The sequence below is a fragment of the Pseudidiomarina aestuarii genome (assembly GCF_048263735.1).
Taxonomy (GTDB): domain Bacteria; phylum Pseudomonadota; class Gammaproteobacteria; order Enterobacterales; family Alteromonadaceae; genus Pseudidiomarina; species Pseudidiomarina aestuarii_B.
Map to the genome: position 1 here is coordinate 457,295 of NZ_JBLXDX010000003.1, position 56,034 is coordinate 513,328.

Sequence of the window (56,034 nt, forward strand, 5' to 3'; positions counted from 1 at the left end):
GCAGTAGAGAACGGCGCGTTAGAAAAGTGGAACGACATGATTGCGTTTGCAGCTGCGGTTGCAACGGACGCAACTATGGCTACTTTTCTGAGCAGCGCTGAAACGCTGGAAAAGAAAACTGACGTTTATGTTCAAGTGTGCGGTGAGCAGCTTGATGAAAATGGTCAGAACTTTGTCCGTTTGATGGCTGAAAATGGTCGTCTGAAAGCGTTACCTGCGGTACTTGCCTTGTTTGGTGAGTTACGTGCTGATTACGAAAAAGAAGTCGTTGTTGATGTTACTTCAGCGACTAAATTATTGAAAAAGCAGCAGGATGAACTCGTAAAAGCGTTAGAGAAACGTTTTTCACGCAAAGTTAAGCTGAATTGCACTGTCGATGAAAACATTGTTGGCGGCTTATACATCAAAGCCGGTGACACCGTCATCGACGGTACGGTGCGCGGCAAGATCGATCGCCTTGCACACGCACTGCAATCCTAATTGGGGACTTGAGCATGCAACTGAATTCAAATGAAATCGCAGAGCTGATCAAAAAACGAATTGAGAAATTCGAAGTGGTCAGCGAAGCTCGTAACGAAGGTACCATTATCTCGGTAACCGACGGTATCATCCGCATCCACGGCTTAGCCGACTGTATGCAAGGTGAGATGGTCGAGCTTCCAGGAAATCGTTACGCTATCGCTTTGAACCTTGAGCGCGACTCTGTCGGCGCCGTGGTTATGGGTCCATATGCGGACCTGCAAGAAGGCGTAAAAGTTAAATCAACTGGCCGGATCTTAGAAGTTCCGGTAGGTCGTGCATTATTAGGCCGCGTCGTGAACACCCTAGGTGCTCCAATTGACGGTAAAGGTCCTATTGATGCAGATGGTTTCGAACCTGTTGAAAAAATCGCACCAGGCGTTATCGAGCGTCAATCGGTCGACCAGCCAGTACAAACTGGTTATAAGTCAATCGATGCGATGATTCCAATCGGCCGTGGTCAGCGTGAGCTGGTTATCGGTGACCGTCAAACGGGTAAAACCGCTTTGGCAGTTGACGCCATCATCAACCAGAAAGATTCTGGTATTAAGTGTGTGTATGTCGCTATCGGTCAGAAAGCGTCTACTATCGCAGCCGTTGTACGTAAGTTAGAAGAGCATGGCGCAATGGAAAACACCATTGTGGTTGCCGCTTCTGCTTCTGAGTCTGCAGCACTTCAATACTTAGCAGCCTATTCTGGCTGTACCATGGGTGAATACTTCCGTGACCGCGGTGAAGATGCACTGATTGTTTATGATGACTTGTCGAAGCAAGCTGTTGCTTATCGTCAAATCTCATTGCTATTACGTCGTCCGCCAGGTCGGGAAGCATACCCGGGTGACGTTTTCTATCTACACTCCCGTTTGCTTGAGCGTGCAGCTCGCGTTAACGCGGACTACGTAGAGAAATTCACTAACGGTGAAGTGAAAGGTAAAACCGGTTCACTAACCGCTCTGCCAATTATCGAAACCCAAGCGGGTGACGTATCGGCCTTCGTACCAACCAACGTAATCTCTATTACCGATGGTCAGATCTTCTTAGAAACTGACTTGTTCAACGCGGGTATTCGCCCAGCTGTGAACGCCGGTGTATCGGTATCTCGTGTAGGTGGTGCAGCACAGACGAAAATCATCAAGAAATTGGGTGGTGGTATTCGTTTGGCATTGGCTCAGTACCGTGAGTTAGCAGCATTCGCCCAGTTCGCATCTGACCTTGACGAAGCAACACGTGCTCAGTTAGAGCATGGCCAGCGCGTCACCGAACTGATGAAACAGAACCAATATGAGCCAATGAGCGTGGCTGATATGGCTGTGTCTATCTTCTCTGCCGAAAAAGGCTATCTGAAAGATGTGGCACAGGACAAAATCCTCGACTTCGAAAGTGCGTTAATTTCGTACATGCGTAGCGAGCACGCTGACCTGATGGCTGATATTGATAAAACTGGCAACTATAACGACGACATCGAAGCCAAACTGCACGAAGGTTTGAAAACCTTCAAGAAAACGCAGTCTTGGTAAGCGCAACGTGGCTTCAGCTTGCTGAGGCCACACGTCGTTGAGTTAACAGGAGATTTATCATGGCCGGCGGTAAAGAGATAAAAACCAAGATCGGGAGTATTAACAATACTCAGAAGATCACCAGTGCGATGGAAATGGTCGCGGCGTCTAAGATGAAAAAGGCGCAAGAGCGGATGGCTTCTAGCCGCCCGTACGCGGACAGCATCTACAAGGTGATCGGCCATGTTGCCCATGCAAACTTGGAATATCGTCATCCGTACTTAACGGAGCGGGACGTGAAACGAGTGGGTTACATTGTCATTTCAACCGACCGTGGCTTGTGTGGTGGCTTGAACACGAACGAATTTAAAGCGGTCGTGAAGCATGCCAAATCACAACAAGACAATGGTGTTGAAGTTGACTTTGCAGCTATTGGCAACAAGGCAACGGGTTTCTTTAAACGCTTTGGTGGCCGTTTACTGGCGCAAACTTCAGGGCTTGGCGATAAGCCAACCGTGAACGATGTGCTCGGGACTGTGCAGGTGATGTTAGATGCGTTCGATGAAGGCAAAATCGACCGCCTGTACTTGGTGTACAACAAGTTTGTGAACACCATGCGGCAAGAGCCAACGATAGCGCAAATGCTACCGTTGCCAAAAGCCGAGTCTCGCGATGAGGTGCAGTCAGGTAGCTGGGACTACTTGTACGAGCCAGATCCACAGCCAATTTTAGAGTTATTGATCCGTCGTTTCGTTGAAGCGACTGTGTATCAAGGTGTTGTGGACAATATCGCCAGTGAACAGGCAGCGCGGATGGTGGCAATGAAGGCCGCTACCGACAACGCCGAAGACCTGATCGATCAATTGCAACTGGTGTACAACAAAGCACGTCAGGCAGCAATTACCCAAGAAATTTCGGAAATTGTATCGGGCGCCGAAGCGGTTTAAGGCGAAGCTTGCAAGAATTTTAGAGTTAGAGGAAATGTCATGAGTCAAGGTAAGGTCGTGCAAATAATTGGCGCGGTTGTGGATATCGAATTTCCACAATCAAGCGTGCCAAAGGTCTACGACGCGCTGAAGGTGACCGACGGTGACCTCAAGGGTTTGACCCTCGAAGTGCAGCAGCAGCTGGGTGGCGGTATCGTGCGTACAATCGCATTGGGTACTACTGACGGTCTGCGTCGTGGAATTACTATTGAAAATACTGGCGAACCAATCATGGTTCCAGTGGGTAAGCAAACACTGGGTCGTATCATGGACGTATTGGGCGAGCCGATTGATGAAGCGGGTGCTATCGGCGAAGAAGAACGCATGTCGATTCACCGTGCTGCACCTTCGTACGAAGAGCAGTCAAACGCAACTGAGCTACTGGAAACCGGTATCAAAGTTATCGATTTGATTTGTCCGTTCGCGAAGGGTGGTAAAGTTGGTCTGTTCGGTGGTGCCGGTGTAGGTAAAACCGTAAACATGATGGAGCTTATCCGTAACATCGCTATCGAGCACAGTGGTTATTCTGTATTCGCCGGTGTTGGTGAGCGTACTCGTGAAGGTAACGACTTCTATCACGAGATGAAAGACTCCAACGTATTAGACAAAGTAGCCCTTGTATACGGTCAGATGAACGAGCCTCCGGGTAACCGTTTACGCGTTGCGTTGACCGGTTTGACCATGGCGGAGAAATTCCGTGATGAAGGCCGCGATGTTCTGTTCTTCGTTGATAACATCTACCGTTACACCTTGGCTGGTACCGAAGTATCTGCTTTGTTAGGTCGGATGCCATCAGCAGTAGGTTATCAGCCAACTCTTGCTGAAGAGATGGGTGTACTGCAAGAACGTATCACTTCAACCAAAACTGGTTCAATCACGTCAATCCAAGCGGTCTATGTACCTGCGGATGACTTGACCGATCCATCACCAGCAACCACCTTCGCTCACTTAGATGCGACGGTTGTATTGTCTCGTGATATCGCGTCACTGGGTATCTACCCTGCGGTTGACCCACTGGATTCAACTTCACGTCAGTTGGACCCACTGGTTATTGGTAAAGAGCACTATGAAACAGCGCGTGGCGTTCAGTCAGTTCTACAGCGTTATAAAGAACTGAAAGACATCATCGCTATTTTGGGTATGGACGAATTGTCTGAAGAAGACAAAATGACCGTATCACGTGCTCGTAAAATTCAGCGTTTCTTATCGCAGCCATTCTTCGTTGCTGAAGTATTTACAGGCTCGCCAGGTAAGTATGTGTCGCTGAAAGACACCATTGCTGGTTTTAAAGGTATCTTAAACGGTGACTACGACGACCTGCCAGAGCAAGCGTTCTACATGGTTGGTAGCATCGAAGAAGCGGCCGAAAAAGCCAAGAAAATGTAAGAACCGGGAGGTTTAAATGGCAGCTAAAACTGTACAGCTTGACGTGGTCAGTGCCGAAGAACGTTTGTTCTCTGGCGCAGTAGAGACCGTGCAAGTGACCGGTAGCGAAGGTGAACTGGGTATCTACCCAGGCCACGCCCCTCTTCTAACCACAATCAAACCAGGTATGGTGCGCATTGTGAAAGAAGGTGGCGAGGAGCAAATCATCTACGTTGCTGGTGGTGTGCTGGAAGTGCAGCCTCACAACGTCTCGGTGCTTGCTGACTCAGCAGTTCGTGGTGATGAGCTGGATGAACAGAAAGCTCTCGAAGCCAAGAAACATGCTGAAGAAGCAATTGCAGATTCTAGTTCTGATCTGAGTTACGCAGAAGCGGCAGCAGAATTGGCACGGGCGTTGGCGCAGTTGCAGATTATTCGCAAAATCAAAAAATAATCGCCGAAACGCTAAAAATATGAAAAGACTCGTAAGTTCGCGCTTACGGGTCTTTTTTTCGCCTGTTAATTTTCTGTAATCCCGCTAGAATAGGGCATTCTGATTCACAACTGATTGATGGAAGGATTCATGGCATTGAGTGTAGTGGTTCTCGCCGCTGGCAAGGGCACGCGTATGCGTTCAGCGCTACCCAAGGTATTACATCCGGTTGCCCATAAAGCCATGGTGCAGCATGTGATTGACGCCGCTCGAAACTTGGCATCGGACGCCATTCATGTGATTTACGGGCACGGTGCGGAAGCTCTTTTGGAGCGTTTGCAAGGCCAACAGCTTAACTTTGTTGAACAAGCGCAACAGTTAGGCACTGGGCATGCCGTGCAACAAGTACTTCCGCATCTCAATGATGATGAGCAAGTACTTATTCTCTATGGTGACGTTCCCTTGACCCGCGTTGAAACCCTGGAAGCTTTGATCGCTGCAGGCGCAGAAACTGAACTCGCTTTGCTGACTGTCACCCTGCCGGATCCTACCGGTTATGGCCGCATTTTGCGTGATGCAGACGGCAATATTACGGGCATTGTTGAGCAAAAAGACGCGAGTCCTGAGCAATTAAAAGTCACAGAAGCGAACACAGGCATGATGGTCGCACAGGGCAAAGCACTTAAACGTTGGCTCAGTCAGCTGTCGAATGACAATGCGCAAGGCGAATACTACCTCACGGATATCGTCGCTATGGCGGCCGCCGAAGGTGTCGCCATTGCGTCAACGCAACCACAAGATATTCATGAAGTTGAAGGGGCAAACAATCGCCTCCAACTCGCGGCGTTAGAGCGTGCCTACCAGCAGCGCCAAGCCGAAGCGCTGATGCTCAATGGTGCTACGTTACTCGATCCTGCCCGAGTGGATGTACGTGGCAACGTCAGCATTGCCAATGACGTGGTCATTGATGTGAACGTTATTTTTGAGGGTGAAGTGGAACTTGGCGAAGGCGTGATTATCGAAAGCCATTGTATCCTGCGCAACTGTCGCATTGGAGCGCATTCGCGAGTGAAGTCCCATAGCATTGTCGAAGAAGCCGAGCTTGCAGAGCATTGTGAAGTTGGCCCCTATGCACGCTTGCGCCCGGGTTCGGTGTTAGCTGAAGGTGCCAAAGTGGGTAACTTCGTCGAAATGAAAAAGACCCGCATGGGTAAAGGCTCAAAAGCCAACCATCTGACTTACTTGGGTGATGCGGAAATTGGTGAGGGCGTGAATGTGGGTGCAGGTACTATTACCTGTAATTACGATGGCGTGAACAAATCAGTTACTCAAATTGATGACGGCGCTTTCATTGGCTCGAACACCTCGTTGGTGGCACCGGTTCGGGTGGGTAAACACGCGACTGTCGGTGCAGGTTCAACAGTAACCAAAGATATTGAAGACGGCGAGCTCGGTATTGCTCGTGGTAAACAACGGAATATTAGTGGCTGGCAACGGCCTCAGAAAAAAGGATAAAACCGATATGTGTGGAATTGTTGGCGCAACCTCAGAACGCCGGATCAGCGACATCTTGCTGGAAGGCTTAAAACGCTTAGAGTATCGAGGTTACGATTCTGCGGGTTTAGCCGTACTCAATGCCAATGGTGACATTGAAACGGTTCGTCGTACGGGCAAAGTACAAGCGTTACGCGACGCAGTCGGTGATTCGCCACTAGATGGCACCACTGGTATCGCTCACACGCGCTGGGCAACCCACGGCGGTGTTACTGAAGCAAATGCACACCCACATATTTCGTCGGATTGTATTGCTGTCGTCCACAACGGCATTATTGAAAATCATGACAAGCTGCGTGAGAAACTGCGTGGCTTGGGTTATACCTTTGTGTCGGATACGGACACCGAAGTGATTTGTCACTTAGTACACCATGAACAGAAAACCCATCAAGATCTCTTTGCTGCGGTGCAAGCGGCGGTGCGTCAGCTCGACGGCGCTTATGGCACTGTCGTTATGGATTGCCGTGAGCCAGGCCGTTTAGTGGTTGCTCGTTCAGGTAGCCCGCTGGTGATTGGTTTAGGTATTGGCGAGAACTTTATTGCCTCTGACCAATTGGCCTTACTGCCGGTTACGCGTAAGTTCATGTACCTCGAAGAGGGTGACATGGCTGATGTAACGCGCACGGACGTGAAAGTCTACGACCAATCTGGCGAGCGTGTTGAGCGTGAAGTCATTGAGTCTGACGGCAACTACGACGCCGGTGGTAAAGGCAACTATCGCCACTTTATGCTGAAAGAAATTCATGAGCAGCCGGTTGCAGTGCGAAATGCACTGGACGGACGCTTAGTTGATGGAATGGTATCGGAAGACGCCTTTGGTCATGGCTCATTAGAGCTACTCAAAGACATCCAGCACGTCCAAATTGTGGCCTGTGGCACCTCGTATCATGCCGGCATGGTTGCGCGCTACTGGCTGGAAGCTATGGCAGGCGTATCTTGTAATGTCGAAATCGCTTCTGAGTTCCGCTATCGCCAGTCGCATGTGCATCCAAACAGTTTGTTGGTCACCATTTCGCAGTCGGGTGAAACCGCCGATACCCTGGCCGCGCTGCGCTTATCGAAACAGCTCGGTTACAAAGGCAGCTTAACTATCTGTAACGTGCCGACGTCATCCATGGTGCGGGAATCAGACCTTGCCTATATGACCCGTGCAGGCACCGAAATCGGCGTTGCTTCAACCAAAGCATTCACCACACAGTTGGTTGGTTTCTTGATGCTGGTGCTTGCCTTTGGTCAGACTCGCGCTATGCGTGACGAACACCGCGTAGCCATTGTCAAAGCGCTGCAAGCCCTGCCAGCGAAACTCGAAGAAGCCCTATTACTGTCCGATAAAATCGAAGCACTTGCACCTGAATTTGCTGACAAGTATCACAGCTTATTCTTAGGCCGTGGCTCGCAATATCCCATTGCAATGGAAGGCGCGTTGAAGCTGAAGGAAATTTCATACATACACGCTGAAGCCTACGCTGCAGGCGAGCTCAAACATGGCCCGTTGGCGCTGATTGACGCTGATATGCCAGTTATTGTGGTAGCACCCAATGACGAGCTACTCGAGAAGCTGAAATCGAACGTCGAAGAAGTACGCGCCCGCGGCGGCATCATGTACGTGTTCGCCGACAAAGACGCCCACTTCGCGAGCGACGACAGCATGCGCGTGATCAACGTCACTCACTGCGACGAGCTGATTGCGCCAATCGTCTACACCATCCCGCTGCAGCTGTTGTCCTACTTCGTCGCCATCATCAAAGGCACCGACGTCGACCAGCCACGCAACCTAGCAAAATCCGTTACCGTGGAATAACAAGAAGGGCTCTAACGAGCCCTTTTTACTTATAATTTTGCATTAAATCGTTTTGCTTAAATTACGACAAAATACTAGTCGTACTATACGTCATACTTGCATTTGGCTGTTCATGGGTTATCGTGATTGTGTAAAAAATAATCAAGCCACGGAGCGGTACCTGCATGAAACTTTCGAATGTTCTCTCTGCTGTAAATCAAATTGAAAAATCTAAGTTCATAAATTTCTTGGATCGTGTATGTACTGAGGCTAGCGAGAGCGACAAAGTTCTCGCCAAAAGAATTAGTAATTTTGAGGGGCAAATTAAAGATGCGCCAAGCAGTGAAGTAACCCAGTTATTCAAATTGGCGCTCCCGCTTCTTACAAAAGAAGTAAAACGATTACTCGCATTGAGCGGCACTCAAGCATCATTGTTAATAAATATTCTAAGTCGCGATGGCAATTGTGTGGCGCAAGTGTCATGGATTGAACGACTGTATGCTAAAGAATGGAAATCCATCAATGATCACTCCCAAAAACTCAAAGAAATTATTTTTGCGGGTTCAGACCCCGGGATTTTTGATGAAAATAAAAGGCTTGGAATTTATTACTCCTGCTTAAAAGAAGCATTTCATAATGACGAAAATATTAATAGGGAAGCCAAAATTACGGATGAAGAGCGAGGCATTTTGAATGTTCTTGCTCACCAATTAGATGTAACGGCTGAAGATAAGGTAGCAATTGAACATTTGATCCATCCGATTGAAAAGTCGGGAGTTCAAGACTGCCTGAATCAATTGAGAGAGATTGGGTTACTGTTCATTAGTAAGAAGGAGCAATCGGTATATGTGCCTGATGAAATAGTAGTGATGCTGCATCGCATCCAAGGCAAACAGTTAGCCGATAAGCACATTTTACGCATTCTCCGAACCTTATCTGATGCCGAACTTTCGAATATTTTAAAGGCGCATGATAAGCGAATCCGTGGTGTTGACCGTAAGGAAAAAATCACCTCAATTTTTAAAATGGGTTTGTCGGCAACACAAATACTATCGCAGGACCTTCATAACGACAAAGCTCAAGTTAACGAGAGAAAAGAGAGGCTAAAGCAGCTTATTAGTGATTTACAACTAAAGCTTGATAAGCTCGGGAGCACTCTTGAGGAGCGTTGCGAATTGATCATTCAGGCGCTAAACACTTCGTCGGATAGAGAATTTAACGTGCTTTCTGCCACTGGTTATAAAGCTTTATTCGAAACTATTACAAAGCACAAACCAGATATTATCAAATTGCTCCGCACGGAATTCGAATTAGAGGACAATATCGAAATCGAGGTAGAACGCTTACGAGCACTCTCAATCACACCTTACGATATTCTTTATACTCTAACGAATGATGAAGTGAAATCGCTGAAAGTATCAATGGACATCACTCGCCGAGGAGATGTGCGTCAAGTTATTGTTGAAGCGTTTGCAAATGCAACGGATAAGCTAATTGAGAATTATGAAGCTCTAGCTCGTCGTGATTTGGCAATGCTGAGGCAACAAAACGTAGAGATTGCCGAGGCTGATATTGGTGTCAAGTTTGAAGAGGTTACAAAAGCAATCTTTGAGGAGCTAGGCTTCGATGTGGACGAGGATCTTCGTCGTTCCATCAATACTGCAAAAGACAAAGCAGACATCCTTATATCAATCAGTGAAGACGATATAATAATTGGTGAAGCCAAGACCTGTAAGAACGGTGATTTTGCGAAGTATTCCACAACGTCGCGCCAGATCAAAGCGTATGTAAACCGCTGTGAGTCAGCTGGCAAGCGCGTATCGCAAGTCCTTATCATAGCTCCGACCTTTTCAACCGATTTTATAGAATCTGCTGAACTCGATACCGAGGTGAATATTTCTCTACTCGAGGCCGGGGGATTAAAGAAAATATACGAAGCATTTAAGTCTCGCCGTAACCCGAATTTCTCAGCGAAGCTTCTAACTAAAGGTGGATTATTAAAAGCTGATCTGATTGCGAAGCGTATATAATCAACAAAGCAGGTAAAGTCGATGCGAGCTCATTTGCCGAGCTCGTTATCAATCTCTGCCATGAGTGAGTCATAAGTATATTCTGCTGTTCCGCTAGCAATGCCTTCTTGCAATAGAGATCTGAGAGTTTCAAGCTTCGCCTGATCTTCTTCCAGTTTGCGCAGTCCAGCGCGAATGACCTCGCTGGTCGATGCATAACGCCCACTCGCAACTAATTGGTCAACAAATTGATCAAAGTGGTCACCAAGACTAATGCTTGTATTCTTAGACATGTTGAGTCTCAATTTCAGCCATTAGTGAAGATTAGCAGGGAAGTGACAATTTATCCCCGTAATTCAGCTAATTCTCTATGATATGTGAGACTTCTCCATCTTGACAGAATCTCACATGCCTATCAAAATGAATGGTATCAAATTGATAGGTGATTCATGGAAGAAAATAAGCCAAAAAGATCGGCTGATCACCCTCTCACTGAGACGTTGGCGCGTAAAATCCTTGTTGATCTCGCAGAGAACAATACAGGGCAAATTCGGTGGAGTCGCCACGTAAAGATGAGAATGATTGAGCGAGGGATAACTTCTCGGCAAATACTGACGGTTCTGAAAAGCAGACATTCAGTGTTTCGGGAAGGTCCCTTTGAAGCAATTAACGGTGATTGGAAGCTTAATATAAGTGGGATGGCGGCAGGAACTATCATCCAAGTTACCTTGGCTATAGAGAACTTCCGAGATGACCCTGCTGCCGTGGTCGTGACCGTTTGGATTGAGTAGGAAAGCAAAATGTATCAGTACATTGAAAGCGGTTTGTCGAATGTGTATCTCAAAAATGGTTACTCCATTGACCGAGTCGACGGTGATGAGTTTGTCAGCATTGATGATATCAATGGGCTTCACCAGAAAATTGGACGACTCGTCGTTGAGAGTAAGAAGCCGTTATCGCATGAGCAATTTAAGTTTCTAAGGGTTGAATTGAATTTATCTCAGCGCGTTTTAGCGACTCGTTTTGGTGTATCTGAACAAACAATTGCTCGTTATGAGAAAGGGCAGTCAGAAATTCCAAGAACTACTGATGCGGCGCTGCGCTCGTTATATATGGAGAGCATCTCGAACAACAGCCCGGTGAGTTACTTCTTGGACTTGCTTGCGAATTCTGAGGCCGAACAAGCAGCTCAACAAATCCTGTTGGAAGAAGTTGAGAAACTATGGGAAGTCACCGCATAAAGCATATTCTTAGTGTTTTTGATGGTTTGCAAAGGCTCTATCAGAAACATTATCAGTTTCCCCATTCGCCACAAATTGAGTATGATAATATCATACTGCCAATGGTCAGGAGCTTAATGATGGGCATGCACCGGAAAACAATTACACTAACTGAGCATCAAGACGACTGGGTGAAAACGCAGATTGAAAGCGGAAATTTTGGTAATGACAGTGAATATATCCGGCATTTAATTCGCCGTGACCAACAGTCACAAGAGCGTCTTAATGCATTGCGTCAAGCGCTCCAAGATGGTGAGTCAAGTGGCGAGACAAAACCTTTAAACATGCAGGAGATAAAGGCTGCGGGTCGAGCTCGAGCAAAGGCAACGGATTAGTGTTGAAGCTCAATATAACGCCAAAGGCAGAATCTGACCTTATCTCCATTTGGTCATATACCTATGAAATGTGGGGTGCAGTTCAAGCGGACACATACCTTGATAGGCTCGAAACTGGAATGAATCAGCTTCGCAGGCATCCGTTGCTTGGCTCAGCTTATGATCATGTAGCGAAAGGTTACCGCAGATTGCAATTAGAACATCATGGCGTGTATTACCGGGTATCAAAAACAGAGGTGACAGTCATTCGTGTGCTGCACGAGGATATGGATGCATCTGCGCGGGTTCTGGATTAGGATAACCACATAAGAAAAAGTAGACGGGAAGCATTACGCTTGGTACTACCGAAAAAGCCCGAGAATGTGCACTGGTTGACGGGCCAATTTAGAGACAACCAGAAAGAGCGACTGTATCGAGAATCCATTCAAACGCAGGTTCGTTTTGACACCTGTCTGGCACTAATACTTGCCGCCTCCCTTTTTGGCATGTTTGCCATTACCGACTACTTTTTACTGGGCCTGACTCGAGAATACTATCTGTTAGTTGCCATGCGTATTACGGTGGTCAGCTTAACCGTAATTCTGGCGTTCTTTATTGCTCGTTGGGGGAGTTATTCAGAAAGGCCATGGTTACACGCCCTGCCACTGTGGATACTTGCCATAGGTATTATTTTGATTGTTCCATTGCGGCCAGAAAGTCTGGGCTCGCAAGTGACAGCGGTTGCAGTGGCAACCACGGCATTTTATCTACTCATCCCTAATCTATTGACCGTCGCGACTTTGGCGAGTCTATTCCTGTGTATCGGCTTTTTGGTTGCCGCGGTCGAGTTTGCAGGCGTCACCGGGGCCGTAACATTGCGGATCGGCTTACTCCTAGTCATGGCGAACTTAGTGGGTTTTTCCGCGCTACTGAGGCTCGAAAATCTACAGCGAAAACAGTTCGCTTTGTTGCGAGAAGAGCGTGAGCAGAATGACCATCTGGTAACTGAAATAGCGCGGCGAAAATCACTCGAAGCCCAGCTACGGCAGCTTGCGGAGAAAGATGCGCTCACGGGGTTGAATAACCGCAGTTACTTTATGCAGCGAGCTGGCACATTGCTTAAGCGCGCAGCCACTGAAAAAATTCCCTTCAGCTTGTTCATGGTCGATGTCGATCACTTCAAAAAAATCAACGATACCCTGGGTCATACCCACGGTGACCGCGTGTTGAAGCAGATTGCTGAATCTCTAGCGGAGTCTTTGCGCCCCACGGACGTCATTGGCCGATTCGGCGGTGAAGAGTTTGTGGTTGCCCTACCCGATACTGCTGCCAATGATGCGCAGCATCTCGCCGAGCGGCTGCGAGAGAGTATCGCGACATTAGCTCTGCAAGATGAAATGGGCGAACTGACGCTCAGCATCACTGTAGGTATTGCCGTCGCACAAGACGGTGAAACCGATCTCGAAGCCCTCATAAAACGTGCAGATGATCTGCTCTATACCGGTAAACGTGACGGCCGTAACCGCGTCGTTCTGTCTGCGTAGAGTCTGTCTCGAGCTCGCGCCCTAAACTCAGGCATCAAATGAGGTAAATCCCTCGATAGCTGCTAGAGTCATTCAAACGGTTGCATGTCGCACCTGCTTGGAGAAATAGCTATGTCGGTTGCTAGAGAATACTTTCACTTACGTCCTGAGGTGGAGAAAGCTTACGGGTATACCCATGCTTTGCGCATCGGGAATGACATCAAAATTTCTGGTGCTGTCAGCATGGACGACCAAGGAAATCCTACTGCTGTTGATGATATTGAACAGCAGATGAAGAATGTCTATGCGGACTTGCAGAAAATTCTGGAACACTTTGGTTGTACCTTCGACGATGTCACTGTTGAAAACGTTTTCACTACGAATATGGAGAAGTTTTTAGAGGCATCCGCTTATCGCAACGAGCTCTATACAAATCATTTTCCAACCGGGTCTTGGCTTGAAGTGAAAGGGCTGGCATTGCCTGAATTCATGGTTGAGATTGAGTTAGAGGTGCATTGCGCACGATAAGCACTAGCATGGCGGACAGATATAGGAGTAAATATGACTAATAATTTAGAACTAGCACAGAACGTCTACAAAGCCTTCGCTAAGGGCGATATCCCTGCTGTATTAGCAGGATTTGCAGAAGATATTCGCTGGGTAGAAGCTGAGGGTGGTCCCTATGGGGGTATTTTCATTGGTCCTGAAGCGGTTCTCGACAACGTCTTTATGAAGCTTGGCGGCGAGTGGGATGGATTCGCAGCTATACCAAGCGAGTTCGTATCCGAAGGTGCAACAGTTATTGCGCTCGGCGAATATAGTGGCACTTACAAAGCTACCGGGAAAAGTTTCAAAGCGCCTTTCGCACATGTTTGGAAGTTCAAAGACGGCAAAGTCACCTCCTTCCAACAATATACCGACACCGCCGTTCACCAGCGCCCGCTGCAAGCTGAATAATGTTGATGTAGTCTAATGAGAAAAGATATCGGATAGTGATGAGGTTCGGTTAGGGATGCCTATGAAACAATGGATTGTTGTACTAAGTGTGTTGGTGATTGGAGCAATTGGCTTTGTTTGGTGGTTTGACACGCCCGAGCAGCCAGTGGTTACCACCGCGCAGATTGCAGAGCCGGTTGTGCAAAAAGAGCAATCAATAATGGCCAAGCCAAAATCGGTCGAGCCTTCAGAACCCTCAATCCAAGAGGTAGATTTGATGCCATTCGCGGATCTTCGAGGTATAGAATTGAACATTGCACTCGTAAGATCGATACCAAATCTCACTGAACGTGTGGATGTGTTGTTGGCCCTAATAGAGGAGCAACATTTAGGCATTAATGAACCGTTAGAATGGATAGTCGGAAACGAGATATACACACCCATTTGGATGGCATTTGAAATTAGCCGCGGCACCATTACAACAGAACAGTTTCAACGATTTTTGGACTTAGGCGCAACGCTTCAGCGTAATGATTACACCGAGGATGTCATCGGTTTTGTCATGAATAAAGATATTCTCGCAACTTGGTACGATGAAACGGGTTTGGGTCCCGAAGACCATCAAGCGATGTTTGATCAAGCACTGATTAGGGGAAATGCCGACCTAGCTGAGTTGGTATGGGAGGATAAAGGTGGCCGTTTTGATCAGGTACATCTGTCTGAAAGTGCAGTTCAAAGTTATTTGCGCGAATACAGGAGTGTAAAACCTGCAGATACGGACAAATTATTAGATTCGCTAAAAAACTTTGAGTACGGAGACTCTATGCTTGAGGCGTTTATTGCTCATCAGCACGGCAGTATTGCTCGGATTGAAATGCTCAAAGAATATGGCGATTTGACCTTAGCTGAGCGGAACGATCTAGATAATGCAAAAGATTTAGAGCGAAGTAACCTTGTTGCCATGGAGGAAGTTTTGGTAGAAGCCCGAGAACACTTTGCCAAGCAAGCGAAAGTTGCGAATTAAGTTGAGCTAAGATCTCTGCTGCAACGTATTGTCTACCATGAACAATTGTAGCAACGGGTAAAGGTATGCTGATACGTTGGTTGATGGCATTGATAACGCTAACTATGGTGAGCACGGCAATGGCGACAGAAGAGCCGAAATACGAAGTGGTCGGCAAGTTTGGTGATATTGAGCTGCGTTTGTATGAGCCCATGATCGTAGCTGAAACCTGGGTTGACGGTTCAATGGATGATGCTTCTGGCCGCGGCTTTCGTCTGATAGCCGACTATATTTTTGGCAATAATACAGCTGTAGCTGGTGGCTCACGGGAAATTCCGATGACCGCACCAGTAACAATGGAACCAGAGTCGCAAAAAATTAGCATGACAGCTCCGGTAACCATGGAAGAGCAAGAGGGTCGCTGGCGTGTGCATTTTGTCATGCCAAGTCTGTACACCATGGAAACCTTGCCTGCTCCGAATAATGACGCGGTGAAATTGCGCGAAATCCCTGAAAAACACTATGCTGTTATTCAGTTTTCTGGCCTCGCTGGTGAGGAAAAAGTCGCAAAGAAAACGGCAGAGCTGATGGCATTTCTCACCGAGCGTGAACTGGAACCATTGTCCGCTCCAGAGCTGGCGCGCTACGATCCTCCGTGGACATTACCCTTTTTCCGCCGCAATGAAGTCATGGCTGCCTACGCAGCCGAATAATTCCTAATTATTCCTCAATATTCCTGATTATTCCTGATTTCCACTGGCCTTTCGCTGGTGGAATCAGGTATGGTCAACTTTCAACAAGTTCGCAACATATGAAAATCCGAATAGATTAGAAGGGAAAGTCCAAGATGAAAGTAATTGTCGGAATCTTAGTCGCGTTGATGTTGGTCGTTGGAGTCTATATTTTGTGGATGGATGATAGTGCATCAGAGCAAGAAGCTCGCAATATTTCTATACAACAGCCCGCGGCAGCCGCCGCGAGAACTGAGAATGAGGCTGCGGTGGCATCTACCGAACGGTTACAGGGCGCAGACGCCGCGGCTGAAGAAGATCCTGAGCTCGACCGTATCGCTGAGTTGTCAGGTCAAGAATTTGCGATGGCTCTATTGCAGCATAGCGGTGATTTGGATAGCAGTATTGAGAATATGCTCGTGATGATTGAAAGCGGCCGTATTGATGTGAATAAACGTATCGCTGAACTTGGCAATAGTCAGGCGATGACGCCATTTTTATTGGCCGTTGGCTTGTCACAAGGTCAGCTAACACTGGATCAGTTCCATCGGTTTTTGGATGTTGGGGTAACGTTGCAGAATGACGAGCTCAGCAAAGAGATGATGGCGAGTCTGGATAATCCTGAGGTGATTGAAGCATGGTATGAAACTGCAGCCTTTGGTCCAGAGGATCATGAGCAGTTGCTGAACAATTCGCTAAAAAATGGCAACCTGACTCTTGCAGAGATCATTCTTGAGGATAAAAAGGGTGAGCTTGATGGCATAAAGTTATCGAGCGATGCGATCGCGGGGTCGATCACACGAATTCAAGCAATTGCCCCACTTGAACTACAAGAACTTAAAGACGAACTTGCAGCAGCAGATGAGAAAGAACTAAAAATGGCCGAGTCTTTTTTGATACCAAGACTCCAAAATAGCGTTGATGAAACTGAGATTCTGCTTCAGTACGCAGAGCTTTCAGAAGAGCAAAGAACACAGGTCATAGCTGCGAACGAGCGATACAAAGACGAGCTAGAAGAACTTAAAGAGATACTTAGTACTCATAGTGGTGAGTAGCTCTACAAATTACAGGAATTGTAAAAAATGAAAGCAGTAGTAGGTGTAGTAGTCGCGTTGATGTTGGCCGTTGGGATATATATCTCACTGACCAGTGACAGCGTGCAACCGATAGCAGTAGTTTCACCGGAAACTCAACCTTCGAGCCCAGCTAGCGCAGTGGAGCAAGTGACGGCGTCGCCGGCAGCTGAAATAGAGTCGAGCGAAACTGCAGTAGCGTCAGAAGCGGCACCAACAGCACAAATTCCAGAAGAACTTGCCGCTCTAGCTGAGCTGAGTGGTCAGGAATTGATGTCGGCATTAATGAAGTACAGTGGTGATTCGCAAGCTGTTATCGAGAATACATTGCTATTGATTGACAGTGGCCTCATCAGCATTGATGAGCGGCTGTTCGAATTTGGTGGGAATCGTGCCATGAGTCCAATGGGTATGGCCGTTATGTTTTCGCAAGGCAATCTATCGGCTGATCATTTTAATCGCTTTGTTGCAGCAGGTGCTGAATTACATCGTGACGACATGAACTCTAAGTTTGTTGCAATGGTTGATGATCCCGAGGTTTTGAATACGTGGTATGACCGCGTTGGATATGGTCCTGAGGAGCATCAAGAGATGCTCGATGGCAGCCTGATTATGGGCAATGCGTCGCTAACAGATCTAATTATGCAGGACAAGAATGGTGAGTTAGACAATCTCGAATTTGGTGAATTTCCGGTCAATATGGTGATGGCTCAGATGAAGAGCCTAGAGCCGCTGAATCGGGAGGAGCTGGAAAATAACTTTAGTCAGGTTGAACCGGGTACGGAGAGAATCTCGGCCGAAGTGCTGGTTGCTCGCTATCAAAATAATCTCGATCAAATTGAGGTCCTAAAGCGTTATGGGAATCTTGACGACGAGCAACTCAAGCAGCTCGAAGCGGCGAATGAGGATCTCCTGAAGTCCATTGAGACGGTCAATGCCTTCGCTGCGGAATTCAATGGGTAAACGAACATGCCTGTCAGTACCAGAGCCTCCTAGTAAGAACGGGCCTAGCTTGCGAAATAGAGTGAGGTGTTTCATAGTGTTGAGATATCGAAACCAAAAAGCGTAAGTTTTAGGAGCGCTGGGACCGACTCAAAGAACAACTATGCCCTCACGAGAACAGCTCAAGCAAGTTATTAAAATTCAGTCTGAAATAGCCAAACTTGGGCTCGACTTAGGTCGGGTCATGCAGCATGTGGTTGAACAGACTCTGTCATTAGTGACCGCCGAAGGGGCTGTTATTGAATTAGCTGAAGACGGGCAAATGGTCTACCGCGCAGCTGCAGGCATTGCAGAGCCGCATATGGGCTTACGGCTGGACATGTCGACAAGTCTATCTGGCCAATGTGTGCGAACCGGCGAAATTTTACATTGTGTTGATTGCTTGACCGATGATCGCGTCGATAAGGCAGCCTGTGCGCGGATGAACCTGCGCTCCATGATCGTCTTACCGCTGACATTTCAAGACACTACTGTTGGCGTTCTGAAAGCCATGTCCATCAATGTGAATAACTTCTCTGACGATGACGTTGAAGCGATAGGAATGCTGTGTGATTTAGTAGCAGCGAGCATGTACTACTCGGTCAAATACGATATTGAAAAGTTAGTCCACCGCGCAACGCACGATTCGCTGACCGGTTTAGCAAATCGCTCTCTATTTATGGACAATTTGAGAAACTGTCATCAGAACAAGTCGCTCGGATATAATTCGTTAGGGTTGTTGATGCTTGACTTAGATGGCCTCAAACAAGTGAACGATGTATTGGGCCACCAAGCAGGTGACGCCATGATTCTGGAGTTTTCGAAGCGATTGAAAGGAGCTACAAGAAGCACTGATACTGTGGCGCGAATTGGTGGAGATGAATTTGCTGTGCTCCTGACACCATTCGGTGAGCGTGATCAGCTAGGTACTTTTACTGCGCGTATTCACGCAGCACTGACTGAGCCTTTAAGTTTTCAGAGCCATTCATTATCTATTCAAGCGAGCATAGGTGGTGCGGAGCTACCTGCTGATGGGACTGATTTTCTTCAACTGCTGGATATTGCCGATCAGCGTATGTACGCCGACAAACGCAGGCGCAAAGGCGACCAACTTCATTAATTGTTGTGGTAAACAAAAAAATAGGGGCACCGCAAGCGATGCCCCTATCTTCTAGCAGAATCTCCCTGGCTGTTCTCCCTCAAGACCTAATCCAAAGAATCCTACTAAAAGCCGGTTTTAATCTACGCAAACCCAAACAATGGTGGGAATGCAAAGACAACAATAGCAGCCCAAATGGCATATACGGGTATGTAGTTCGTTTGCCAACGTTCAATGGCATTAAACCCAGTTTCATGGCGCAAAAAGCGAACGTAATGCCATGAATAGCCACTTAAACTTAGCAGCAAAATCAAGTTTTCGCCCAGCGCGGCAACACGATTCGGGGTGTAACCCATATCGAATATTCTGCCTGCAATGGCAATGAGCGCCAGCACATCGACTAATAAAGCCGACACAATCAACGCCAGCAATAGGACATCAAAGTAACCCACGGGTTCCCCCGGATCTCGAGAAGATACGGCATAGAGCACCAAACCCAAAACTAAAATGAGTAACAAATCGAGTCCAATGAGCACATCGCGCTGCACATCAAAGCCTTTCCCGGTGGCTAGCATGGTGACCAAGAAGGCAACCAAAAGCAGCGTAAAGAGCGGTGTAAACACTCGCGTTAGTACTGGAGCCATATTTTCAATGGCAGCCTGCTTCGACTCAACTAACCAGCCCGCCACAATAATTGCGCCCATAGCGCCAGCTGGCAGAATCCATTCCTGTGCAAACCACTCCACGTCAAACCCAATAAAGCTAAACATACCAATGGTGAAAGCAGTAAGAACACCGCCACCGAGTGCCATGAGTACATAGTAGATAACAAACTCACCGGAGAAGCGGATAAAGTCCATGCGCCGTGACTGGGTGCGCCACCAATCACCGCTGTACATCACCCCTACCGCAAACCACATAACAATTGGTAAGTGCAGCATTGCCAGAATTTCTGTTGAACCTTGTGGCTCAAACGGAAAGCCATTCATTGCCAGCGCTAGCACGGTGACGATACCAGCTAACACCAATAGCCCCTGTTTCCCGAGCTGGCGCTTCCAAACAAAATACAGCGCTAGAAATGGCAAACAAAATAATGGCAAATTGTGCGCATAAATTGGCGTAGAAGGGTCTTCAAACACCACGCCAAAAGCCGCTGGTAGCTTAAAAGCTATAGCGGCACAAACCGCTAGCAATAACACGATGGCTAGTTCTAGGTTGAACCAGCTCGCGCCAGCACCTTGTGGCGCTAACACTAAATTGCGCCACAAGCGTCCAGAGTGCACCTCGGCATACTCACGAGAGACCGACTCAATATCGCCAACCCGTTTCACAGCAATCAAAAATGCCTCGTCATCATCAAGCCCAGAGTTTCCCAAATGTTCTATTTGGCCACGTAAGTGGTCCTCTAGCTCATCAATGTCTTGCGAACTAATGACGGCTCGCTGTGCTAAAAAGTTCTTCCACTCGGTAATTTTGCTTTCGAGATCAAAAGCATCAGCTTTAAGCGGGTTGGTAGCCATGATCATCACTCCCTTGCATCTTCTCGTTAAATTCTTTCCACACCTTGTTCAGCGCTTCATTCACCAGTTCCCATTGTTGGCGCTGTTCAACAATGACCTGCTTTCCCGCTGGCGTGATGGCGTAGTATTTGCGCTTACGACCGGTGTCAGCCACGCGCCACAATGAGCGCAAATAACCTTGATGCTCAAGCCGATGCAAGAGCGGATACATCATGCCATCGGTCCAAGTCAACGCGCCGCCGGATAGTTCCTCGACCCGCTTTACAATCTCATACCCATAGGTCTCGCCCTCGGCAATAATGGCTAACACCAGAGGTGTCGAGGATGCAGCCATTAAGTCTTTCGATAGATTCATAGTTTATACCTAGTACTGTTATGTATAGAGGAAGTATACATTGTAGTTCTAGGTATGCAAGTGGGATTATGTGCTAAGTTAAGAGTGAACAGTGAACAGTGAACAGTGAACAGTAAAACGTAGGAATAGCTGGTCTCGAGGGGGCGTCGAGCTGTGTCTTTCAATCTCAGAATTGTGGAATGACGGGATGGAGTCGGGAGCGTGACGGCATAAAGTCGTCACGCGCAGTTCTGGTTTGGCATAAGATAAGTCCAGTTGGGGATAATTGAGAACACGTAGATGAGACTAGACGGCGACAAGATTAAACAACTCCGAATCGCGAGAGGTTGGTCGCAAGAACAACTGAGCGAGGCGAGCGGATTAAACCTGCGGACCATTCAGCGTTTGGAAAAAGGTGGGGTAGCAGCGCTGGAGTCGGGCCGAGCGTTGGCGGCGGTATTTGAAGTAGAGTTGTCGACTCTAATAGTGGATGCGGAGCAAGCGGCCAAACCAGCGACCTTTCGCGAGGCTATTGAGCATTGCTTTATTAACTATGCCGAGTTTTATGGTACCAGCCGCCGGTCACAGTATTGGTGGTTCTTCCTTTTCGTTTTGATAACCGTAGGCGTGGCGGATTTGATGAACGTGGTGCTAGCGAGCGTGGTTACTTTATTGCTGGCGCTGCCATTGTTAGCAGTGGGAACGAGGCGTTTGCGCGATGGTGGTCATAGCCCGTGGTGGCAGTTGTTATTAATTGTGCCGTTTGGACAAGTTGTTGTGTTGATATTATACGCGATGCCAACACTCGAGGAACGCCCATAAAAAAGCCCGCCGAAGCGGGCTCCCAGGGAGAACTCTTAGTTTCGAACTTCTATGTCGTTTGACACTGACTCGACGCCTTCAATGCCTTCAGCCAATTGCTCGGCTAAATCACGTTCGGCATCAGTAGCAACGACACCGCTTAGGACAACATTACCGTTGATAGTCTCAACGTTAATATCCATCGCACTAACTTGCTCAGCTTCGGCTAAAGCCGTTTTAATACGTGCAGTAATGGCTGCATCACTCAGGTAATCACCAGCTTCATCAACAGTTCCGCGAGCGTATTCAGCAGCAGCTTTACCTGCTTCTTCCATTTTTTCAGCGGCATCACTGGTGGTATCTTGCACGCGTTGCGAGTCTTCCTCACTGCAACCCGCTAGTGCCAATGACGACAAAGTAACAACAGTGGCTAGGCTAATCACTTTGAAAATTTGCATAAAAACCTCCTATGGTTTTTGCGTGATGATCAGTTGATTCACCTTCAGTATAGACAATGGCAGTCAGCTTGCAGGATGTTTACTCGATCTTTGCGCTCGCTAAATCAATAAGATAGTCAGCCAGAGCGCCCATACCCGTGCGCTCACCACCTGCACGCTGTTCCGCACCACTGTTGTAGTTGGTATTGGTATTCACATCGTAAACCATGAGCTCACCGCTCTCGCTTTCGATGAATTCAATTCCAGCCACGTCAACCTGAGCCTGCTCTAAAAAGCCCTGCAGTTTACGAATAATGTCATGCTCATTGTAACGGTCAGTCAATGTGAACTTGTGCTCATTAGCTGCTGGCTCCTCGGTTGTGGGACAAAACGCATCACCAATATCACAAACATCGGCAGGACATAGCTCGAAGCCATCTTCGGTATTCACTTGCACCGTGTACACAAAGCGCCGACCTACAAATTCTGCACGCGTAATGTAAGGCGCCTGTGGCCGCACGTAGGCTTGCAGCAACCAAATGCCATCGAGTGGCTCCGCATAGGCGTCGCTATTAACGAATTGTTCGAGCGCAGCAACGGAGTCATAGCGCGCTACACCCAGCCCTTTGCCACCGCGGTTCGGTTTCAGAATAAGTGGCCAGTGATCAAACGCAACAGCTGCTGCAACAAGTTGTTCGCGGCCCACTACTGCCCGAGTCGCGGGAACATGCAGTCCAGCCGCTTCTAAAGCACGATACTGAGACAGTTTGCAGGTTTCGAGTGCCAAGGCAGGCGTCCCATTGACCACTGTTCGGTTATTTTTCTCGAGCCAGGTTAGCGCCATGCGGGTCAGTTCGGGGGCGAAGCGATGTCCGCGAGTATGCGACGAAGCACTCATGCGATTGTAATAGACCGCATCATCAGGAACGCTGTCGTACGGCACGACACCCGTATCTAAAAACCATTCTTTGGCTTCCACGCCGCGTTCTTTAAACGCTGCATGCAGAGGCACAACCCATTCTTCATTTTCATGCATGATCACAATTGGACGCATGTGTTGGTACTCCAAACGCAAACTGATAGATGACTAGTGTAACTTACTGCGTAAAAATCCTATGGATCTTCGCGTTATAAGTTATGAGTGAGATATTTCCTGCTAAGATAACCACTTCACCGAAATTTCACTGAACCTTCACTTAACAACAAAGGGCGCAACCATGAAATGGATGATATACGGAGCTAATGGCTACACGGGTGAATTGGTATTGCAATATGCCAAGACGTTAGGCGAGCAGCCGGTGTTAGCGGGCCGTAATCGTGCAGCCATTGAGGCATTGGCTGAACAACATCAGTTACCAGCTTGTGTGGTTGATTTAGCCGACACTGCGGGATTGCAGAAAGCTTTGGCTGATGTTGACTTGGTTGTTCATTGCGCGGGTCCATTTGATGTCACCGCCAAGCCGATGATTGAAGCTTGTCTGCAAACCAAAACGCATTACCTCGATATTACCGGTGAGTTGAATGTATTCGAGTACGCACACAGCCGGCATGATGATGCGGTTCGTGCAGGTATTGTGTTGTGTCCAGGTGTCGGTTTCGATGTGATTCCAACCGACTGTGTTGCCGCTCAACTTAAAGAAAAAATGCATGATGCAACGCATTTGACGTTGGGCTTTGATTCCGCGTCACGTATGAGCCGAGGCACGGCAAAAACCAGTGCGCGTAAACTCGGTGACGGCGGCGCTGTTCGGAAGGATGGCAAGATCACCTCGGTGCCACTGGCCTATCGCACCCGAAAAATTGATTTTGGTGGTGGCGAAAAATTGGCAATGACCATTCCGTGGGGCGATGTTTCGACGGCATACCACACCACGGCCATTCCGAATATTGAGGTGTACATTCCAGCCTCACCACGGTTGGTGAAACGTTTGCAGCGCATGAATTGGTTTCGCTGGTTGTTGCGCATGAAACCAGTCCAGCGCTGGCTCGAGAAGAAAATTGAGCAACAACCTGCAGGTCCTGATCAGAAGCAATTAGAAAATGCGACGACTCACGTATGGGGAGAAGCTCGCAATCAAGCTGGCCAAGTTGAGACACTGCGTCTAGAAGTATTGAATGGCTATAAGCTAACCAGTCGTGGAGCCGTCGATGTCGCAATGCATGTGCTCGGTAATCAACCTGCCGGTGGATTTTATACACCGTCGAAGCTTTGCGGCGCCCAGTTGGTCAACCGCTATGTCGTCGACCGATAGAACATAGGATTGAAGAAAAAGGAATTCTTATGAAACGTTCGTTTTGGCTGGGGTTACTCGCAGCCGGCCTCATTAGTCAGGCATCTGTAGTGAGCGCGCAAGACGCAAGCGACGACGGCACCGAGTTTGATGGTGTTGAGGAGCTGGAAGAGGAAATTGATGTTAATGACTTGATTGGGACATTTTGGGAGCTTGGAGCCGAACAGAAGCGTGGTGTCTATGAGCTGCGCACATACCGCCCCAATTTCATCCTTCCGGTGCACCATAGTTCGGACATTAATAAGCAACCAACTTCACCGACACGCGGTGATTCAGAGCGCATCGAAAATTATAAGCCTAACGAGGTTAAGCTCCAGTTATCGCTACGGACTAAGATTTTTGAGGATATCTTCCTGCCAAATGGCGATATTTGGGTGGCTTATTCACAAACATCCTTGTGGCAAATGTATAACTCGGACGATTCATCTCCATTTAGGAGCACCGATTACAATCCGGATATTTTCTATGTATTACCGGTAACGGAAGAGTTCGACTTCTTGCCGGGTAAAGCGCGAATTCGCATGGGTAAATTTGGTTTTGCCCATCAATCGAATGGTCAGCGCAAGCCCGATAGCCGCAGTTGGAACTATTTCCATTTCGGCGGTGTAGCGGAATATGATGATGTCATTTGGGAAAGTTCTTATAAGCTACGAGTGAATGAAACGGGCGATGATGACGATAATCCAGATTTAGTGAATTACCGCGGTAATTTTGAAAACACGTTTTCGTGGATCAATGGCACGAGTACTTACAGTCTCAAACGCACATCGCCGTATTTAAGTTTGAGTCGCGGATCGTGGCAAATTGATTACACGCGCCCAGTGAGTCAAAGCAAACCCGACGGCTTGCGCTTCTACATCCAAATATTCTCCGGTTATGGTGAATCTTTGTTGGACTATAATCATCGTCAAAACCGCATTGGTTTTGGCTTCTTGCTTCTCAACATTTAAGCGCCGGTATGACTGATAATTATCTCTTAAAGCTCCATCACAAAGTCTTGAAGTGGCCGTTTGGCAGGCAGCTTTTTTCGCGGCTGTTTGCCAGCAAAGCGCCCTATTTTAAAAGCATCAAACCGTTGATTACGGAGTTGCGACCGAATTTTTGTGAGCTCACCATACCTAAACGCAAAGCGGTGCAAAATCATATTGGAACCGTGCACGCTATCGCGTTGTGTAATGGGCTAGAAATGGCGATGGGTGCAGTTGCCGAAGCTTCAATTCCGAAGCACTTGCGCTGGATCCCAAAAGGCATGACTGTAAATTACACCGCGAAAGCTGATAGCGATATTCGTATTACTGCGGAAGCTGATCCAAACGGCTGGCACGTGGGCGACTTAGCTGTGGTAGTGAACGGTTATCGACAAGATGGAACGGTTGTCATTACTGGCACCATCACTATTTATATCTCGGAAAAGCCAACAAGGAAGTCGTGATGAGTGGATTACCCGCGTGCCCTGCATGCAATTCTGAATACACCTACGAAGACGGCGCGTTGCTCATTTGTCCGGAGTGCGGACATGAGTGGAACGCCAACGAGCCTGCGACTCAAGGAAAGGTATTTCGAGATGCTAATGGCAATGAGCTGCAGGACGGTGACACCGTGACCGTGATCAAAGACCTAAAAGTAAAAGGTTCGTCTTTGGTGGTCAAAGTCGGCACTAAGGTGAAGAATATTCGCCTGACTGAAGAGGGTGATCACGACATCGACTGTAAAGTAGATGGCATTGGACCAATGAAGCTGAAAACCGAGTTTGTGAAGAAAGCTTAGGCGAACTCAAGTAGCGCACGGAGTTCGCTTTCAATGGCAAACACGTGCGCATCATGCGCCTCGAGCTCGCGCAACGCTTCAGCAAGTTTTAATAAATACTCACTGTTGGGTCCGCTCGGGCCTTCAGAACGTGCAATATGTGCAGCGATTTCCGCTTCAGTTGCAGCACCTAAGTACGCCTCGTTATCGGGACCTGCTACATAAACGAGTCCTTCAACCGACTGGCCATCGTCAAGCCATTCAAACTCCGTAAAAAACCGCAGGTAGCCATTTTTTTCGCGATGGTCGAGATGCGCAAACACTGCCGGTGTTACTTCATAGGCCATACCAATGCAGTTGGCATCCGGCGCTTCTATTAAGGTAGCGACTCGACCAGGTGACTCAGGAGTTCCTCGATGATCATGAGAACCCTGCCAAAAGCGACGTTCCCAGCCATGAATACGGGCAGGCCGACGCTGTAGGTAAGGAAAGTCGGCCTTGTAGATCAGCGATCCATAGCCGAATAACCACACGGAATCGAGGTGATCGAGTGGCTGGGCTTGTTGATTTTGTTCAATAGTATTGTGCGACATAACGGCACTGAGTATAACATGAGGTAGCACAGGGTTCAGTGAACGAAAGTGCATAAGATGTAACCAAACGAGGCAGCGCAATGGAACACAAAATACCACCCCCACTAGTCATGGTAATCGTTGGATTACTGATGTGGCTCACTGGCCATTGGTTCCCGATGGAAGCTTGGCACTTTACCGATTTACAGGGCGCAGCGAGTGCCTTTTGGGCGGTTGGCGCTTTGGTAGCCGTTGCCGGAGTCGTCGAATTTCGGCGGGCGAAAACTACCGTGAACCCACTGAATCTGGATAAATCTACGCAGTTGGTTTCGGGTGGCATTTATCGTTTCACACGCAATCCGATGTATTTGGGTATGTTACTCATTTTAATTGGTTGGGCTATTCATCTTCAGCACATTGGCGCATGGCCATGGCTCATTGGTTTCATTCTGTTCATCAACCGCTTTCAAATTGAGCCGGAAGAACGAGCAATGGCCAAATTATTTGGTGAGCCTTATGTCGATTACTGCAAGTCAGTTCGACGTTGGTTCTAACGCCCCAATAATGCGCCAGCGAGCTAAAACTGGCGCCTTCAAACTCGTCAAATACAAGTAGTCTCCTACTTCAATTGCACCTGTGGTCTGCGGATAGTCAGTGGCGGGTTCCTGCAAGTTCTCCAATACTTTGCCATTGCCATCAATAGCAATCACATGCGCATAGTCCGTAGCTTTAGGGCGCAAAAAAGCCGGTAAGCGTTGCGCAATTTTACGCACGCCAGGGTATGCCGCCATATTGTCGAGGAAATCGTTACGCGGTGACACCAAGCCCACCCAATAACGACCGTCGTTACCGCGATTCACGTTGTCTGGAAAGCCTGGCAGATTATCCAGAATGATTTCCATAGTTCCTTGTTGCGGACCTTTCAGCCAATACTTAAGAACCCTATATCGTCCGGTTTCCACCAGAAGTAAGTAGTTACTATCATGGCTTACAGCTACACCATTGGCGAACTGCAATCCCTCTAATAATACGCGGGTGTTGTTGGTGGCTGGATTATAGCGGAGCAATCGACCGTTCCCACCGTGCTCCATGATATCGAGCAAACTAGCTTCATAAGTTCCGCCAAAGGCTTCGGCACCAAATTTGGTCGATGCATCAGAAAAGTAGATCATGCCTTCAGCATCCACATCCACATCGTCCGCATAGCGAATCGGGATGCCTTCTGCCTCATTGGTCAGCGTTTCCACTACGCCATCATTGGTAATTCGCAAGAGCCCACGGTAAGCGTCTGCTACCAGTAGTCTTTGGTTGCGATCAAATTCAATACCGAGCGGCCGACCATTGGTTTGCGCAAAAACCTCCCATTCACTGGCATTCAAAGCACGCCGCAAAATAGCTCCGCTTTTGACGGCAATGTAGAGGTTTCCCTGGGCGTCCTGTGCCAGATCTTCAGGGCCGGATTCGACCCCAAGAGACTCGACCTCAACGGAAGCAAGCTTCGAATTCTGTTCGAATACACCGGTGTAGCCTTTGTTCTGAGGCGCGCTCCACGCTTGTGGTTCAATCGCAACAGGCCATGTGAGTAAGTACACGATGACTAGAATGATAATACCGAGTATCCATTTCCACATATTCAGAGCTCCGCTGAGTAATTAAGTCCCGATATAGACTAGTCTATTTACATAATTTCAGCAGCAAAAAAGTCAACATATGCTATAACTTAGTGCTACATGAGTTATAAAAAGGATCTGCGATTGCGCTGCTATTTTTCACGCCAAATTAAAGGCCTAGTAGTAGTCGCTATGGGACTATTTTGCGCAGGCGCAGTGTATGCACAATCAACGTCGGTGATTCGTATCGGCGTGTATGAAAATCCACCTAAATTAAGTTACACCGACTTCGAAATGACTGGCATTTTTGGTGATGTCATTTACGCAGTGGCTGAGCGCGAAGGTTTTCAACTGGAGCCAGTTCCCTGTGATTGGCAGCAATGTTTGGAAATGCTGGAACAAGGGCAGATTGACCTGATGCCTGATGTCGCGATTGACCAACTGCGTGACCGTCGGTTTGCTTTTCATCGGGTGCCCGTCTTACGCAGCTGGTCACAGTTGTATGGCTCAAATGATGTGAACGTTCGCAATCTGCTGGATTTGGATGACTTGCGCGTTGCGGTTTTGAAAGACTCGGTTCAGGACATGTATTTGCGTAATTTAACCGAGAGCTTTGATTTAAGTACAACTTGGGTCAGCGTCACTAGTTTTGAAGCGGGCTTTCAAGCGGTTATTGAGGGGCGAGCTGACTTAGTTGCTGCTAATCATCATTTCGGCGACATGCGAGCTCGACAGTTAGAGCTATTTTCAACACCCGTCATTTTTCAGCCTTCGAGGCTCTATTTTGCCGCTTCTCGCGGTGGTCCTGCAGAACCATTGTTACCCATAATCGACAGCTATCTGGAAGCATGGCAACTCGATTCGAGTTCACCGCTTAATCAGTCTTTAGAGCGATGGGGACTTTATGCGGCACCCACAGCCATTCCAAAATATGTCATTGCAGCCTTAATTATTATCGGTCTTGCACTGACTGGAACCTTAGCGTTTGTATGGACATTGAGGGGCCGAGTGAACGTAAAGTCCACTCAGTTGCAACTTTCGGAAAATCGCTTCAGCACAGTTCTTAACAGTGTTGAGGCCTATATTTATATTAAAGACAGAGATTTGCGCTACCAATATGCGAACCGAATGGTGGCTGACTTACTGCAAACCACCGAAACAGACATTATTGGTAAGACGGACAGTGACTTCTTTGACGACAAGACGTGTGCGAATTTACGCCAGAATGACTTGCGCGTTATTGAGAAGGGCGAGCGAGTTTCTGACGAAGAGACCAACGTCACGGCTACAGGTGAAAAGCGCACATTCTTATCAACCAAAATTCCATTGAAGGACGCTCGCGGGAATGTCTATGCGCTGAGTGGTATCTCTACAGATATCAGTGAGCATTTGCACATTCAGGAGCAGCTCAATCACGCACGGTTCTACGACACCGTTACCGGTTTAGCGAATCGTCGACTCCTGTTAGACCGGTTAGAGCATGCCCTCGCGAATGCGCAGCGGACCGATTACGAAGGCGCTCTATTGGCCATTGATTTGCATGATTTCTCAGTGGTGAACGACGCGTTCGGGCATCAATTCGGTGATCAGTTATTGCAAGAGGTGGCGCGCCGAATGGAACGCCTGATTGATGAGGCAGACACTGCCGCGCGGCTGGGTGCCGATGACTTTGTGGTCGTGCTGGAAAACCTCAATGGTGATCGTGAGCAAGCGATTCTTGATGCGCGGCAATGGGCACATGCGCTGATTGAAGTGTTGCATGAACCTTTTGAAATAGACGGCAAGCAATATGTCACTTCAGTCAGCATTGGCGTCACTATGTTTTCAGACACCGAAGGTGGCGTTGAGGTATTAATTAGGAATGCCGATTTAGCTTTGGCGGATGCCAAGCAAGAGGGTCCGCATACCATTCGCTTCTTCAATCCGTCCATGCAAGAAAACGTTAGTCGTCGCGTGCATTTAGAGTCAGCCATGCGCAATGCGCTCGAAAACAATCATTTTCATTTCTTCGTGCAGCCCCAGGTCGACAGCCAGCACCATGTCACCGGTGTTGAGCTATTAATGCGTTGGTCTGACGCAGAACTCGGCTATGTGCCACCCAGTGAATTTATTCCAGTGGCTGAGGCAACTGGCTTGATTGTACCTATGGGCGAGTGGTTGTTAGGTGAGGCTGCACGCCTCATGCAGCGCTGGCAAGAAGATCCGCTCCTACGTGATCTCACCGTCGCGGTGAATATCAGTGCGAAGCAGTTCCGCCATGCCGGCTTTGTCGACACGATCAAACGCATTATTCAGCAACCTAATGTGAATGCCTCACTGCTTGAGCTGGAAATCACGGAGAGTATGTTAATCGAGGACGTGCAAAATACGGTTCGTCGTATTGCCAAACTCAACGAGTGGGGTGTTCGTTTCTCATTGGACGACTTCGGAACCGGCTACGCGTCATTGTCTTATTTGAAGCAATTACCGATTTACCAATTGAAGATCGACCAATCATTTATTCGTGACATTCTCACCGACACCAACGATGAAATTATTGTCAGCACTATTCTTGGCTTAGGTCGGAGTATGGGGCTGGAAGTGATTGCCGAGGGCGTGGAAACGGCTCAACAGGCTCGGCGATTAAACGAAATGGGCTGTGCCAAATATCAAGGATTCCACTTCGGCAGACCGGCCTCCCCAGTCGAGTGGGAGGCGCGGCTGCGTGAAAGTCGATTGACTATTTATGCAGGTGGTAATTGAAGCGTTAGCCGTTGTGGCAGAACGTTAACGAGTCCAGCGCGAACCTGATGCCAAAACACTGAGAGCAACAATAGGCCTGTACCGATAACCAATCCGATAATAGCCGTACCCAAGTCAACGATACCAAAGCTATTCAAAACGTTACTGAACACATAAATCACATAGGCTAAAGCTGAGACCATGAGTGCTCGGCGGTCGATGACCAACGAAACACAACCAATCACCAAATACAGCGCAATAGTGATCAAGGCTTGGGTGACACCAATAGTGAAGTCTCCCTGCGCAAGGGTGCTAAAGATCGGGTGCACCAGCAGTGGAGCTGCAAGCAAATGCAGCCAAAAAGCCACGTCAGAGCGGCGCGTTTGGCGCTCAAGATCGGAGCGATCCCACTTTAACGCGAGTGCAAACACCAGGAGCCCTGAAATAAACAATGCCACCTTCAACAACGTATCGGAAAACGCAAAAGTCATTGCCAGTAGCGACATAATGACGCCAATAACGGCAGCAATTCCGGCGGCGAGCGTGATGGGCACTTGAAAGCGGAACCAATGCGCGGTGGCCACAAGCGAGGCAACAATAAAAGCAACCAGTGGTGCTTGAGGTCCCTCTTGACCAAATACTGGCATCAGGCTCATCAAGGTGCCAAAGAACGCACCGATCAAACAAGCGCCGAGGAAAACAATAGACGGCAGTGCCATGCGGCGAATGCGGGTGAAATATTCCGCCATACCCCAACCTGCGGTCAGCACAAAGAGACCACCAAGCCAAGGTGCAATTGTATTCCCTAAAGTCCACAATGCAGCGAGTGCAAGCACCGCGGCAATCACAACAAATATGTCGTTAAAGCCCGTGATCAGTCGAAAGTGCTCTTCATCCGCAATAGAGGTCGAGCGATTTTTTTCCACATAATGGCGAAAAGCGTCCGCAGTTGCCTCCGGTACAACGCCTTCGCGTACTGCGTTGGATAAGTCGTCTTCGGTATACATATACTCACTCCTAAAAAGGTAGGTACATAGCCATGTACGAATACCCACTGTCAGTTTTATACTGGCACGAATGTTTCACATCTGCGAATAGTAAGCGTAACAAACTATTGCATCTTTTTTGACTCAGCCAAGTGGCAGCGAGGAGACCTATGAGCTCACATCATCACCATCATCATGGTGGGCATCATCACCATCATGATGCCGCTAGCGGGCGCATTGGCTGGGCCTTTGTCTTAAATTTGTGCTTTACCATTATTGAGTTTATTGGCGGTATCTTAACCAACTCTACTGCGATTATGGCTGATGCCATTCACGATTTAGGTGACAGTCTAGCTCTAGGTAGCGCATGGTTATTGCAAAAGCTTGGGCAAAAAGACGCGAACCAATCACTCACCTATGGGTACCGCCGGCTCTCGTTGGTTGCCGCATTTATCAACGCAGTTGTGCTCGTGATTGGCTCTATCGTTATTTTAACGATTGCCATTCCGCGGTTGTGGGACCCGGTCATGCCACATGCACAAGGCATGTTGTGGCTGGCCGTGTTAGGCATGCTGGTTAATGGTTATGCAGCTTACAAACTGAGCGCAGGCAAAACACTGAATGAGCGGGTCATGAACTGGCATCTAATCGAAGATGTGCTGGGTTGGGCCGCGGTGTTTGTCGTATCTATTGTGCTGATGTTTGTGGACCTGCCGATTCTCGACCCGATCTTATCTATCGCGTTTACTCTGTTCATTCTGGTTAATGTGGTGCGAGCTTTGGGCTCGACGATTAAAATTTTCTTGCAAGCAACACCGGATACAACGTTGTATCCGGCCATTGAGGAACGGTTGCGGGCGCTAAAGCCAGTGGCTGATGTGCATCACTTGCACATCTGGTCACTCGACGGTGAGCATCACGTGTGTACTGCGCATTTGGTGCTGCGTGGTGAGCTGACCGCTGCTCAACAACTGGCCTTGAAAAAGGAGGTTGCGGAGCAACTCAAACCTTTCGAGCTGGCGCATACCACCATTGAGTTTGAATTGCCCGACGAATTGTGTCGCGATGCCGATTAGGCGAGTTACATCCAACGCCGCCGGTCGCTAGCAACGGCATGCACGTAGCGGGCTTGTAACTCGAGTGCTTGATTCAATGGATAGTACTCCAATGTTTCCGAGCCTGCCGCCGTATGAATTTTGACATCCGCAAAACCAAGCAGTCGCAACCAAGGTGATTCTGCAACATCAATATGTTGAGCTTTATACAGTGGATACCAAGTTTCACGGCAACCAAACACACCACGGCGAACCACCAGCCAGCCATCTATTTCAGCGTAGGTTTTGTAGTGCCAGCGCGCTACGGTATAAGCTTGAAGTAACAGCCATACGGCAGTAATCACCGCCAGCGCGACGACAAACGAATCCGCTTGGAAGTAAAAAATAACCGCAGCCACGGCAAAGAGAATAGCTAACCATAACGCTGGTGAAATAAGAGTCAGCTGTGAAAACCGGCGGAATGTAGCTTGGGTGCTATCGGGTAAGCGCAACCAATCACGCCATTGTTGCACTTGCTCTGGCTTCAAAACCGGGATGGTGAACTGGGTTTTGGCTTGTCCTTGGCCTGCAGCCATAGGTTGTAATTGCCCTACTCGCAGGGTTGAGCGCTCCAATAGGCGAGCCCGCAAATTCTGATGAAAGCGCACTTTCTGCAGCTTGTGGTAGCGAAAACTTAACGTCCGAATACTCAGCAGTCCGCCGCGCGCCTGAAAACGATTATTGCGAACTGAAACGGTGAGATTATGGTACTGCACCACACTCAGGAATATTGCAGCAATAAAAAGCAGTGCAATAAAGCCAGTCACGATTCCGCCGTAGACCCACCAATTCCCTTCTTGTAGAAAGCTAAAGTTAGCAACCAACCAGTCACCGGCTTGGTCGTAAAAGTCGTCGAGCTGACTGAGTGGATACAGCAGTAGTGCCAGTAAGAGGAATACACGGTTATCGATAATACCTGCGCGAATCAGTTCACCGACGCTAAAGGTCTGTTGCTCACTATCAACGGCATCAATCTGCTCACCCTGCTCGTTGGTCTCAGCGCGAACAGTCTGCGCCAACATTTGCTGGCGCAACTCCAAGGCATACGCAACTTTCAGTCCTGGGATTTCGACTTCTTTACCCGCTGAGCCAGCGCTATCTACCCGCAGCACTGTGCGTCCAAGTGGACGGAAATACCAAGTTTCATGGAGTTCCGCTTGCTGAATACGGTCGTATTTCAGAGTGAGATTTTTCTTACTAAATACGCCCATGCGAATATGCACAGCGTCATCCGTGACCGCAAACAGGAAGAATCGATGCGTCAAAATGGCATTGATGATGGTAAACACCACATAGCCGCCAGCTAGCGCATAGGGCAGCCACTTTTGCTCACTGACTAGGATCACCGTCAGTAAAGGGATGAAGTTTGAAAAGTTCGTCACCAGTTGTTTAAAGGCTTTCAGCAAAAAGAACACCACGGTGACCAAAGGTGTTCTTTGCCAAACGAGCTCAGTCATGCTGAGCCTCATCCGCATCGGTTAGCGGCTCAGGTTCATGTGCAATGGTTTGCATCAGTTCCGCTTTGATTCGTTCTGCTTCAGCGAGTGCGAGCCCCGGAATGCTCAAGTCGGCACCACCACTACCTGCTGTAAATACCGCCACGCGCCCCAAACCAAAGAATCGATCAGTCAGACCCTGTCGAACTTCGGCGTGCTGGATGCGGTTTAGCGGCACCGCGCGGGAGTTGCGCCATAAGGCGCCGCGGCGTAGGTGCAAGGCTTCAGAAGTTTCAGCATAGCCGGTAAAGCGATAGCGCCGTGGGGCCCAGAAAAAGGTAAAGAACAGAGTGACCAGAGTCCAAATAACGCCAACTATCCAGAGTGAATCAAACCAACTCGCAGTGCGATTAAAATAATAAATAGGCAAAAAAATGGCACTGATCAGCACCATATCAATGAGGCTCAGGAGCTGTAACTGTCGTTGATAGGCGGGTTCGACATGTCGCCAGGCAATGGTCATTGTGATCTCTTCCTCGGTTGAATCGCTATTGAACGTCCATATGTAGTAAAGAGCATACTGCAATTTAATCACTGACCGATAGGAGTAACCCATGAAAATCTTAATGATTTTGACGTCGCATTCTGAATTAGGCGACAGTGGACATAAAACAGGGTTTTGGGCAGAAGAGTTTGCAGCGCCTTATTATGCTTTTAAGGACGCTGGCGCAGAAATTACATTAGCCTCACCAAATGGCGGTCAACCTCCCATTGATCCAAACAGCCAGCAAGCCGATGCGCAGACGAACGCGACCGTTCGTTTATTTGAAGACGAGTCTGCATTGGACCAACTTGCTACCACACTCAAACTCACGGAAGTAAACGCCAACGAATTTGATGCGGTGTTTTATCCAGGTGGGCACGGTCCGTTATGGGACTTGGTCGACAACCAAGAGTCGATTGGTTTAATTCAGAACTTCTGGCAGCAAGGGAAGCCAGTAGCTGCTGTGTGCCATGCGCCAGCGGTGCTTGTTAATGCCAAAGATATATCAGGCGAACCGCTGGTGAAAGGCAAGCGAGTCAGTGGTTTCACGAATTCTGAAGAGGAAGCGGTTGGCTTAGCTGCAGTAGTACCATTTTTGCTTGAGAATCGGTTACGGGATTTGGGCGGTGACTACCAAAAAGTTGCGGATTGGCAGCCATTGGCGGTTGTTGATGGGCGCTTAATTACGGGACAAAATCCAGCATCGTCTGAAGCGGTTGCCGCGGAGCTCATTAAACAATTGAAAGCCTGATCGAGTAGGCAAAAAAAAGGCCAGCGAGGGACTGCTGGCCAAACAAGGAAAGCTCCATGGTGTGGAACTCGCTATTCAAGGAACAACCAGAGAAGAACGTTGTTTCCTGTTCAGGAACTTATTCAGTCAGTTCCTGCATGCGAGCACGCAACTCTTCATCCGTTTGTACCGCTTGCACAATGGTGTTGTACTCATCGGCAGACAAACCTGAGTCGTTGACCGCTTCAATCATTTCTTCCTGAGCTTTTTGCTGAATAGCTTGTGCATCTTCCGCAGTTTCAGCGCTTTGGAATTGCTCCGTATACTTACCGCTGATTTCCTGTACTGACGTCATAGCGTCAACAAATTGCTCCAACTGCTTGTCAGAAACATCAATTTCTGGTGCTTGTTGTTGCATCGGTGCTTGTGCTGCAGCGTTACCTTGCTGAGGTGCCGCAAATGCAGCTGATGAAGAACCTAAAGCAACGGCGATAGCTAATGTAGTTAAAGTCTTACGCATGATTGCGTCTCCTTCTTTAAAAAATGTACTGATACTAGAGCAAGCACCATGCCAACTTTTTAAGTTGTTGATTTTAATTGGGTATCTTAGTCAAAGTGAAATAGAATCAATCTTTGTGTATACTTTTGATACGTATCACTACTGGATCAAATGTGACAAAAAGATACACATCGGAACACAACTACACGCCTCGTTATCGTGTCTTGTCCGGACTACAGCGAACACTGCTGCTGTACGTGGTCCTGCCTTTACTGGTTTTAACTGGTATTGCGATTAGTTTTGGGTTGGACGAGGCAGCAGAGGTTGAAGATGCGCGGCTACGCGGAGATATCGAATTAATCGGTCGGGCAATACGATTACCGATTAGTGATGCGCTCATCCGCGGCGACTTAACCACAGTTCGAGCGAACCTTGATTCGGTGTTTAGTATTGGACGAGTCTACGGTGCGTCTGTGTATGACGTTAACGGCGCCCTCATTGCCTCAGCTGGTATTGTCGAGTCAGACCTTAGTCAAAGCTTATTGGCTGAGCAAGTGGTGACCACAGGGGAACAACAAGACAGTTATCGTGAGGTCGCTGGACGCGATGTATTCTCGCAATTCCTTCCTATTCAAGATCGTGGTGGTCAAATTATTGGGCTGCTGCAAATCACCCGCAAGGCGCAAGACTTTGAGCGCTCGTTCAGTCAACTTCGGCAAATCGCTTGGATTACTTGGTTAGTTCTGGCGATTGCTACGGTTGCCATCCTGATTTTCGGTCACTACCGAGCGGTTGGTCAGCATGTCGATAAATTAGTGGCAAGCATGCGCCGAGTGGCGCAGGGCGAACGCGAACATCGAGCCAACACTGACGGACCTGAAGAGCTACGTGAAGTGGCACAAGGCCTAAATCGAATGCTGGATTCGATAGCCGCCGCAGAAGCTGAACTTCAGCGGAGTCAGGCACAGGAAGCAAAACTCAACCAACAACTCCAAGCTAGTGAAAAGATGGCGGCTATTGGACAAGTTGCCAGTGGCGTCGCACACGAGCTCGGTGCACCCTTAACAGTGATTGATGGGCGAGCAAGACGACTGCAGCAAGCTCATGAGGATACCGAGTCACAACGGCAACTCGGCGCTATTCGTGGTCAAGTGCAGCGACTAACCAGCATGGTTAAACAACTTTTAGCCTTCAGCCGAACCCCAATAACCACAGCGCAACCATTGCCGGTTCAGCAATGGCTCGAGCAGGCCTACACCAGTATTGGTTTTGAAATGGATCCGCAGCAAGCACAGTTGCTTCCCGCGCGAGTCGACGCCGATCTGTCAGTGTATGGCGATCCTCAACGACTCGAATTGGCTCTGGTCAATGTACTACGCAATGCAGTGCAGGCTGCACAGAATAAAGTTGAGGTGACTGCTGTTGCCGACAAGGAAGCGATTCGTATTGAGGTGTTGGATGATGGCGAAGGACTAGCGAAAGGCTTAACAACAGAAGCCGCTGTGCGTCCGTTTCAAACCAATAAGGCACAGGGACAAGGAACGGGTCTTGGCTTGGCAATAGTCGAACATATTTTATCGGATCACAGGGGGACTTTAGCATTGGAGAACTCTGCTGAAGGAGGTTGTCGAGTAACACTGACATTGCCACGTTGGCAGCCATCGTCTGACAAAAGAGGTGCGCAGTGAAACGTGGTTTGCAGCTAGCCGTTATCGAGGACGATCCGGGATTACGCGAGTTATTGCACGAAGAGCTCGAAAGTGAAGGCTTTGTGGTACACCCGTTTGAGTGTGTCGAAGACTTTCAAGCACAGCGAACGCAACTTGCCATTAGCTTAGTGATTAGTGATATCCGTCTGCCAGGGCAGTCGGGTTTGGAGCTCCTGCAGCAGTTGCAGCAAGAGCCCCAACCACTGCCTTTTATTCTCATCACCGCCTTCGGCACGGTTGACCAAGCCGTACAAGCCTTGCAGCAAGGCGCTGATGACTTTATCACCAAGCCTCTCGATTTAGAGCATTTGCTGGTTAGTGTGAAACGCGTGTTGGAATATCACCAATTGCGCTCCGAAGTTGAGCATTATCGCCGCGCACGCGCCTCAGAGCAGCGCGGTCCGGGTGGCATTCTTGGTGCCAGCCGAGTGATGCGCCAGCTGTTTCAGGATATTGAGCAAATAGCACCAGGCGATGGCAGTGTTTTGGTTTTGGGTGAAAGCGGCACGGGAAAAGAATTAGTCGCTCGTGCATTGCATAAAGGGAGTCAACGCGCGGAACAGCCATTTATTGCCGTGAACTGCGCAGGTATTCCCGCCGAACTGATGGAAAGCGAATTTTTTGGTCACAGTGCCGGCGCATTTACGGGTGCTCAGAAGGCTCGAGCTGGTTTACTACAAGAAGCCAACGGCGGCACTTTATTGCTTGATGAAATGGGCGAGATGCCATTGGCACTGCAAGCAAAATTACTGCGGGTCTTACAAGAGGGAACCATGCGACCTGTAGGAAGTGATCGAGAGGTTCAAGTCGATGTGCGGATTATTGCTGCGACCCATCAAAACTTAGAAGCTAAAGTAACAGCGGGCGAGTTCCGCGAAGATTTGTTTTATCGCTTAGAGACCTTTGCCATTCAGGTGCCGCCTCTGCGCCAGCGTGGTGATGATGTGATGTTGCTAGCGGACTATTTTCTCGCCCAATTACAAGCGCAGCAGGAAAAACCTATTGAGGGTTTCAGTGCTGACGCAGTTGCTACACTTACTTCGTACCGCTTCCCGGGAAATGTGCGAGAACTTCAAAACGCCATTGAGCGCGCTTACACATTTTGCAGTGAGGGAGCGATTAAACCTGAACACTTGCCCGCGAGAATGCAGGACTCTCATCAGCAAGACGTGGAGCAACTCGTTCCTCGAAATGGTGACTGGCCGTCATTGCAGGCTGTCCAGGAGGACTATGTTCGGCAAGTATTGGCTCATACTAATGGGAATAAGCAACAGGCCGCTAAAATTCTTGGTGTGACGCGTCGTACCTTGTATCGCTGGCTCGATAGTCTCGAGCCAGCGTCTCGGAATGATTAATATCGGCGGGTGATGCGAATTCCCGCTTGCAGCTCACGGCCGACGCCTGGTTCAAAGGCGCGGCCACTTCCTTGATTGACCACAACTGATCCAACATAGTCGCGGTCGGTTACATTGTGGATCTTCAACCATGGCGCCAATGTCCACTGCGCACTCGCGTGTTCATATTGTGCCGCGATGTGCCACAGTGCATGACTCGGTGCCACGACCGTGTTGTCGTCGGTGGCAACCACATCGCCGCGGTAATCCACCACCAGATTGAATTGTAGTGGTTGCGGTAACGGTTGCCAATTGAGCTGTCCGTAGGCTTGCTGCTCGGCGATACCCGGTAAGCGATTGCCATCACTGTAGGTTGCATCGAGCCAAGTAGCGGAGAAGCGTGCATCCAGCGTGTCACTCAAGGTCCAATCGGTTTGCAGCTCAACACCGCGGCGCTCGGTGCGTTCGGCATTCACGTAGGTAGTCCGACCGTCATTGCTTTGGTCCACTACAATTTCGTCACTGGTATCGATTTGAAATGCACTGAACTGTCCGCGCAGTTCGGGACGTTGCCATTTAATCCCCACTTCCCACTGCTGGTTCTTGGCGGGACCTAAGTCTTCATTAATACCGGTGGCATTATTTTGGTAGGCCAGTTCCGTCAATGTCGGTGTTTCGAACCCGCGCCCGCGAGCAATGAATACAGTCCAGTCATCATTGAGCTGGTAATTCGCACCGAGACTCCAACTGGTGGCTTGCATCGACAATGCGCCGCTGTCTTCTGGATTCACGCCAGACACCACAAAATAATCATCAACACTGAAGTCGACTTCGTTGTAGCGCACCCCAGCTTGCCAGGTGAGCGCTTCGGTCTGTTGCCACTCGGCAAGGGTAAACAAAGATTGGCTGTTGACGGTACCGAGTTCATCACGACGAACATCGCCACGGCTACCAAAGTCATTCACATAACCAAAGCGACGGTCATTTTGGTCTGCCCAAGCTCCGCCAAAGGTTAACTTCACGGTGTTGGTGAGCGGCATGGTCAGGGCCGCATCAATTCCCGTAAACGCTCGGCGCAAATCAATGACTGCACCTGAACTGGTGAGGTCACTGCCAGGAAATGGCAGATACTGTTCGATGTCACGCCAACCGCGCCAAGCGCTGACATGCCACTGGCGTTCGGTACCAGTGCCAAGCACTGTGGCTGAAACTTGCTGATGATGAATCGATTTCCGGGTATTGAAGCGACTTGCACCACCGAATGTTTGCTCAGGATCAGCGCGCCAATCGGCAGGGGTGAGCGAGCCAGGGTCTTGGAGTAATGGCGCATCATTGTCATCGGCACGGACAGTCAGCCGCATGTCGTCGGTGAGTTGTCGATACCAACGTAGTGCTAACTGATCGCGCTCAGCGCTGTTCTGGTCACGCGGGCCATCGGTTCGCAGCCGAGCACCAACCACACGGATCGCATCGCGTTCACCTACCCAATCATTTTGCAACAGCCAGCGCGACGTCGAATTTGCCCCAGTTAATGCATCCACACGTAGTTGACTCACTTGTGGAGTCTGGCTGCGCCAATCAATGACGCCGCCGGCAGCGTTACCATAGATACTCGCTAGGGGGCCGCGCAAAACCTGCACGTTATTTGCCTCGTCGAGCAAGATGCTGGATGTCTGTGCTTGCCCATCAGGCATCGATAATGGGATGCCATCCAGACGCAACAATACGCCTCGTACGCCAAAGGCAGAACGGGCTCCAAAACCGCGTAATGTAATTCGGGTGTCTTGCGCATAGTTTGCGCGCTGGTCACTCTGTACTCCAGCGATGCCTTGCAGGAGTTCGCCAGCATCAATGCGCAATCCAGGCAATTGCTCATCAGTACTAAGATTGCTGACTGCAGCCGCCGTATTACGTTGTGGTTGTGGCGCTGCTTCGGTCACCACAATCACTTCATCGGCCTGTTGTTGAGCGTATCCAGAACTACTAGCACCGGCAACAGCCAGTGCTATCAGGACATGTCGCATAATTACTCCGCAGGCTTGATTTGAACTAATGAGCCATTACGGTCATCGGTAATAACGTAAATATAGCCATCTGGACCTTGTTCAATGTCGCGAATACGGCCGATGCGATCAGTGAGCAGCGCTTCTTCGTGCATGATCCGCCCATCTTCCATATCTAAGCGAGCTACTTGTTGACCGCGTAACGCACCAACAAAGAGGTCGCCTTGCCATTGCGGGAACGCATCGCCGGTGTAGAACATCATGTTGGAGGTAGCAATAGACGGCACCCAGTAATAAAACGGTTGTTCGGTTCCGTCTTTGTGCGTTTCACGAGTAATGATGCTGTTGTCGTAATTGACACCATAGGTCACTACTGGCCAACCATAGTTGCTGCCAGCCTCAGGGATGTTGATTTCATCACCACCTTTCGGGCCGTGTTCCACTGTCCATAGCTCTCCGCTATCAGGATGCAATACCGCGCCTTGCACGTTCCGATGCCCATATGACCAAATTTCAGGTAATGCACCGTCGGTATCGACAAATGGATTGTCTTCCGGGACGCCGCCATCTGGCCAAATACGAACCACTTTACCGTGGTGATTATCGAGCGTTTGGGCGTCTTGCATACGTGAACCACGATCACCGAGCGTGATATACAGGTGACCTTCAGGTGAGAACACTAAACGTGAACCAAAGTGTTGGCGGCTGTTATATTTCGGCGCTCCGCGAAAAATAACTTCAACATTTTCGAGACCATTGTCACCGAGTTGGCCGCGAGCAACGGCTGTACTGTTACCGTCACCACCAGCCGGATCTGCCTCAGAGTAGCTTAAATAGACCAATTGGTTTTCGGCGAAGTCAGGGTCGATCGCGACATCAAGCAGGCCACCTTGACCTACCGCCACAACTTCAGGGACGCCGTCTAAGGTTCGTGTTGTGCCATCGAGTTTCACGTGCTTCAGTGCGCCGCCTTTCTCGGTGATGAGCAAGCTGCTGTCAGGCAAAAATGCCATGCCCCAAGGACTAGCCAAACCATCAACTAATGCATTCACTTCAATAGAATAGCGCTCGGTCTCGAGAGTCGCAGCCTGCGCTGTGCCGATTGATGCTGCTACCGCCGCTGCCAATAAACTACTGAGAATTGGTGTGGTCTTCATAGGTACTCCTTGCTGAATACAGTCATAAGTGTGATTGTAAATATAGGGCAAATCACTAAATGGATTAAATTTTTTACGTAATACTTGGCATAAATTCGTTCAATGTCCGAGTATGTAAGGTAGACGACTTATCGAGTAATGTTGTGCGTTTCGATTCGACGTCGGTTTTTTCCTGATAACAAGAAAGGAGCACGACCATGCAAAATCGTATTGTTAAGAGCGTTGCCGTAGCAGTTATTGCGACTCATTTAGCCGCTTGCGGAACCATTCTCTATCCAGAGCGCAAAGGTCAAGTGAGTGGCCAAATTGACGCGGGTGTCGCTGCACTAAACGGCATCGGCTTGCTATTCTTCTTAGTACCTGGCGTGATTGCGTTTGCCGTGGACTTTAATAACGGAACTATTTACTTGCCAAACTCGACGAGTGTCGATGGCGAAGATGACGGTTTGCGTATCGTTCAAGCACATCCAAATCTGACACCGAATGAGCTTCAAGAAATTATCGAAAAAGAAGTCGGTGCATCGGTTGATTTGAGCAAAGCGCAAGTGGAATCGCGTACTGCACCAGATCAAGCGAGTATTCAACAAGAATTAACCACTCGCACCGCTCCATAACCGTTTCACAACTATGTTTGTTGCTACTGGAGCAATCGCTCCGGTAGCAAATCCGCGATACACTCCGCAAGTTTTCTGAACGTTTGACGACGATTAGTCGTCGGTCGATAAATTAAACCGATTTCCCGACTCGCTTGCTGTCCTTTGGGCTGCAGAGCCACTAGGTCAGTGCCATTCAAAATACCGCGGTCAATGGCCATTTGCGGGATAAAGGTGGCGCCACGACCGGCGTCAGCCATTTGCACTAGGCTGTGTAAACTCGTTGCCGTAAACGGATTGATTTTCACCGACTCGGCAAGTTCACAAGCTGCAACAGCATGCCCAGTTAAACAATGTTCGCGTTCCAGCAGAAAGATTGACTGGTCGGGTAGCTGCGAGTAATCGATCGGCTCTGGCAACGACTCTGCGAGCTGTTTGTGCATCACCAATTTAAAGGGATCGCGCCCAAGCACATAGGACTGGTTCCCTTGGATATCCATGGGGAGTGCGAGAACGACCACATCGAGCTCACCATTACGAAGCAAGTGCAGTAAGTTTGCTGTTGTATCTTCACGAATATTTAAACTCAACTTATCGTAGTTGCGCTGCAAACTTTTACTTAAGTCGCCGAGAATAAACGGCGCTATGGTTGGAATACAGCCCATTCGCAGGGGGCCTTCCATAATTTTGCCTTGGCTTTGCGCGAAATACAGCAGCTCTTCGGTTGCGGTCAAGATTCGGCGAGCCTGATCGACTACCTCCTCACCCATGCCGGTAAATAAGAACGATTTATGATCACGCTCAATGAGTTGGCAACCTAATTGCTCTTCTAAATTCTGAATGCCGCTGCTCAGTGTCGATTGACTGACATGACAGGCTTGTGCCGCACGATTAAAATTTTGGTGTTGATGTAGTGCGAGCAAATAGCTGAGGTTTTTTAGGCTGGGCAACTTACTCATAGATTCTCTCGCTTGATGTGTTGATACAATCTTAATTGGTATTTTCGATTATCATAATCCTCTTTATTCGTTTTCACAAATCAGAACGGAGCTTTATACTCTGGTTCATAGTGAAGTTCATGTTGTTCTTATCCCTGAATTTAGGCACTCCCCCACACTGATAGTGCCCCCTGGTGTCGTTACATACGGCACCTTTTTTTTTATTCCTTTTTTGCCTATTTTTTGTCTGGGTATTGTCACACGGCTGTCACATCTGCCCGTTATAGTGTGTCTCGACTTCCCTGAGATCTGGTTGTTACCTTGGACCCGTGCCTGCGAGCACGGGTTTTTTTTGCTAGGCTAGAGACATTCTTGCTATTGCTAGCTCAGCCAAGGACATTCATGCAGATCAATCTCGAACGCCTCCAGCAAAACCTTCACGACCTCAATGAAATTGGTTACAACCCAGACGACCGAGGGTTTTACCGTATCGGCTTTTCTGATGCCGACATGCAGGGGCGTCATTGGCTGATGGAGCGTGCGCGCAGTCTTGATCTCGATACTTACATGGATGGTGCGGGCAACGTCTTTTTTGGCATCGGTGCGCGTGACAAACCGATGATTTTAATGGGTTCTCACATTGACACTGTGCCGGCGGGTGGCTATTTCGATGGCTCGTTAGGCGCGATGGCTGCCTTGGAAGTCATTGAAACCATGCGCGAGCACCAGCCAGAGCTCGATACCCCTATCTGGGGCGTAGCCACCGCTGAGGAGGAAGGGCGTTTTGGCGGTATGTTGGGCGCGCAAGCCATGAGCGGTAAGCTCACCCCGGATTGGTTGCAAGAAGCACACGATGCAGACGGCGTGTATTTAAAAGATGCCATGGCAGCGCAAGGACTCGACGTGATGAAGGCGCTCGAAGCTGCTATTCCAACCGAACGACTGAAAGCATTTGTGGAGCTACATATTGAGCAGGGTCCCGTTCTCTTTCAAAAAGACCTACAAATTGGTGTCGTTGAGGGGATCTCCGGAGTCTTTAAATGGATTGTCCATTTAAAAGGTAAAGCGGATCACGCAGGCACCGCACCCATGGATATGCGCAGTGACGCTTTTATGGGACTGGCGGATTTTGCTCACGAAATCGAGCGCATCATCGCTGAAAACGGTACGGATAAATCGCGGATTACGGTGGGTAAAGTTGAATTAAAGCCCGGGCATCCGCACACGGTACCTGGCGAAGCCATATTTACGATAGTCGGCCGTGATATGGACAATGACATCATGACCGATCTCGCGAATGCATGCCGTCGAGCGTTATCTGCAATTGCCCGAAAGCATCGGCTCATGTTCGAATACGAGCAAGTGAGTTGGTTAGCTCCAAAACCCTGCTCTTCACGTCTCGTTGACCTAATTGAACAGCAAACTAAGCAGCGTGGTTATAGTTATTTACGGATGCCCAGTGGCGCCGGTCATGACACGCAGTTTATGTCTGAGGTAACGGACGCTGGACTCATCTTTATCCCCTCCATTAATGGCGTGAGCCACGCCCCCGATGAGTGGTCACACTGGCATGATGTCGAAGCTGGTACCAATATTCTACTCGATACTGTTGCTGCCATAGCTGGCGATAGCGATCCCAATGCTTGGCTGCATACCAGAGGCAAAGAGAATGGTGATAAAAACTCTCAATAAAGCCTTTGAAATTCGATATACTGACCCGTATCGAAGCACTTGAAGTGGTACTGTGATGGAACAGAAAGTGAAGGTGCTGGCTGCCGACCAGGTTAAAATTCATCGGCCCGATCCCAATGAGCGTGACAATCATTATGCGCCGCGTAATCGCATCTATGTGCGAGACGTCAAAGGCAGCCTTGAATGGTTTCGGCGCAGCTTTGGTTTTATTCTTCTCGCGCTTTTTATTCTCATTCCCTGGCTGCAGTTCAACGGAGAACAAGCAGTACTGCTGGACATCGGTAATCAGCGTTTTCGCATCTTCGGTATGACGTTGTGGCCACAAGATCTAACCATTCTTGCCTGGATAGCCATTGTCGCCGCATTCGCATTATTCTTTGTGACCACCCTCTATGGCCGCGTATGGTGCGGTTTCATGTGCCCGCAAACCACGTGGACCTTCATCTTTATGTGGTTTGAGAAAAAAATTGAAGGCAGCCGCAATCAGCGCATGACCTTGGATCGTCGCCCGTGGGATGCCAATAAGGTTATGCGAAAAGTCGCGAAGCACACCTCGTGGTTGTTGGTGGCGCTGTTTACTGCACTTATCTTTGTTGGCTATTTCACCGATATCCGTCAGCTGTTTGCTGAATTCTTCATTTTGGAAACGGGTTTTTGGGCAACGTTTTCAGTACTGTTTTTCACTTTTTGTACCTATGGCAATGCGGGCTGGATGCGTGAAATCATGTGCACGCATATTTGTCCTTATGCTCGGTTCCAATCAGCCATGTTTGACCGCGATACGGTGACCGTCAGCTATGACGCGAACCGTGGTGAGCCGCGCGGTGGGCGCGCTCGCAAGATTGACCCGAAAGCCGCTGGGTTAGGTGATTGCATTGACTGCAACTTGTGTGTGCAAGTGTGCCCAACCGGCATCGATATTCGTAACGGCTTGCAGTATGAGTGCATCAACTGTGGTGCCTGTGTGGACGCCTGCAACGGTGTGATGGACAAAATGAACTACGCACGCGGGCTGATCCGTTTCACCACAGAGCGGAATTTACAAGGTGGACGCACGCGCAAGTTGCGGCCGAAAGCCATTGGCTATTTTACGGTAATGATTGCGATGACCGCCCTACTAGTTTGGGACATTGCCACTCGGGTGCCGCTTGAGCTCGATACCTTACGTGACCGCAATCAACTCTATTCTATCAACATGGATGGTTGGGTTGAGAACGTCTACACCTTAAAGATTTTGAACAAATCACAATTACCAGAAAGCTTTACCGTGACAGTTAGCGGTTTCAGCGACTTCTCGTTAACGGGTCAAACGCAACTGACTATTTCAGGTGGTGAGGTTGCGACCGTTCCGGTCACTTTAGCGGTGAATCCAAATGAGGTGACTGAGCGGGTGCAGTCGGTGACGTTCAAAGTCACGAATCCAGATGGAACCGTGCAGCAAGAGCACACAACGAGTTTCATCTATGAATAATGAAAATGAAGATTTTAGTTTCACTGGGCTAACACCCGATGTAATAGCGAACGCTTTAGAAAGCGTGGGTGTTGACCCTATGTCGGGGTTACTGGCGCTGAACAGCTATGAAAATCGGGTGTATCAGTTTATTGCCGATGATCAGCGTCGTTACGTCGCCAAGTTCTATCGTCCGGCTCGCTGGACCACCGCGCAGATTTTAGAAGAGCATCAGTTCACAGCTGAGCTGGCTGAAGCAGAAGTGCCGGTAGTCACGCCACTGCAATTGCACGGCAAAACCTTACATGAGTATGACGGTTATCGTTTTACCGTGTTTCCAAGTATTGGTGGGCGTGCGGTTGAGCCGGGTGACTTAGAGCAACTCGAGCGAATTGGCCAGCAAATTGGGCGATTACATGCGGTGGCGCAGCAGGGCACGTTTAAGGAACGTTTGAGCATTAATCGGCAAGAGTATGTCACGGATGCTCTGGTTACTTTACGCCAGTCACCTCTGTTACCTGAGAACCTGCATGAAGCCTTTTTTGCGATTGCCGAACCACTCGCCGCCGCCGTACATGACGTTGATTTTCGGGCATTTGCGCAGCAACGATTGCACGGGGACTGTCATTTAGGCAATATGCTCATACGCGACCAAGAGCTGACTTTCGTCGATTTTGATGACGCAAGAACCGGCCCAGCGGTACAAGATTTGTGGATGATGTTGGCTGGTGATGACCGCCATCAGCGGGCCTTGCAGTTGGATGCCCTGCTGAGCGGTTATGAAATGTTTTGTGAGTTTGATGAAAATGAAGCGGCTTTAATTGAACCCTTACGCACTTTTCGTATCTTACACTACATGGCTTGGTTGGCGCGGCGCTGGGATGACTCAGCTTTTCGCCGGGCATTCCCATGGTTTGCTGAGCAACGCTATTGGGAACAACAGATTTTAACCTTAAAAGAGCAGTTCGCCGTATTGCAAGATGAGCCAATTGGCGCACAGCCGAACTTTAATCGTTAACGCTTAAGAACAGGAAGTATCCTTATGAAAAAGTTATTGTTTGCGGTAGTTGCCTTGATGATGTTTCCCGTGGCAGCGCAACAATTTGAAGAAGGTGTGCATTATGACATCGTCTCGGAAAAGGCGACGGATAAGCCAGAAATTCGTGAGTTTTTCTCTTATTTCTGTGTGCACTGCTATCGTTTTGAGCCGATTGCACAAGCAATGAAAGCAGAATTCCCTGATGCTTTTGACAAGGCGCATGTGTCTTTCATCAATTACGCTGGCATGGGTGTTGATATGTCACGTGCTTATGTAGTCGCGAAGCAATTGGGCAAAGAAGATCAAATTGGCCAAGCCATTTTCAATCGCAACTTTGTGCAACAAGACATGATTAATAGCAAAGAAGATTTGGCGGAAGTATTCGCGGCTATCGATATGTCTGCTGAGGAACTTGAGAAAGCGATGAACAGCTTCTCAGTACGCGGCATGGCGAATAAAATGGACCGTGATGCGGGTAACCTTCGCGTGAATGCAACGCCAACTTTTATCGTCAACGGTAAGTACAAAATGAACCCACAAGGGTTTCAGGGTACTGAAGATTTCCAAGGCGATTTCTTGAGCCTAGCCAGTTACTTGCTCGAGCTCGATCAGTAACAGGCACGCTAGTGTTATGAAGAACGGCGCTCTGCTAGTTTAGCGAGCGTCGTTTTTATTTTCTCATCCTTCACTTCCCAGCGCTTATTTAACCAGTCCTGAAAATGGTTCTTATAGGCTTCATCCTGAAAGTAGTCACCAATCAAGCTTTGCTCAACGGGTAAGGTTTCAACATGCACGTAAACATCACGCAGTTGTCCAGTAAGCAAGTTCCACACGGTTGGACGGTCACTTGGCGGATACACAATAGTGATGTCCAAAATGGCATCAAACTGTTGCCCCATTGTTTGTAAAGTGAATGCGGTGCCACCAGCTTTGGGCGGTAATAAATACTGGTAAGGCGACTGTTTCTGGCGATGCTTCTCAGGGGTAAATCGAGTGCCCTCACAGAAGTTGATCACGGTAGTGGGAATGTGGCGAAATTTCTCGCATTTGCGCTGTGTGGTCTCAATATCTTTGCCTTGCAGATGTGGCTTGCGCGCAATAACGTCGCGGCTGTAGCGCCGCATAAATGGCATATCTAGCGTCCAGCACCCGAGTCCGATCACGGGTACCCAAAACAACTGTTGCTTCAAGAAAAAGCGCGGCATGGGCATATAGCGGCAAGCCAAATGCATTAATACGACAATATCGACCCAGCTGCGGTGGTTGCACAGAATCATATACCAGCGATCACGGTGCAGCAGCGTATCCCCTTCAATGTGCCAGCGCATCGGTTGGGTCAAACGAAACATGAGTGACATCGCATAGCCCCACACCCGAAAGAGTGCATTTGCCGCCGTCGAGATACTGCGTTGAACCACAGGGATAGGGAGCAGCAACTTCGGAATACCAATCACAATAATGGCGCTGCCGATAATCGCTGTGGCTAAGGCACCGAAACAAAAATTTATGATCAGGCGAAATGGAAGTAAGAGCTTGGTTCCCATAGCTTTCTCTACGCAGATGACACGAATTTCTATGATACGTCATTCGTGTTTACTTGCCAGTAGAGAAAAAAACAGCTAATTTATACTGTATATATGTACAGTATTTTAAGGGGTGAATCGCTATGGTCGCAACCGCAACAAACCTGCAGCAATTGGTGCAAAAAGGCTGGGTCTGGCAAGGGCAACAAACGCCGTTACAGAAAGCCTCTACCGATTTTTTAGATAGCGGCTGGCCGGAGCTCAACGCACAACTCGGTGGTGGTTGGCTGCGTGGGAGTGTGAATGAAATTCAAATTGAAGTTGGCTTTCGTGGCGAGTTAGGTTTGGTATTGCCTTTGCTGCAACGTTCGAATGAGCGCCCACACGTTTGGGTTAATCCACCCGCTCAGCCTTACGCACCTGGTTTGCAAAGCCAAGGCTTAGTGCCACAGCAACAGTGGTGTATTCAAGAAACTGATCACACCAAGGCGCTGTGGGCTATGGAGCAATGTATTCAGTCGCAAAGTGTTGGACTGATACTCGCGTGGTTGCCGCAGCTTAATGCCGCGCAAGTGCGTCGGTTGCAGCAAGTCACGGAGCAAGCACAACAACTGGTGTTTATTTTTACGGATTGCCAGCAAGAGCCTGAGGCGAGAGCTTATGTGAATCGACTTCGGCTACATTGGCAAGATGAGTTGCAGATAGAAGTATTGAAGCGCCGTTTTGGTTGGCCATTGCCGCCTTTCCCTTGTGCTTTACAACGTTTATTTCCAGAACGGCGGCTAGTTAAGAAGCCCGCGCATAACAGTACTTCTCATGCGGTCACAGGGACTACCCGGTTGGTGTTATGAGTGCGCGAGTGAATGGCTGGTTGTATGTGCATGCTCCCTACTTGCTGTTAGATGAGCAGTTAGCCGCGCAGGCCGAAAATGAACGCGAACAACCTCAAGTATTATTGCAGCAACAGGGCGCTACGGGCCCGCGCGTGGTTCAGCTAAATGCGGCGGCGCAAACGGCAGGCATTCAGCGTGGCATGGCCATGGTTACCGCGACCACTTTAGTACCCGACCTTATTTGTCGTGACTACCAGCACAACCGTGAACAGTGGTTGCTGCAGCAGTTGGCGCAGTTGTTGTATCAAGATGTGGCGCAAATTGCCTTACAGCCACCTCAAGGGCTGTTGTTTGAAGTGCGTAGCTTATTGCGTTTGTATGGCGGTTGGCAGGCATTGCAGAAGCAACTGCAACAACGCTTACAAGAAGCTCCTATTCGTTACTACTGGGCGAGTGGCTATAGTCCATTAGCTGCACGTCTGTTGGCGCAAGCAGAAGTCAGTGTGCTTAGCGCTGATCCGCAAGTGACCACTGCAGCGCTGGCGCAGTTACCCATACAGGCGAGTGGCTTAGAGACTCGTGCGCAGCAACGTCTACTTGATGTTGGCATGACCACTTTAGGAAGCTTGTTACAGCGTAGTAATAGCGCTTTAGGTGCTCGCTTCGGCAAGGACATCACACATTATCTAGCGGAGTTGCGTGGGGATTTTTCGCCGCCACAGCGCTATTACCGACCACCGGCACAATTTTATCAGCGCATTGATTTACTCAGTGAAGTCGCCAGTTGGCCCCAACTCGTCTTTGCATTGAAACGCTTGCTACAGCAATTAGAAGTGTTTTTGCAGGGGCGGCAGCTCAGTACGCGTAGCTTACGTTTGCAAGCATATCATCGCGATCAAGCGCCAACCGTGGTGGTGATTCAGTTCGCGCATGCTGTTTGGCAGCAGCGCGATATGTTGCAGTTGTGCCAATTACATCTCGAGCGGCAAGTACTTCCTTTCCCGGCGTTGGAACTGAGTATCCGAGTACGTGAGCTAGAGAACCGCCAGGCGCATGCCAATAGTTTACTGCCAGTGCAACAAGAATTGCCTGCGGTAGCTGCGTTGGTGAGTCGCTTACAAGCACGTTTGGGCGAGCATGCTATTCAGGTTCCGCAAGTGCAGGCCGACTGGCGTCCTGAGCATGCGCATCGCTTGGACGCATGGAGCAGCAGTCAAGCCACGGCCTCAGCTGTAAAGCCATCGCAACGTCGGCCGGTCTGGCTATTGCCCGAGGCGCAACCGATTGATCGGCGGCAATGGCAAGTCCATTGGGGGCCTGAGCGTTTGCAAAGCGGTTGGTGGGATGACCAGCCATGCGTTCGTGATTATTTCATTGCCGTTGATGCATTCCAGCGCCAAGGTTGGATTTACCATGATCCTCAAGGGTGGTTTTTACATGGTTGGTTCAGTTGATCGGACGCCGCCTATTGCGCTGAATTGTCTGACCAATTACAGCTTTTTACGCGGTGCCGCACATCCTCATGAGTTAATTGAAACCGCAGTCCAGCTGGGTTACCAAGCGCTGGCCATTACTGATGAGTGCTCGGTAGCTGGTATTGTCCGCGCTTATGTAGCAGCGCGGGAGACACCGTTAAAGTTGCTATTCGGTAGTGAGTTTCAGGTGCCAGAGCTTGGTATTTGTATTCTGATTGCGTGCAATCGGCGCGGTTACGCGCAGTTATGCCAGCTGATCACCACAGCGCGAGGACGCTGTCCGAAAGGACATTATGAAGTGCATGCGAGTGACTTCATGCAGCACCTCGAGGAGTGCTTATGCTTGTGGCGCCCGCTCGATACGAACGCGGTACAACTTTACAGTAAGCCACTACAGCAACAATTTCAGAAGCATGGTTTATGGTTGGCATTTAGCCGTCATTACCAAGCTGATGATGTGGAGCGCTATCGTCGCTATCAACAGTATCAGCAACAAACGGGGCTGCCTATCGTAGCCGCTTGTGAGGTGCACTATCACATTGCTGAAAGGCAGCCATTGCATGACGTACTCACAGCCATACGTTTACAGCAGCCGTTGGCGACGGTGCGTCAGGCGCTCCTGCCGAACCAAGAATTTCGTTTGCGTGACCAACAGGAATTAGCGCACTGCTATCCTCTGGCGTGGCGTCAAGCGGCAGTTAACGTCATGAATCAATGCCGTTTTGAACTCAGTGAATTGCGTTATGAGTATCCAGCCGAGCTAGTTCCTGCGGGCCGCACCGCGACTGACTATTTACGTGAGTTAACCTATGCTGGCGCTGCACAACGCTTTCCCAAAGGGTTGCGTGACGATGTCAAAGAAAAGCTTGAAAAGGAGCTCTCGCTCATTGCGCAACTGCGTTATGAATATTTCTTCTTAACCATTCATGACATCGTTCAGTATGCACAGCAGCGTGGCATTCTCTATCAAGGTCGAGGTTCGGCGGCTAACTCAGTGGTGTGTTACTGCCTCCATATCACGGCGGTGAATCCGGATCAGATCGATGTTTTGTTTGAGCGCTTTGTTTCCGTAGAGCGCGATGAGCCACCTGATATTGACGTGGATTTTGAACACGAGCGGCGTGAAGAAATTATCCAATATATCTATCAGAAGTATGGTCGTGATCGTGCAGCCTTGGCTGCCACCGTGATTTGTTATCGTTTACGTAGTGCGGTACGAGATGTCGGTAAAGCTCTCGGCTATAGTGAGCAGGAATTACGCCACTATTTGAGTCGCATTGACCGTCGTGATCATGACACGCCATGGCAACAGCAATTGCAGGAGCAAATTCCAGGTCTGACAGAAACCCCTCGGGGACGTTGGCTACTCGAATTGATTGAGCAGATCCGTGGTTTCCCGCGCCACTTATCACAGCATGTGGGTGGGTTTGTGATTGCTTCGCGAGCGTTATCTGAATTGGTCCCTATAGAGAATGCGAGTATGCCCGAGCGTACAGTCATTCAATGGGATAAAGATGATATTGAAGCGTTGAAGCTAATCAAAGTCGATATTCTGGCCTTGGGCATGCTGACCGCAATTCGAAAAATGTTGCAGTTGGTGCATCAGCATCATGGTCAATCTTATCAGTTAGCCACCATTCCAACGGAAGATCCCAAAGTCTATAAAATGCTCCAAAAAGCCGACTCCATTGGTGTCTTTCAAATAGAGTCGCGCGCACAAATGAATATGTTGCCACGGCTAAAACCGCGAACCTTCTACGACTTGGTCGTACAAATTGCTATTGTTCGGCCCGGACCCATTCAGGGTGACATGGTGCATCCTTATTTACGTCGCCGTGCTGGCATCGAACCAGTTACCTACCCCAGTCCAGCCGTGCAGCAAGTACTCGAGCGCACTATGGGAGTGCCAATTTTTCAGGAGCAAGTCATCAAGTTGGCTATGGTTGCTGCGGGCTTTTCAGGTGGTGAGGCGGATAGTCTGCGTCGAGCCATGGCCAATTGGAAGCGTAGCGGCAAGTTAAAGCAGTTCGAAGATAAATTAATCGACGGCATGTTACAGCGCGGCTATGACCGCGAGTTCGCGCAGCGCATTTATCATCAAATTTGCGGTTTCGGCGAGTATGGGTTTCCCGAGTCACATTCAGCCAGCTTCGCCAACCTTGCTTATGCTTCAGCGTGGCTGAAGTACTATTATCCGGCAGCGTTTTATTGCGCTCTGTTGAATAGTCTGCCGATGGGATTTTATTCGGCAGACCAACTGATTCAAGATGCGCGGCGGCATGATATTGCGGTACTACCGGTTGATATTCAAAAGAGTGACTGGGATCACCAACTGATCCCTATGCAACAGCAATTAGGCCTGCGTTTAGGTTTGCGACTCATTAAAGGGTTGCGTGAAGAAGAACTACGCGCATTACTGCAGCAACGACCGGCAACAGGCTTTCGCTCGTTGGAGCAAGTCCGCGAGTTGGGGTTGTCGGCTGCTGCATTACAAGAACTAGCTGCCGCTGATGCGTTACAAACCATCAGTGGGCACCGCTATCAAAGTCAGTGGCAAAGTCTTACCTTACAAGTGGAACAGCTGCCACTATTTGCCGGTGTCGATGAGGTCACCACCGACATCGATACGCTTGCCGCGCCTCTTGAATGTGCAGATATTGCCGCTGACTATCGAACCATGGGCGTCAGTGTCCGACGACACCCGCTGGCATTGCTACGTGAACAAGGTGTACTGAAAGGCTGTAAGCGCGCCAGTGAATTGGCTTTATGCCGTCATCAACAGGTGGTCCAAGTGGCTGGTTTTGTAACCTGTCGACAGCGGCCAGGAACCAGTAGCGGTGTCACCTTTCTCACGCTTGAAGATGAAACCGGCAACATGAATATTGTGATTTGGTTGGCTACGGCTCGGAAGTTCCGGCAGGCTTATCTCACCGCGCAATTATTAAAGGTAAAGGGTATCGTCGAAATTCATGGTGAGGTCGTCCATGTTATTGCTGGACACTTAATAGATGAAACGGAGCGATTAAGCGCATTTGGATTGCGGAGTAATCGCTCGCGAGATTTTCATTAACTGACTTACACTGGGGAAACGTGGAGTAAGTAGTCTTCTTTTAGCAACACATAGTTGGCCGCCGACTCCGGGAGAAAATCTAGCTCTGCCTGAGTTAATGGGCGTTGCTCTTTGACTGGGCTGCCAACGTACAAATGTCCGCTTTTTAAGCGTTTGCCTGGTGGAACTAAGCTACCCGCGCCAATAATGACATCATCTTCAACAACCGCGCCGTCCATAATAATGGCTGACATACCAATCAAAACGCGATTGCCAATTTCACATCCGTGTAGCATGACTTGATGTCCGACGGTGACATCCTCCCCGATAATCAACGGATGCCCCTCAGGGTTTCGTTCACTGACTCGGCTCACATGTAGCGTTGTATTGTCTTGGATATTGGTGCGCGCACCTATTGTAATAGTATTCACATCGCCGCGAGCTGACACGAAGGGCCAGAACGAGCAGTGCTCACCTACCCTCACATCACCGACAATGACCGTACTTTGATCAACATAGACGTGTTCCCCGAACTGAGGCTCGACGCCGCGATAACTCCGAATATCGCCATTCATGATCCAATACCTCTTAAATTGTTAGCTTTTTGATCAAAACTCATCGTCAATTATCCTAGCAGATGCTTGCGTGGCGTGCGAATGATACGAATTTTAATCACATCGTTGAGAAAACCAGCAGTCAGTAAAAAAACATATCAAAATGCTCAAAAGGCGCTTGACGGGCGCAGTTAAATCTCTAAAATGCGCCCCACGCTTGAGGCAGACGATGAAGTCGCCAAAAGCAGCAGTTTACCGTCATAAAAAATTATTCCGCAAGGG

General features: G+C 49.0%; 55 protein-coding genes (1 of these 55 running past the window's edge). 39 read left to right on the forward strand and 16 right to left on the reverse strand.

From position 1 onward, the window contains the following. The 8 genes from atpH to ACN0S4_RS09370 all read left to right on the forward strand — a co-directional run. On the forward strand, positions 1-480 hold the 3' portion of the coding sequence (atpH, locus tag ACN0S4_RS09335) for a F0F1 ATP synthase subunit delta (protein WP_417657408.1). The gene continues 54 nt to the left of window position 1, outside the view; 480 of the gene's 534 nt are visible here — the last part of the coding sequence; its start codon lies beyond the left edge, outside the window; its stop codon occupies positions 478-480. Positions 481-494: 14 nt separating this feature from the next. After that, the gene (atpA, locus tag ACN0S4_RS09340) at positions 495-2,036 is read left to right on the forward strand and encodes a F0F1 ATP synthase subunit alpha (protein WP_169930906.1); all 1,542 of its coding nucleotides are present in this window, start codon (positions 495-497) and stop codon (positions 2,034-2,036) included. Between the two features lie 59 nt (positions 2,037-2,095). After that, complete coding sequence (atpG, locus tag ACN0S4_RS09345; RefSeq protein ID WP_417657409.1) at positions 2,096-2,962, forward strand: F0F1 ATP synthase subunit gamma; 867 nt, start codon at positions 2,096-2,098, stop codon at positions 2,960-2,962. 39 nt (positions 2,963-3,001) lie between these two features. Then, positions 3,002-4,387, forward strand: a complete 1,386-nt coding sequence (atpD, locus tag ACN0S4_RS09350) for a F0F1 ATP synthase subunit beta (protein WP_169930908.1) — start codon at positions 3,002-3,004, stop codon at positions 4,385-4,387. A gap of 16 nt (positions 4,388-4,403) precedes the next feature. Then, on the forward strand, positions 4,404-4,820 hold the full coding sequence (locus tag ACN0S4_RS09355) for a F0F1 ATP synthase subunit epsilon (protein ID WP_169930909.1): 417 nt from the start codon (positions 4,404-4,406) through the stop codon (positions 4,818-4,820). A gap of 129 nt (positions 4,821-4,949) precedes the next feature. Beyond that, on the forward strand, positions 4,950-6,314 hold the full coding sequence (gene glmU, locus ACN0S4_RS09360) for a bifunctional UDP-N-acetylglucosamine diphosphorylase/glucosamine-1-phosphate N-acetyltransferase GlmU (RefSeq protein WP_417657410.1): 1,365 nt from the start codon (positions 4,950-4,952) through the stop codon (positions 6,312-6,314). A 7-nt stretch (positions 6,315-6,321) separates the two neighbouring features. Then, positions 6,322-8,154, forward strand: coding sequence for a glutamine--fructose-6-phosphate transaminase (isomerizing) (gene glmS / locus ACN0S4_RS09365; protein WP_417657411.1), 1,833 nt, complete (start codon positions 6,322-6,324; stop codon positions 8,152-8,154). Between the two features lie 164 nt (positions 8,155-8,318). Beyond that, positions 8,319-10,163 carry a hypothetical protein gene (locus ACN0S4_RS09370; RefSeq protein ID WP_417657412.1) on the forward strand — a complete coding sequence of 615 codons (1,845 nt, stop codon included), beginning with the start codon at positions 8,319-8,321 and terminating at the stop codon, positions 10,161-10,163. Between the two features lie 29 nt (positions 10,164-10,192). Here the strand turns inward: ACN0S4_RS09370 and ACN0S4_RS09375 are convergent, their stop codons facing one another. Then, complete coding sequence (locus ACN0S4_RS09375; RefSeq protein WP_417657413.1) at positions 10,193-10,435, reverse strand: type II toxin-antitoxin system ParD family antitoxin; 243 nt, start codon at positions 10,433-10,435, stop codon at positions 10,193-10,195. A 156-nt stretch (positions 10,436-10,591) separates the two neighbouring features. Here ACN0S4_RS09375 and ACN0S4_RS09380 point away from each other — a divergent pair, with 156 nt between their 5' ends. The 12 genes from ACN0S4_RS09380 (at position 10,592) to ACN0S4_RS09435 (ending at position 19,103) form a co-directional block, all read left to right on the forward strand. After that, positions 10,592-10,933 carry a DUF4258 domain-containing protein gene (locus ACN0S4_RS09380; protein WP_417657414.1) on the forward strand — a complete coding sequence of 114 codons (342 nt, stop codon included), beginning with the start codon at positions 10,592-10,594 and terminating at the stop codon, positions 10,931-10,933. Positions 10,934-10,942: 9 nt separating this feature from the next. Then, positions 10,943-11,383, forward strand: coding sequence for a helix-turn-helix domain-containing protein (locus ACN0S4_RS09385; RefSeq protein ID WP_417657415.1), 441 nt, complete (start codon positions 10,943-10,945; stop codon positions 11,381-11,383). Next, entirely contained in the window at positions 11,365-11,757 is a 393-nt protein-coding gene (locus ACN0S4_RS09390) for a type II toxin-antitoxin system ParD family antitoxin (RefSeq protein WP_417657416.1), read from the forward strand. The genes ACN0S4_RS09385 and ACN0S4_RS09390 overlap by 19 nt, the downstream gene beginning before the upstream one ends. Positions 11,758-11,759: 2 nt before the next feature. After that, positions 11,760-12,053 carry a type II toxin-antitoxin system RelE/ParE family toxin gene (locus ACN0S4_RS09395; RefSeq protein ID WP_417657417.1) on the forward strand — a complete coding sequence of 98 codons (294 nt, stop codon included), beginning with the start codon at positions 11,760-11,762 and terminating at the stop codon, positions 12,051-12,053. A 39-nt stretch (positions 12,054-12,092) separates the two neighbouring features. Beyond that, on the forward strand, positions 12,093-13,280 hold the full coding sequence (locus tag ACN0S4_RS09400; RefSeq protein WP_417657418.1) for a GGDEF domain-containing protein: 1,188 nt from the start codon (positions 12,093-12,095) through the stop codon (positions 13,278-13,280). A gap of 111 nt (positions 13,281-13,391) precedes the next feature. Next, positions 13,392-13,787 (forward strand): RidA family protein, encoded by a 396-nt coding sequence (locus ACN0S4_RS09405; protein ID WP_417657419.1) that lies wholly within the window; start codon positions 13,392-13,394, stop codon positions 13,785-13,787. Between the two features lie 33 nt (positions 13,788-13,820). Next, positions 13,821-14,216: a nuclear transport factor 2 family protein gene (locus ACN0S4_RS09410; protein ID WP_417657420.1), complete on the forward strand. Its 396-nt coding sequence runs from the start codon at positions 13,821-13,823 to the stop codon at positions 14,214-14,216. A gap of 61 nt (positions 14,217-14,277) precedes the next feature. Continuing rightward, positions 14,278-15,219, forward strand: a complete 942-nt coding sequence (locus ACN0S4_RS09415) for a hypothetical protein (RefSeq protein ID WP_417657421.1) — start codon at positions 14,278-14,280, stop codon at positions 15,217-15,219. Between the two features lie 65 nt (positions 15,220-15,284). Continuing rightward, a complete protein-coding gene (locus ACN0S4_RS09420) occupies positions 15,285-15,911 on the forward strand; it encodes an SOUL family heme-binding protein (RefSeq protein ID WP_417657422.1) in 627 nt (208 codons plus the stop codon). Positions 15,912-16,045: 134 nt separating this feature from the next. Then, positions 16,046-16,984 carry a hypothetical protein gene (locus ACN0S4_RS09425; RefSeq protein WP_417657423.1) on the forward strand — a complete coding sequence of 313 codons (939 nt, stop codon included), beginning with the start codon at positions 16,046-16,048 and terminating at the stop codon, positions 16,982-16,984. Positions 16,985-17,011: 27 nt separating this feature from the next. Next, entirely contained in the window at positions 17,012-17,965 is a 954-nt protein-coding gene (locus ACN0S4_RS09430) for a hypothetical protein (protein ID WP_417657424.1), read from the forward strand. A gap of 142 nt (positions 17,966-18,107) precedes the next feature. After that, entirely contained in the window at positions 18,108-19,103 is a 996-nt protein-coding gene (locus ACN0S4_RS09435; protein ID WP_417657425.1) for a diguanylate cyclase domain-containing protein, read from the forward strand. Between the two features lie 122 nt (positions 19,104-19,225). Here ACN0S4_RS09435 and ACN0S4_RS09440 read toward each other — a convergent pair whose 3' ends face one another. After that, complete coding sequence (locus ACN0S4_RS09440) at positions 19,226-20,602, reverse strand: permease prefix domain 1-containing protein (protein ID WP_417657426.1); 1,377 nt, start codon at positions 20,600-20,602, stop codon at positions 19,226-19,228. Further along, entirely contained in the window at positions 20,583-20,957 is a 375-nt protein-coding gene (locus ACN0S4_RS09445; protein WP_417657427.1) for a PadR family transcriptional regulator, read from the reverse strand. The genes ACN0S4_RS09440 and ACN0S4_RS09445 overlap by 20 nt, the downstream gene beginning before the upstream one ends. 279 nt (positions 20,958-21,236) lie before the next feature. On the opposite strand from ACN0S4_RS09445, the gene ACN0S4_RS09450 reads away from it, so the two are divergent. Further along, positions 21,237-21,758, forward strand: coding sequence for a DUF805 domain-containing protein (locus tag ACN0S4_RS09450; RefSeq protein ID WP_417657428.1), 522 nt, complete (start codon positions 21,237-21,239; stop codon positions 21,756-21,758). Positions 21,759-21,793: 35 nt separating this feature from the next. Here the strand turns inward: ACN0S4_RS09450 and ACN0S4_RS09455 are convergent, their stop codons facing one another. Both ACN0S4_RS09455 and ACN0S4_RS09460 read right to left on the reverse strand, forming a co-directional pair. Further along, complete coding sequence (locus ACN0S4_RS09455; RefSeq protein WP_417657429.1) at positions 21,794-22,195, reverse strand: BON domain-containing protein; 402 nt, start codon at positions 22,193-22,195, stop codon at positions 21,794-21,796. 79 nt (positions 22,196-22,274) lie between these two features. Next, positions 22,275-23,228, reverse strand: coding sequence for an ATP-grasp domain-containing protein (locus ACN0S4_RS09460; RefSeq protein WP_417657430.1), 954 nt, complete (start codon positions 23,226-23,228; stop codon positions 22,275-22,277). Positions 23,229-23,391: 163 nt separating this feature from the next. Between ACN0S4_RS09460 and ACN0S4_RS09465 the strand changes: the two genes are divergently transcribed. From ACN0S4_RS09465 to ACN0S4_RS09480, 4 genes are read left to right on the forward strand one after another with little or no spacing between them, the layout of a single operon-like run. Next, positions 23,392-24,426, forward strand: coding sequence for a saccharopine dehydrogenase family protein (locus ACN0S4_RS09465; RefSeq protein WP_417657431.1), 1,035 nt, complete (start codon positions 23,392-23,394; stop codon positions 24,424-24,426). A 29-nt stretch (positions 24,427-24,455) separates the two neighbouring features. After that, positions 24,456-25,415, forward strand: a complete 960-nt coding sequence (locus ACN0S4_RS09470) for a phospholipase A (RefSeq protein ID WP_417657432.1) — start codon at positions 24,456-24,458, stop codon at positions 25,413-25,415. A gap of 8 nt (positions 25,416-25,423) precedes the next feature. Then, complete coding sequence (locus ACN0S4_RS09475) at positions 25,424-25,897, forward strand: hotdog fold domain-containing protein (RefSeq protein ID WP_417657433.1); 474 nt, start codon at positions 25,424-25,426, stop codon at positions 25,895-25,897. Beyond that, entirely contained in the window at positions 25,897-26,232 is a 336-nt protein-coding gene (locus ACN0S4_RS09480; RefSeq protein ID WP_417657434.1) for a zinc ribbon domain-containing protein YjdM, read from the forward strand. The genes ACN0S4_RS09475 and ACN0S4_RS09480 overlap by 1 nt, the downstream gene beginning before the upstream one ends. Here the strand turns inward: ACN0S4_RS09480 and ACN0S4_RS09485 are convergent. Beyond that, complete coding sequence (locus ACN0S4_RS09485; RefSeq protein WP_417657435.1) at positions 26,229-26,804, reverse strand: gamma-glutamylcyclotransferase; 576 nt, start codon at positions 26,802-26,804, stop codon at positions 26,229-26,231. The two genes, ACN0S4_RS09480 and ACN0S4_RS09485, sit on opposite strands and share 4 nt — an antisense overlap. A gap of 80 nt (positions 26,805-26,884) precedes the next feature. Here ACN0S4_RS09485 and ACN0S4_RS09490 point away from each other — a divergent pair, with 80 nt between their 5' ends. Beyond that, positions 26,885-27,337: a methyltransferase family protein gene (locus ACN0S4_RS09490; RefSeq protein WP_417657436.1), complete on the forward strand. Its 453-nt coding sequence runs from the start codon at positions 26,885-26,887 to the stop codon at positions 27,335-27,337. On the opposite strand, the gene ACN0S4_RS09495 is transcribed toward ACN0S4_RS09490, so the two are convergent. Continuing rightward, a complete protein-coding gene (locus ACN0S4_RS09495; protein ID WP_417657437.1) occupies positions 27,317-28,414 on the reverse strand; it encodes an SMP-30/gluconolactonase/LRE family protein in 1,098 nt (365 codons plus the stop codon). The genes ACN0S4_RS09490 and ACN0S4_RS09495 overlap by 21 nt on opposite strands. Before the next feature lie 99 nt (positions 28,415-28,513). Here ACN0S4_RS09495 and ACN0S4_RS09500 point away from each other — a divergent pair, with 99 nt between their 5' ends. Then, positions 28,514-31,135 carry an EAL domain-containing protein gene (locus tag ACN0S4_RS09500; RefSeq protein ID WP_417657438.1) on the forward strand — a complete coding sequence of 874 codons (2,622 nt, stop codon included), beginning with the start codon at positions 28,514-28,516 and terminating at the stop codon, positions 31,133-31,135. Here ACN0S4_RS09500 and ACN0S4_RS09505 read toward each other — a convergent pair. Further along, the gene (locus ACN0S4_RS09505) at positions 31,117-32,121 is read right to left on the reverse strand and encodes a hypothetical protein (protein ID WP_417657439.1); all 1,005 of its coding nucleotides are present in this window, start codon (positions 32,119-32,121) and stop codon (positions 31,117-31,119) included. The two genes, ACN0S4_RS09500 and ACN0S4_RS09505, sit on opposite strands and share 19 nt — an antisense overlap. 149 nt (positions 32,122-32,270) lie before the next feature. Between ACN0S4_RS09505 and ACN0S4_RS09510 the strand changes: the two genes are divergently transcribed. Further along, entirely contained in the window at positions 32,271-33,176 is a 906-nt protein-coding gene (locus tag ACN0S4_RS09510; RefSeq protein ID WP_417657440.1) for a cation diffusion facilitator family transporter, read from the forward strand. 5 nt (positions 33,177-33,181) lie between these two features. On the opposite strand, the gene ACN0S4_RS09515 is transcribed toward ACN0S4_RS09510, so the two are convergent. Together ACN0S4_RS09515 and ACN0S4_RS09520 are read right to left on the reverse strand one after the other, a co-directional pair. Further along, the gene (locus ACN0S4_RS09515; RefSeq protein WP_417657441.1) at positions 33,182-34,651 is read right to left on the reverse strand and encodes a PH domain-containing protein; all 1,470 of its coding nucleotides are present in this window, start codon (positions 34,649-34,651) and stop codon (positions 33,182-33,184) included. Then, the gene (locus tag ACN0S4_RS09520; RefSeq protein ID WP_417657442.1) at positions 34,644-35,153 is read right to left on the reverse strand and encodes a PH domain-containing protein; all 510 of its coding nucleotides are present in this window, start codon (positions 35,151-35,153) and stop codon (positions 34,644-34,646) included. The genes ACN0S4_RS09515 and ACN0S4_RS09520 overlap by 8 nt, the downstream gene beginning before the upstream one ends. A gap of 91 nt (positions 35,154-35,244) precedes the next feature. On the opposite strand from ACN0S4_RS09520, the gene ACN0S4_RS09525 reads away from it, so the two are divergent. Then, positions 35,245-35,925 (forward strand): type 1 glutamine amidotransferase domain-containing protein, encoded by a 681-nt coding sequence (locus tag ACN0S4_RS09525; protein WP_417657443.1) that lies wholly within the window; start codon positions 35,245-35,247, stop codon positions 35,923-35,925. A gap of 118 nt (positions 35,926-36,043) precedes the next feature. On the opposite strand, the gene ACN0S4_RS09530 is transcribed toward ACN0S4_RS09525, so the two are convergent. Next, entirely contained in the window at positions 36,044-36,424 is a 381-nt protein-coding gene (locus ACN0S4_RS09530; RefSeq protein ID WP_417657444.1) for a DUF4168 domain-containing protein, read from the reverse strand. Positions 36,425-36,576: 152 nt separating this feature from the next. On the opposite strand from ACN0S4_RS09530, the gene ACN0S4_RS09535 reads away from it, so the two are divergent. Then, on the forward strand, positions 36,577-38,091 hold the full coding sequence (locus ACN0S4_RS09535) for a sensor histidine kinase (RefSeq protein WP_417657445.1): 1,515 nt from the start codon (positions 36,577-36,579) through the stop codon (positions 38,089-38,091). After that, the gene (locus ACN0S4_RS09540; RefSeq protein WP_417657446.1) at positions 38,088-39,467 is read left to right on the forward strand and encodes a sigma-54-dependent transcriptional regulator; all 1,380 of its coding nucleotides are present in this window, start codon (positions 38,088-38,090) and stop codon (positions 39,465-39,467) included. The genes ACN0S4_RS09535 and ACN0S4_RS09540 overlap by 4 nt, the downstream gene beginning before the upstream one ends. Here the strand turns inward: ACN0S4_RS09540 and ACN0S4_RS09545 are convergent. Together ACN0S4_RS09545 and ACN0S4_RS09550 are read right to left on the reverse strand one after the other, a co-directional pair. Continuing rightward, positions 39,464-41,470 (reverse strand): TonB-dependent receptor family protein, encoded by a 2,007-nt coding sequence (locus tag ACN0S4_RS09545; RefSeq protein WP_417657447.1) that lies wholly within the window; start codon positions 41,468-41,470, stop codon positions 39,464-39,466. The two genes, ACN0S4_RS09540 and ACN0S4_RS09545, sit on opposite strands and share 4 nt — an antisense overlap. 2 nt (positions 41,471-41,472) lie before the next feature. Beyond that, positions 41,473-42,606 (reverse strand): PQQ-dependent sugar dehydrogenase, encoded by a 1,134-nt coding sequence (locus ACN0S4_RS09550; RefSeq protein ID WP_417657448.1) that lies wholly within the window; start codon positions 42,604-42,606, stop codon positions 41,473-41,475. Between the two features lie 197 nt (positions 42,607-42,803). On the opposite strand from ACN0S4_RS09550, the gene ACN0S4_RS09555 reads away from it, so the two are divergent. After that, entirely contained in the window at positions 42,804-43,220 is a 417-nt protein-coding gene (locus ACN0S4_RS09555) for a hypothetical protein (RefSeq protein WP_417657449.1), read from the forward strand. Positions 43,221-43,243: 23 nt separating this feature from the next. Here ACN0S4_RS09555 and ACN0S4_RS09560 read toward each other — a convergent pair whose 3' ends face one another. After that, a complete protein-coding gene (locus ACN0S4_RS09560) occupies positions 43,244-44,158 on the reverse strand; it encodes a hydrogen peroxide-inducible genes activator (RefSeq protein ID WP_417657450.1) in 915 nt (304 codons plus the stop codon). Positions 44,159-44,539: 381 nt separating this feature from the next. Here ACN0S4_RS09560 and ACN0S4_RS09565 point away from each other — a divergent pair, with 381 nt between their 5' ends. Genes ACN0S4_RS09565 through ACN0S4_RS09580 form a run of 4 tightly spaced genes read left to right on the forward strand, consistent with a single transcriptional unit; the run spans position 44,540 to position 48,933 of the window. Continuing rightward, positions 44,540-45,829 carry a Zn-dependent hydrolase gene (locus ACN0S4_RS09565; protein WP_417657451.1) on the forward strand — a complete coding sequence of 430 codons (1,290 nt, stop codon included), beginning with the start codon at positions 44,540-44,542 and terminating at the stop codon, positions 45,827-45,829. Between the two features lie 55 nt (positions 45,830-45,884). Continuing rightward, on the forward strand, positions 45,885-47,300 hold the full coding sequence (gene ccoG, locus ACN0S4_RS09570; RefSeq protein WP_417657452.1) for a cytochrome c oxidase accessory protein CcoG: 1,416 nt from the start codon (positions 45,885-45,887) through the stop codon (positions 47,298-47,300). After that, complete coding sequence (locus ACN0S4_RS09575; RefSeq protein ID WP_417657453.1) at positions 47,293-48,297, forward strand: serine/threonine protein kinase; 1,005 nt, start codon at positions 47,293-47,295, stop codon at positions 48,295-48,297. Before ccoG ends, ACN0S4_RS09575 begins: the two co-directional genes overlap by 8 nt. Before the next feature lie 24 nt (positions 48,298-48,321). Then, a complete protein-coding gene (locus ACN0S4_RS09580; protein ID WP_417657454.1) occupies positions 48,322-48,933 on the forward strand; it encodes a thiol:disulfide interchange protein DsbA/DsbL in 612 nt (203 codons plus the stop codon). A 14-nt stretch (positions 48,934-48,947) separates the two neighbouring features. Here ACN0S4_RS09580 and ACN0S4_RS09585 read toward each other — a convergent pair whose 3' ends face one another. Continuing rightward, a complete protein-coding gene (locus ACN0S4_RS09585; protein ID WP_417657455.1) occupies positions 48,948-49,862 on the reverse strand; it encodes an acyltransferase in 915 nt (304 codons plus the stop codon). Positions 49,863-49,984: 122 nt separating this feature from the next. On the opposite strand from ACN0S4_RS09585, the gene imuA reads away from it, so the two are divergent. Genes imuA through ACN0S4_RS09600 form a run of 3 tightly spaced genes read left to right on the forward strand, consistent with a single transcriptional unit; the run spans position 49,985 to position 55,219 of the window. After that, positions 49,985-50,692: a translesion DNA synthesis-associated protein ImuA gene (imuA, locus tag ACN0S4_RS09590; RefSeq protein WP_417657456.1), complete on the forward strand. Its 708-nt coding sequence runs from the start codon at positions 49,985-49,987 to the stop codon at positions 50,690-50,692. Continuing rightward, positions 50,689-52,128 (forward strand): Y-family DNA polymerase, encoded by a 1,440-nt coding sequence (locus tag ACN0S4_RS09595; RefSeq protein WP_417657457.1) that lies wholly within the window; start codon positions 50,689-50,691, stop codon positions 52,126-52,128. Before imuA ends, ACN0S4_RS09595 begins: the two co-directional genes overlap by 4 nt. Then, positions 52,112-55,219, forward strand: a complete 3,108-nt coding sequence (locus tag ACN0S4_RS09600) for an error-prone DNA polymerase (RefSeq protein ID WP_417657467.1) — start codon at positions 52,112-52,114, stop codon at positions 55,217-55,219. The genes ACN0S4_RS09595 and ACN0S4_RS09600 overlap by 17 nt, the downstream gene beginning before the upstream one ends. Before the next feature lie 5 nt (positions 55,220-55,224). Here ACN0S4_RS09600 and ACN0S4_RS09605 read toward each other — a convergent pair whose 3' ends face one another. Continuing rightward, positions 55,225-55,773 carry a gamma carbonic anhydrase family protein gene (locus ACN0S4_RS09605; protein ID WP_169930957.1) on the reverse strand — a complete coding sequence of 183 codons (549 nt, stop codon included), beginning with the start codon at positions 55,771-55,773 and terminating at the stop codon, positions 55,225-55,227. Between the last annotated feature and the right edge of the window lie 261 nt (positions 55,774-56,034).

Bases quoted from the DNA above. Each gene is read 5' to 3' on its own strand.
- atpA (WP_169930906.1), top strand. From the start codon at position 495: ATGCAACTGAATTCAAATGAAATCGCAGAGCTGATCAAAAAACGAATT.
- atpG (WP_417657409.1), top strand. From the start codon at position 2,096: ATGGCCGGCGGTAAAGAGATAAAAACCAAGATCGGGAGTATTAACAAT.
- atpD (WP_169930908.1), top strand. From the start codon at position 3,002: ATGAGTCAAGGTAAGGTCGTGCAAATAATTGGCGCGGTTGTGGATATC.
- ACN0S4_RS09355 (WP_169930909.1), top strand. From the start codon at position 4,404: ATGGCAGCTAAAACTGTACAGCTTGACGTGGTCAGTGCCGAAGAACGT.
- glmU (WP_417657410.1), top strand. From the start codon at position 4,950: ATGGCATTGAGTGTAGTGGTTCTCGCCGCTGGCAAGGGCACGCGTATG.
- glmS (WP_417657411.1), top strand. From the start codon at position 6,322: ATGTGTGGAATTGTTGGCGCAACCTCAGAACGCCGGATCAGCGACATC.
- ACN0S4_RS09370 (WP_417657412.1), top strand. From the start codon at position 8,319: ATGAAACTTTCGAATGTTCTCTCTGCTGTAAATCAAATTGAAAAATCT.
- ACN0S4_RS09375 (WP_417657413.1), bottom strand. From the start codon at position 10,435: ATGTCTAAGAATACAAGCATTAGTCTTGGTGACCACTTTGATCAATTT.
- ACN0S4_RS09380 (WP_417657414.1), top strand. From the start codon at position 10,592: ATGGAAGAAAATAAGCCAAAAAGATCGGCTGATCACCCTCTCACTGAG.
- ACN0S4_RS09385 (WP_417657415.1), top strand. From the start codon at position 10,943: ATGTATCAGTACATTGAAAGCGGTTTGTCGAATGTGTATCTCAAAAAT.
- ACN0S4_RS09390 (WP_417657416.1), top strand. From the start codon at position 11,365: ATGGGAAGTCACCGCATAAAGCATATTCTTAGTGTTTTTGATGGTTTG.
- ACN0S4_RS09405 (WP_417657419.1), top strand. From the start codon at position 13,392: ATGTCGGTTGCTAGAGAATACTTTCACTTACGTCCTGAGGTGGAGAAA.
- ACN0S4_RS09410 (WP_417657420.1), top strand. From the start codon at position 13,821: ATGACTAATAATTTAGAACTAGCACAGAACGTCTACAAAGCCTTCGCT.
- ACN0S4_RS09415 (WP_417657421.1), top strand. From the start codon at position 14,278: ATGAAACAATGGATTGTTGTACTAAGTGTGTTGGTGATTGGAGCAATT.
- ACN0S4_RS09420 (WP_417657422.1), top strand. From the start codon at position 15,285: ATGCTGATACGTTGGTTGATGGCATTGATAACGCTAACTATGGTGAGC.
- ACN0S4_RS09425 (WP_417657423.1), top strand. From the start codon at position 16,046: ATGAAAGTAATTGTCGGAATCTTAGTCGCGTTGATGTTGGTCGTTGGA.
- ACN0S4_RS09430 (WP_417657424.1), top strand. From the start codon at position 17,012: ATGAAAGCAGTAGTAGGTGTAGTAGTCGCGTTGATGTTGGCCGTTGGG.
- ACN0S4_RS09435 (WP_417657425.1), top strand. From the start codon at position 18,108: ATGCCCTCACGAGAACAGCTCAAGCAAGTTATTAAAATTCAGTCTGAA.
- ACN0S4_RS09440 (WP_417657426.1), bottom strand. From the start codon at position 20,602: ATGGCTACCAACCCGCTTAAAGCTGATGCTTTTGATCTCGAAAGCAAA.
- ACN0S4_RS09445 (WP_417657427.1), bottom strand. From the start codon at position 20,957: ATGAATCTATCGAAAGACTTAATGGCTGCATCCTCGACACCTCTGGTG.
- ACN0S4_RS09450 (WP_417657428.1), top strand. From the start codon at position 21,237: ATGAGACTAGACGGCGACAAGATTAAACAACTCCGAATCGCGAGAGGT.
- ACN0S4_RS09455 (WP_417657429.1), bottom strand. From the start codon at position 22,195: ATGCAAATTTTCAAAGTGATTAGCCTAGCCACTGTTGTTACTTTGTCG.
- ACN0S4_RS09460 (WP_417657430.1), bottom strand. From the start codon at position 23,228: ATGCGTCCAATTGTGATCATGCATGAAAATGAAGAATGGGTTGTGCCT.
- ACN0S4_RS09465 (WP_417657431.1), top strand. From the start codon at position 23,392: ATGAAATGGATGATATACGGAGCTAATGGCTACACGGGTGAATTGGTA.
- ACN0S4_RS09470 (WP_417657432.1), top strand. From the start codon at position 24,456: ATGAAACGTTCGTTTTGGCTGGGGTTACTCGCAGCCGGCCTCATTAGT.
- ACN0S4_RS09475 (WP_417657433.1), top strand. From the start codon at position 25,424: ATGACTGATAATTATCTCTTAAAGCTCCATCACAAAGTCTTGAAGTGG.
- ACN0S4_RS09480 (WP_417657434.1), top strand. From the start codon at position 25,897: ATGAGTGGATTACCCGCGTGCCCTGCATGCAATTCTGAATACACCTAC.
- ACN0S4_RS09485 (WP_417657435.1), bottom strand. From the start codon at position 26,804: ATGTCGCACAATACTATTGAACAAAATCAACAAGCCCAGCCACTCGAT.
- ACN0S4_RS09490 (WP_417657436.1), top strand. From the start codon at position 26,885: ATGGAACACAAAATACCACCCCCACTAGTCATGGTAATCGTTGGATTA.
- ACN0S4_RS09495 (WP_417657437.1), bottom strand. From the start codon at position 28,414: ATGTGGAAATGGATACTCGGTATTATCATTCTAGTCATCGTGTACTTA.
- ACN0S4_RS09500 (WP_417657438.1), top strand. From the start codon at position 28,514: ATGAGTTATAAAAAGGATCTGCGATTGCGCTGCTATTTTTCACGCCAA.
- ACN0S4_RS09505 (WP_417657439.1), bottom strand. From the start codon at position 32,121: ATGTATACCGAAGACGACTTATCCAACGCAGTACGCGAAGGCGTTGTA.
- ACN0S4_RS09510 (WP_417657440.1), top strand. From the start codon at position 32,271: ATGAGCTCACATCATCACCATCATCATGGTGGGCATCATCACCATCAT.
- ACN0S4_RS09515 (WP_417657441.1), bottom strand. From the start codon at position 34,651: ATGACTGAGCTCGTTTGGCAAAGAACACCTTTGGTCACCGTGGTGTTC.
- ACN0S4_RS09520 (WP_417657442.1), bottom strand. From the start codon at position 35,153: ATGACCATTGCCTGGCGACATGTCGAACCCGCCTATCAACGACAGTTA.
- ACN0S4_RS09525 (WP_417657443.1), top strand. From the start codon at position 35,245: ATGAAAATCTTAATGATTTTGACGTCGCATTCTGAATTAGGCGACAGT.
- ACN0S4_RS09530 (WP_417657444.1), bottom strand. From the start codon at position 36,424: ATGCGTAAGACTTTAACTACATTAGCTATCGCCGTTGCTTTAGGTTCT.
- ACN0S4_RS09545 (WP_417657447.1), bottom strand. From the start codon at position 41,470: ATGCGACATGTCCTGATAGCACTGGCTGTTGCCGGTGCTAGTAGTTCT.
- ACN0S4_RS09550 (WP_417657448.1), bottom strand. From the start codon at position 42,606: ATGAAGACCACACCAATTCTCAGTAGTTTATTGGCAGCGGCGGTAGCA.
- ACN0S4_RS09555 (WP_417657449.1), top strand. From the start codon at position 42,804: ATGCAAAATCGTATTGTTAAGAGCGTTGCCGTAGCAGTTATTGCGACT.
- ACN0S4_RS09560 (WP_417657450.1), bottom strand. From the start codon at position 44,158: ATGAGTAAGTTGCCCAGCCTAAAAAACCTCAGCTATTTGCTCGCACTA.
- ACN0S4_RS09565 (WP_417657451.1), top strand. From the start codon at position 44,540: ATGCAGATCAATCTCGAACGCCTCCAGCAAAACCTTCACGACCTCAAT.
- ccoG (WP_417657452.1), top strand. From the start codon at position 45,885: ATGGAACAGAAAGTGAAGGTGCTGGCTGCCGACCAGGTTAAAATTCAT.
- ACN0S4_RS09575 (WP_417657453.1), top strand. From the start codon at position 47,293: ATGAATAATGAAAATGAAGATTTTAGTTTCACTGGGCTAACACCCGAT.
- ACN0S4_RS09580 (WP_417657454.1), top strand. From the start codon at position 48,322: ATGAAAAAGTTATTGTTTGCGGTAGTTGCCTTGATGATGTTTCCCGTG.
- ACN0S4_RS09585 (WP_417657455.1), bottom strand. From the start codon at position 49,862: ATGGGAACCAAGCTCTTACTTCCATTTCGCCTGATCATAAATTTTTGT.
- imuA (WP_417657456.1), top strand. From the start codon at position 49,985: ATGGTCGCAACCGCAACAAACCTGCAGCAATTGGTGCAAAAAGGCTGG.
- ACN0S4_RS09595 (WP_417657457.1), top strand. From the start codon at position 50,689: ATGAGTGCGCGAGTGAATGGCTGGTTGTATGTGCATGCTCCCTACTTG.
- ACN0S4_RS09600 (WP_417657467.1), top strand. From the start codon at position 52,112: ATGGTTGGTTCAGTTGATCGGACGCCGCCTATTGCGCTGAATTGTCTG.
- ACN0S4_RS09605 (WP_169930957.1), bottom strand. From the start codon at position 55,773: ATGAATGGCGATATTCGGAGTTATCGCGGCGTCGAGCCTCAGTTCGGG.